Annotated in this window: 46 protein-coding genes (1 of these 46 running past the window's edge); 14 read left to right on the top strand and 32 right to left on the bottom strand. The window is 60.1% G+C overall.

Annotation, left to right across the window (positions count from 1 at the left end; genetic code table 11):
• Nucleotides 1-1,289, bottom strand: partial view of a cell cycle histidine kinase CckA gene (gene cckA, locus QD409_RS17885; protein ID WP_092854000.1) — the 5' end (the start) only. It extends 1,330 nt beyond the left edge of the window; only the first 1,289 of its 2,619 coding nucleotides appear in the window; it begins with the start codon at nt 1,287-1,289; the stop codon falls past the left edge of the window.
• 290 nt (nt 1,290-1,579) lie between these two features.
• Between cckA and QD409_RS17880 the strand changes: the two genes are divergently transcribed.
• Nucleotides 1,580-2,506, top strand: a complete 927-nt coding sequence (locus QD409_RS17880) for a flagellar biosynthetic protein FliO (RefSeq protein ID WP_092854001.1) — start codon at nt 1,580-1,582, stop codon at nt 2,504-2,506.
• A gap of 108 nt (nt 2,507-2,614) precedes the next feature.
• On the opposite strand, the gene dksA is transcribed toward QD409_RS17880, so the two are convergent.
• Complete coding sequence (dksA, locus tag QD409_RS17875) at nt 2,615-3,034, bottom strand: RNA polymerase-binding protein DksA (RefSeq protein ID WP_004109001.1); 420 nt, start codon at nt 3,032-3,034, stop codon at nt 2,615-2,617.
• A gap of 280 nt (nt 3,035-3,314) precedes the next feature.
• Between dksA and QD409_RS17870 the strand changes: the two genes are divergently transcribed.
• The 4 genes from QD409_RS17870 to QD409_RS17855 all read left to right on the top strand — a co-directional run bounded on the left by QD409_RS17870 (nt 3,315) and on the right by QD409_RS17855 (nt 7,136).
• Complete coding sequence (locus QD409_RS17870; RefSeq protein ID WP_092854002.1) at nt 3,315-3,806, top strand: SixA phosphatase family protein; 492 nt, start codon at nt 3,315-3,317, stop codon at nt 3,804-3,806.
• Between the two features lie 110 nt (nt 3,807-3,916).
• Nucleotides 3,917-5,392, top strand: coding sequence for a YcjX family protein (locus tag QD409_RS17865; RefSeq protein ID WP_092854003.1), 1,476 nt, complete (start codon nt 3,917-3,919; stop codon nt 5,390-5,392).
• Nucleotides 5,389-6,480, top strand: a complete 1,092-nt coding sequence (locus QD409_RS17860) for a YcjF family protein (protein WP_092854004.1) — start codon at nt 5,389-5,391, stop codon at nt 6,478-6,480. The genes QD409_RS17865 and QD409_RS17860 overlap by 4 nt, the downstream gene beginning before the upstream one ends.
• Before the next feature lie 104 nt (nt 6,481-6,584).
• Nucleotides 6,585-7,136, top strand: a complete 552-nt coding sequence (locus QD409_RS17855; protein ID WP_092854005.1) for a hypothetical protein — start codon at nt 6,585-6,587, stop codon at nt 7,134-7,136.
• A 61-nt stretch (nt 7,137-7,197) separates the two neighbouring features.
• Here QD409_RS17855 and folK read toward each other — a convergent pair whose 3' ends face one another.
• The 3 genes from folK to folP all read right to left on the bottom strand — a co-directional run bounded on the left by folK (nt 7,198) and on the right by folP (nt 9,011).
• Nucleotides 7,198-7,716 (bottom strand): 2-amino-4-hydroxy-6-hydroxymethyldihydropteridine diphosphokinase, encoded by a 519-nt coding sequence (folK, locus tag QD409_RS17850; RefSeq protein ID WP_092854866.1) that lies wholly within the window; start codon nt 7,714-7,716, stop codon nt 7,198-7,200.
• Nucleotides 7,709-8,080 carry a dihydroneopterin aldolase gene (gene folB / locus QD409_RS17845; protein WP_004109018.1) on the bottom strand — a complete coding sequence of 124 codons (372 nt, stop codon included), beginning with the start codon at nt 8,078-8,080 and terminating at the stop codon, nt 7,709-7,711. The genes folK and folB overlap by 8 nt, the downstream gene beginning before the upstream one ends.
• Nucleotides 8,081-8,141: 61 nt before the next feature.
• Nucleotides 8,142-9,011: a dihydropteroate synthase gene (gene folP / locus QD409_RS17840; RefSeq protein ID WP_092854865.1), complete on the bottom strand. Its 870-nt coding sequence runs from the start codon at nt 9,009-9,011 to the stop codon at nt 8,142-8,144.
• A gap of 92 nt (nt 9,012-9,103) precedes the next feature.
• Here folP and QD409_RS17835 point away from each other — a divergent pair, with 92 nt between their 5' ends.
• A complete protein-coding gene (locus tag QD409_RS17835) occupies nt 9,104-9,727 on the top strand; it encodes a DUF922 domain-containing Zn-dependent protease (protein WP_425348569.1) in 624 nt (207 codons plus the stop codon).
• Nucleotides 9,728-10,162: 435 nt separating this feature from the next.
• On the opposite strand, the gene QD409_RS17830 is transcribed toward QD409_RS17835, so the two are convergent.
• Together QD409_RS17830 and QD409_RS17825 are read right to left on the bottom strand one after the other, a co-directional pair.
• A complete protein-coding gene (locus QD409_RS17830) occupies nt 10,163-10,483 on the bottom strand; it encodes a 2Fe-2S iron-sulfur cluster-binding protein (RefSeq protein WP_092854874.1) in 321 nt (106 codons plus the stop codon).
• Between the two features lie 145 nt (nt 10,484-10,628).
• Nucleotides 10,629-10,991, bottom strand: coding sequence for an Hpt domain-containing protein (locus QD409_RS17825; RefSeq protein ID WP_092854861.1), 363 nt, complete (start codon nt 10,989-10,991; stop codon nt 10,629-10,631).
• A 492-nt stretch (nt 10,992-11,483) separates the two neighbouring features.
• Here QD409_RS17825 and QD409_RS17820 point away from each other — a divergent pair, with 492 nt between their 5' ends.
• Nucleotides 11,484-18,473, top strand: a complete 6,990-nt coding sequence (locus tag QD409_RS17820; RefSeq protein WP_092854860.1) for a hypothetical protein — start codon at nt 11,484-11,486, stop codon at nt 18,471-18,473.
• A 138-nt stretch (nt 18,474-18,611) separates the two neighbouring features.
• Here the strand turns inward: QD409_RS17820 and QD409_RS17815 are convergent, their stop codons facing one another.
• The 10 genes from QD409_RS17815 to QD409_RS17770 all read right to left on the bottom strand — a co-directional run bounded on the left by QD409_RS17815 (nt 18,612) and on the right by QD409_RS17770 (nt 30,764).
• Nucleotides 18,612-18,938: an RcnB family protein gene (locus tag QD409_RS17815; RefSeq protein WP_092854858.1), complete on the bottom strand. Its 327-nt coding sequence runs from the start codon at nt 18,936-18,938 to the stop codon at nt 18,612-18,614.
• Between the two features lie 143 nt (nt 18,939-19,081).
• The gene (locus QD409_RS17810; protein ID WP_092854856.1) at nt 19,082-20,692 is read right to left on the bottom strand and encodes a glycoside hydrolase family 43 protein; all 1,611 of its coding nucleotides are present in this window, start codon (nt 20,690-20,692) and stop codon (nt 19,082-19,084) included.
• An 82-nt stretch (nt 20,693-20,774) separates the two neighbouring features.
• A complete protein-coding gene (gene mgrA, locus QD409_RS17805) occupies nt 20,775-21,806 on the bottom strand; it encodes an L-glyceraldehyde 3-phosphate reductase (RefSeq protein ID WP_092854854.1) in 1,032 nt (343 codons plus the stop codon).
• 68 nt (nt 21,807-21,874) lie between these two features.
• Nucleotides 21,875-23,008, bottom strand: coding sequence for a Gfo/Idh/MocA family protein (locus tag QD409_RS17800; protein ID WP_092854852.1), 1,134 nt, complete (start codon nt 23,006-23,008; stop codon nt 21,875-21,877).
• Between the two features lie 11 nt (nt 23,009-23,019).
• Entirely contained in the window at nt 23,020-23,781 is a 762-nt protein-coding gene (locus QD409_RS17795) for a sugar phosphate isomerase/epimerase family protein (protein WP_430763256.1), read from the bottom strand.
• A gap of 77 nt (nt 23,782-23,858) precedes the next feature.
• The gene (locus tag QD409_RS17790; protein ID WP_430763255.1) at nt 23,859-26,321 is read right to left on the bottom strand and encodes a beta-mannosidase; all 2,463 of its coding nucleotides are present in this window, start codon (nt 26,319-26,321) and stop codon (nt 23,859-23,861) included.
• Nucleotides 26,322-26,378: 57 nt separating this feature from the next.
• Nucleotides 26,379-27,470, bottom strand: coding sequence for an ABC transporter ATP-binding protein (locus QD409_RS17785; RefSeq protein WP_092854846.1), 1,092 nt, complete (start codon nt 27,468-27,470; stop codon nt 26,379-26,381).
• Between the two features lie 3 nt (nt 27,471-27,473).
• A complete protein-coding gene (locus QD409_RS17780; RefSeq protein WP_430763272.1) occupies nt 27,474-28,403 on the bottom strand; it encodes a carbohydrate ABC transporter permease in 930 nt (309 codons plus the stop codon).
• 4 nt (nt 28,404-28,407) lie between these two features.
• Entirely contained in the window at nt 28,408-29,313 is a 906-nt protein-coding gene (locus QD409_RS17775; RefSeq protein WP_430763254.1) for a carbohydrate ABC transporter permease, read from the bottom strand.
• Between the two features lie 215 nt (nt 29,314-29,528).
• A complete protein-coding gene (locus QD409_RS17770; RefSeq protein ID WP_430763253.1) occupies nt 29,529-30,764 on the bottom strand; it encodes an ABC transporter substrate-binding protein in 1,236 nt (411 codons plus the stop codon).
• Between the two features lie 451 nt (nt 30,765-31,215).
• On the opposite strand from QD409_RS17770, the gene QD409_RS17765 reads away from it, so the two are divergent.
• Nucleotides 31,216-32,247: a LacI family transcriptional regulator gene (locus QD409_RS17765; protein ID WP_092854870.1), complete on the top strand. Its 1,032-nt coding sequence runs from the start codon at nt 31,216-31,218 to the stop codon at nt 32,245-32,247.
• Between the two features lie 62 nt (nt 32,248-32,309).
• Here the strand turns inward: QD409_RS17765 and gndA are convergent, their stop codons facing one another.
• The gene (gene gndA / locus QD409_RS17760) at nt 32,310-33,737 is read right to left on the bottom strand and encodes an NADP-dependent phosphogluconate dehydrogenase (protein ID WP_092854840.1); all 1,428 of its coding nucleotides are present in this window, start codon (nt 33,735-33,737) and stop codon (nt 32,310-32,312) included.
• A gap of 296 nt (nt 33,738-34,033) precedes the next feature.
• On the opposite strand from gndA, the gene QD409_RS17755 reads away from it, so the two are divergent.
• Nucleotides 34,034-34,432 (top strand): SRPBCC family protein, encoded by a 399-nt coding sequence (locus QD409_RS17755; RefSeq protein ID WP_430763252.1) that lies wholly within the window; start codon nt 34,034-34,036, stop codon nt 34,430-34,432.
• Between the two features lie 6 nt (nt 34,433-34,438).
• On the opposite strand, the gene QD409_RS17750 is transcribed toward QD409_RS17755, so the two are convergent.
• From QD409_RS17750 to QD409_RS17725, 6 genes are all read right to left on the bottom strand, one after another.
• Nucleotides 34,439-35,053: an ABC-type transport auxiliary lipoprotein family protein gene (locus QD409_RS17750; RefSeq protein ID WP_430763251.1), complete on the bottom strand. Its 615-nt coding sequence runs from the start codon at nt 35,051-35,053 to the stop codon at nt 34,439-34,441.
• Between the two features lie 38 nt (nt 35,054-35,091).
• A complete protein-coding gene (locus QD409_RS17745; protein WP_092854834.1) occupies nt 35,092-36,462 on the bottom strand; it encodes an MlaD family protein in 1,371 nt (456 codons plus the stop codon).
• A 9-nt stretch (nt 36,463-36,471) separates the two neighbouring features.
• A complete protein-coding gene (locus QD409_RS17740; RefSeq protein WP_092854832.1) occupies nt 36,472-37,335 on the bottom strand; it encodes an ABC transporter ATP-binding protein in 864 nt (287 codons plus the stop codon).
• Between the two features lie 12 nt (nt 37,336-37,347).
• Nucleotides 37,348-38,508, bottom strand: a complete 1,161-nt coding sequence (locus QD409_RS17735) for an ABC transporter permease (protein ID WP_092854830.1) — start codon at nt 38,506-38,508, stop codon at nt 37,348-37,350.
• A gap of 153 nt (nt 38,509-38,661) precedes the next feature.
• A complete protein-coding gene (locus QD409_RS17730; protein WP_430763250.1) occupies nt 38,662-39,879 on the bottom strand; it encodes an MFS transporter in 1,218 nt (405 codons plus the stop codon).
• 167 nt (nt 39,880-40,046) lie between these two features.
• On the bottom strand, nt 40,047-40,853 hold the full coding sequence (locus QD409_RS17725; protein ID WP_092854826.1) for a UDP-2,3-diacylglucosamine diphosphatase: 807 nt from the start codon (nt 40,851-40,853) through the stop codon (nt 40,047-40,049).
• Between the two features lie 336 nt (nt 40,854-41,189).
• Between QD409_RS17725 and QD409_RS17720 the strand changes: the two genes are divergently transcribed.
• A complete protein-coding gene (locus QD409_RS17720) occupies nt 41,190-43,505 on the top strand; it encodes an NADP-dependent malic enzyme (protein WP_430763249.1) in 2,316 nt (771 codons plus the stop codon).
• Between the two features lie 147 nt (nt 43,506-43,652).
• Nucleotides 43,653-44,402 (top strand): hypothetical protein, encoded by a 750-nt coding sequence (locus QD409_RS17715; protein ID WP_430763248.1) that lies wholly within the window; start codon nt 43,653-43,655, stop codon nt 44,400-44,402.
• Between the two features lie 143 nt (nt 44,403-44,545).
• Here QD409_RS17715 and QD409_RS17710 read toward each other — a convergent pair whose 3' ends face one another.
• The 3 genes from QD409_RS17710 to QD409_RS17700 all read right to left on the bottom strand — a co-directional run bounded on the left by QD409_RS17710 (nt 44,546) and on the right by QD409_RS17700 (nt 48,972).
• Nucleotides 44,546-46,273, bottom strand: a complete 1,728-nt coding sequence (locus tag QD409_RS17710; RefSeq protein ID WP_430763247.1) for an ankyrin repeat domain-containing protein — start codon at nt 46,271-46,273, stop codon at nt 44,546-44,548.
• Nucleotides 46,274-46,436: 163 nt separating this feature from the next.
• Nucleotides 46,437-47,264 (bottom strand): TolB family protein, encoded by an 828-nt coding sequence (locus tag QD409_RS17705; RefSeq protein WP_430763246.1) that lies wholly within the window; start codon nt 47,262-47,264, stop codon nt 46,437-46,439.
• A 28-nt stretch (nt 47,265-47,292) separates the two neighbouring features.
• The gene (locus QD409_RS17700; protein ID WP_430763245.1) at nt 47,293-48,972 is read right to left on the bottom strand and encodes an NAD+ synthase; all 1,680 of its coding nucleotides are present in this window, start codon (nt 48,970-48,972) and stop codon (nt 47,293-47,295) included.
• A 530-nt stretch (nt 48,973-49,502) separates the two neighbouring features.
• Between QD409_RS17700 and QD409_RS17695 the strand changes: the two genes are divergently transcribed.
• A complete protein-coding gene (locus tag QD409_RS17695) occupies nt 49,503-50,039 on the top strand; it encodes a DUF1003 domain-containing protein (protein ID WP_430763244.1) in 537 nt (178 codons plus the stop codon).
• Between the two features lie 133 nt (nt 50,040-50,172).
• On the opposite strand, the gene QD409_RS17690 is transcribed toward QD409_RS17695, so the two are convergent.
• The 5 genes from QD409_RS17690 to rpiA all read right to left on the bottom strand — a co-directional run bounded on the left by QD409_RS17690 (nt 50,173) and on the right by rpiA (nt 55,147).
• Entirely contained in the window at nt 50,173-50,571 is a 399-nt protein-coding gene (locus tag QD409_RS17690) for a GFA family protein (protein WP_430763243.1), read from the bottom strand.
• A 154-nt stretch (nt 50,572-50,725) separates the two neighbouring features.
• Nucleotides 50,726-52,099, bottom strand: a complete 1,374-nt coding sequence (locus QD409_RS17685; RefSeq protein WP_430763242.1) for a class II 3-deoxy-7-phosphoheptulonate synthase — start codon at nt 52,097-52,099, stop codon at nt 50,726-50,728.
• Nucleotides 52,100-52,253: 154 nt separating this feature from the next.
• Nucleotides 52,254-53,639, bottom strand: coding sequence for a glutathione-disulfide reductase (gene gor, locus QD409_RS17680; protein WP_430763241.1), 1,386 nt, complete (start codon nt 53,637-53,639; stop codon nt 52,254-52,256).
• A 184-nt stretch (nt 53,640-53,823) separates the two neighbouring features.
• On the bottom strand, nt 53,824-54,432 hold the full coding sequence (locus QD409_RS17675) for a DUF2059 domain-containing protein (RefSeq protein WP_430763240.1): 609 nt from the start codon (nt 54,430-54,432) through the stop codon (nt 53,824-53,826).
• A 13-nt stretch (nt 54,433-54,445) separates the two neighbouring features.
• The gene (rpiA, locus tag QD409_RS17670) at nt 54,446-55,147 is read right to left on the bottom strand and encodes a ribose-5-phosphate isomerase RpiA (protein WP_092854806.1); all 702 of its coding nucleotides are present in this window, start codon (nt 55,145-55,147) and stop codon (nt 54,446-54,448) included.
• 195 nt (nt 55,148-55,342) lie between these two features.
• On the opposite strand from rpiA, the gene QD409_RS17665 reads away from it, so the two are divergent.
• Both QD409_RS17665 and QD409_RS17660 read left to right on the top strand, forming a co-directional pair.
• Complete coding sequence (locus QD409_RS17665; protein WP_430763239.1) at nt 55,343-56,017, top strand: HAD family hydrolase; 675 nt, start codon at nt 55,343-55,345, stop codon at nt 56,015-56,017.
• 176 nt (nt 56,018-56,193) lie between these two features.
• A complete protein-coding gene (locus tag QD409_RS17660; protein WP_092854802.1) occupies nt 56,194-57,363 on the top strand; it encodes a TIGR02281 family clan AA aspartic protease in 1,170 nt (389 codons plus the stop codon).
• Nucleotides 57,364-57,671: the final 308 nt, after the last annotated feature.

The following is a 57,671-nucleotide window of genomic DNA, read 5'->3' as shown; positions in this document are numbered from 1 at the left end:
TTCGGATTGCGGGAGTCGATCGCTGGGATATCGCCTTGCCGGTCCTTGGCGGCGGCAAGCGCCTGGTGTAGCCGCGATCGGTCGCTCTCGTTGACGACGGTCTCCAGCGCTGCTCCACGCTCGATGTCGTCGCGTGACACCAGATCCGAGAACAGCTTCAGGAATGGCGCATTGGTGCGCAGGATGCGGCCGGTACCGTCAACGGAAGCGATCGCCATCGGCGTGTTGTTGAAGAAGCGACTGAAGCGCATTGCCGCGGCCGAAGCCGATTGTTCGGTGTCGCCGCCGTTTTGCCGCGTCAAGACGATAGTGCGGCTTTCGCCCGGGGCGCCGTCGCGCATCGATGTGACGCTGTGGACGATCTGCACGGGCAGGCTCTGGCCGTTGGAGCGGCGAAGATCAAGATCGAGCGTCACCGTCTTCTTGAAGCCAGGCTCGGCCTGAACCGACTGGATCAGCGCCAGCCCCTCGCCGGCGACGAGATCGCCGATTGTCATCGAACCGGGTACGAACTTCGTCAGATCGAAGCCCAGCCACTCCGCCAGCGTCGCATTGAGATAGAAGATCTCGCCCTTGCGGCCGGCGGAGAAGAAACCAGCCGGTGCGTGATCGAGATAGTCGATCGCGTTCTGCAATTCCTTGAAGAAGCGCTCCTGATCGTCGCGCTCGGAGGTGATATCCGTGATCTGCCAGATGTGCAGCGCCTTGTTGCCGCCCTGCTCCGGCTGCAGCACCCGCGCTTTCAATCGATACCAATGCGCCCCCTGCCCGATTCCATTGAAAGGACCGAGCGGTTTCAGCAGCCGGAATTCCTCCGATCCCTCCTTGCCGTCACGCAAACCATTGGCCAGACGATAGAGAGCCTCGTTTGATTCACGGTTACGGGAGAGCAGCGTCTCGAGCGACTGCACCTCGGTCGCCTTGCTGGCGCCGGTCAGCCGTCCATAGGCGGCGTTGGCATAGACGATGCGGCTTTTCTCGTCCGTTATCAGCGTCCCGTCCGGATGGCTGTTCAGGAACGAGCGCGCCAGGCTATCGGACTGGGGCTGCGGCATGACCTCGACGAAGCCGATGATCGAGGAGACCAGAAAGAAGATGCCGACCATGGCAAGAATGCCTAGGCCTCCGAGCACGGCTTCATTGTCGAGCTGGCTCTTGAAGACGACGAAGGCAGCTGCTGCTGCCACGAGAACAAGCGCAAGCAGGATGATGCGCAGCACTGTGCCGGAACGAACCCCGCGATCCACCAGCGGCACGCTATACTCGTCGGACGGACGCTGCTTCGTCATAAACCCCTCGTCTCCGCCATTCTCCTCGCGACATGTCATAGACGTTTCGGATCGCCAGAGTCGGACCTTTCGAATCTTCTTTACCAATTTGCATGACAGGCAAAAAGCTTTGCGGGGCCAGAAAGGCTTGAATTCACAAGCAAGAGAGCCACGGAGGCTGCAATCACATCTTGTATCGGGCTTGATCCTGTCCATATGATCGCCGCATAGAAAGTCCACGGTCAAGGCATCTGCCTTATTGTAGTTGCGCATAGGCCGCGACATCGGGGACAAATACGGAGTATCTCGACATGTGGGACGACATCGCCGGAGCCTATGGCAGCCGCTTTTTCCTTGCAGCCGGCGGGGTTGGCCTCGCCCTTCTCGTACTGATCGGCATTCTTTGGATTGTGCGCAATCGGGCACCTTCACCCTTTGTCCGCGGCGGCAAGAACCGCCAGCCGCGCCTGCAGGTGCTGGATGCCGCCGCCGTCGATGCGCGCCGCCGTCTCGTGCTCGTCCGGCGCGACGGCATCGAACACCTCATCATGATCGGCGGCCCGACCGATATTGTCATCGAATCCGGCATCTCGGATCCCACTCGGGCAGGAGCAGCGGCATCGCTCGAAGCTCCGGTCGCATTCGAAAGCCGGCTGCAGCCGCTGCAAAAGGTCGGCGAGCTCGATAGCCCGCCCGTCGCGCTTCCTGCGCAACGGCAGCAGTCGACAGAGGAAAAGATCGAAGCCTATCTGCGCGCCGAGTCGGCCGCTCCAACGCCGCCAAGGCCGGCGCCGCAGCCGGTTGAACGTGCCCCTCAGCCCGTCGCGCCGCCGCCACAGCGCGCATCGCAGCCGGCACCCGCCATCACCGAAGCCGAAGCCGCCGACATCTTGGACGCAGCCCGCCATGTCGTCCTGCCGCCGCAGCCTATACGACCGGCAGCCGTCGAGCCGACCATCACGCCGCTCGCCCCCGTTCCGGCTCCCGCTGATACCGGCAATGATTTCCAGCGCGTGCTCGAAGCGGAAATGTCGAAGAATTTGACTGCGGAACGGATTATTCCAAGCGTTCCGCCGCAGCGGCAGGTTCAACAGCAGCCGGTGACCGCACCCTCTCAAGTTCCAGGCCCAGCGCAACGCGTCGAACCCGAACTGGCCCCGATGACCGGAGCGGACAGCGCCCTTCAGAAAGAAGTGGCCCGCATCTTCGGTGAAATGAGCGTCAGCCGCGACAAATAGAGCGCGGCCCGAAATAGAGCGCGGCCCGAAACGCCTGCGAATCAAAAAAGGCACGGCGTTTGGAGCGCCGTGCCTTTTATTTTGTTCCGGTCAAGATCGACCGTTCCATTACTCGTCGCGATAGACCTTCTCGCGGCGCTCGTGGCGTTCCTGCGCTTCGATCGACAAGGTGGCGATCGGACGTGCGTCGAGACGCTTGAGGCCGATCGGCTCGCCGGTTTCTTCACAGTAGCCGTAAGTGCCGTCCTCGATACGCTGCAGTGCAGCGTCGATTTTCGAGATAAGTTTACGCTGGCGGTCGCGAGCCCGAAGTTCGATGGCCCGGTCTGTTTCTGAGGAAGCCCGATCGGCGAGATCGGGATGGTTTGCGCTTTCTTCTGCCAAATGGTCCAGGGTTTCGCGCGCTTCTCTAAGGATATCGTTTTTCCAGGCGATCAGCTTCGCTCGAAAATAAGCTCGCTGATTTAGGTTCATGAACTCCTCGTCTTCCGAGGGCACGTAATTGCTAAGATCGATCTTCTCACTCAACGCGATTCTCCTGAAGAACATCTCATATGGCGGGCTGTATATCCCAACCAATAGTGCCGGTTCAAGCCAAATAGAGGCTGTCAACTGATTTTTAAATTTGTCATAAATTTCGGCTAAGCGTCTAATTTTTCACCATATATTGGCAACGACCCAAATTTGGCGTGCCGGTAACCTTTGCGCGAGCCGGTGCTCCCGCTCGATTCGGGCGGCATCACCGCGGTTGACGGCATGGGCAGGGAGACGTTACGTCATTGACAAAATAGAGCTTCGGAATTTCATCATGACCAGCATCTCGCCGCCGCCATCACGTATCTATCTCCTGCGTCATGCAGAGGCTCAGCGGGCCGCACCCGGACAGAAGGATTTCGATCGTCCTCTGAGCAACAACGGTTACGCCGCAGCAGAAATCGTTGCCGACAAGGCCGCCGAAAAAGACTACAAGCCAGATCTGGTCATCTCATCGACGGCGCTGCGCTGCCGCCAGACGGCCGAGGCCATGCGCCGCGTCGTCAGCCCCTCCACCGAATTCCGCTTTGTCGATGCCGTCTATAATGGAACGCTGGACATCTACCTTTCGCTTATCGCGTCGCAAAAGGATCAGCAGTCCGTCATGCTCGTGGCGCATAATCCGACCATCGAGCAGACGCTGGAAGCTCTGATCGGTCACAAGGCCCTGGCAGCCGCCCTCCCGCACGGCTTTCCGACTGCCGGCCTCGCGGTCGTCGACGCGGCATCGACCGGCTGGTCGCTGACGGAATTTGTCACCAAATAGGGATAAGCGCCTGAAGCGAGCCAGCTCGGTCTTCGCTTTGCTCGCTCATCTTTTCCGCGCAAGATTCGCTTCCTATATTCACGGTCACGCTGTCACCCAGGGATCCCGCCTTGCCCCCAAGCCTGACCTCCTTTACCGACGACGCCCTCATCGCCTTCGACAATCTCGCAGATCGCGCAGCCGGGCTCGTCAACCCGACAATTCGGCTGGGGGTGACGGGGCTCTCCCGCTCCGGAAAGACCGTGTTCATCTCGTCGCTGTTGCACAATCTGCTGAATGGCGGACGCCTGCCCTTGTTCGAGCCGGTACAATCGGGCCGCGTTTCGGCGGCTCGCCTCGAGCCCCAGCCGGACGACGCCGTGCCGCGCTTTCAATATGAGGATCATATCCGCGCACTGGTCAAAGAGCGCATATGGCCGGATTCGACGCGTGCGATCTCCGAGCTGCGCATCACGCTAGACTATCAAAGCGCCAGCGGCTGGAACCGCTTGTTCTCCCCAGGCCGACTTTCCATCGATATCGTCGATTATCCGGGCGAATGGCTGCTCGATCTCCCCCTGCTCGGAAAGGATTTCCGAGCCTTCAGCAGCGACACCTTGGCGCTGGCCGAGACCGGCATTCGCGCCGAGCTGTCCCGCAACTGGCTGGCAAGAACCGAAAGTGCCGATATTACCGCGGCCGCCGACGAAATGAAGGCGCGCGATCTTGCCACCGCTTTTTCCGATTATCTCAAGGCCTGCAAATCCGACGAGCGCTCGCTCTCTACGCTGCCGCCCGGCCGCTTCCTGCTGCCCGGCGATCTCGATGGTTCTCCGGCGCTAACCTTCGCACCGCTTAAGCTTCCCGCCGAGGGCAGCGCCCCGAAGGGGTCGCTCTGGGCGATGATGGAGCGCCGCTACGAGGCCTATAAATCGGTCGTGGTCAAACCCTTCTTCCGCGAGCACTTTGCCCGCCTCGACCGCCAGATCGTGCTCATCGATGCGCTGCAGGCCATCAATCGCGGTCCGGAAGCCGTGCAGGATCTCGAACGCGCGCTGACGGACGTGCTCGCCTGCTTCCGTCCCGGCAACAACTCGTTCTTTTCCTCGCTGCTCGGCCGGCGCATCGACCGCGTCCTGGTCGCCGCCACCAAGGCCGATCACCTGCACCACGAGAGCCACGACCGGCTGGAGGCGCTGACGCGGCGCCTGGTCGAGCGCGCGGTCGAACGCATCGGCATGGCCGGCGCCGGCATCGAAGTCATGGCAATCGCTTCCGTGCGCGCCACGCGCGAAGCAACGGTCACGCGCGATGGGCAGATGCTTCCCGTCATCGTCGGTACGCCGATGGACAAGGAAACGATCGCAGGCGAAATCTTCGACGGCGACCGTAAAACGGCGGTATTCCCCGGCGATCTCCCTGAAAATCCGCGCTGGCTGTTCGAAGCCCTTGAATCGGATGGGGCCAAGGTCCACTTGCCGGACGTAAATGTCGTCCGCTTCCGGCCGCCGGAGCTGGATGAAACCGGTGGCGGAATCAAGCTATCAGTACCGCACATCCGGCTTGATCGTGCCATGCAGTTCCTGTTCGGAGACCGTCTCGCATGACGAAACCGACCGAAAACGATCCCAACAGCGGCGCCCGCCGCCCGGCAGCCTTTTCCGTGGGGCCGAGCGAAGCGAATACGAGTGCCAAGGCCGGCCCCGAAGTGCTGCGCCGCAAGCCGCAAAGCTTTGACACCGAGATCGTCCTGACCCCGGACGAAGAAGATCCCTTCATCAGCCCTGCCGTCGATCCGACGCTTGCGGGAAATGCTGTTGCGAAGCCCCGTCATCGCGGGTTGTCCTTCGGCAAGGTAGCGCTGAGCGCGCTCGGCGTACTGATATCGCTCGCCTTCGGGCTCTGGACGGACCAGCTTATCCGCAACCTGTTCAGCCGCGCCGACTGGCTCGGCTATACCGCCCTTGCCGCAGTCGCCATCGGTATCCTCGCCGTGCTCGCCATCGTGGTCAGGGAAACCGCCGGCATGATGCGGCTGGCTGCGGTACAATCGATCAAGGCGGAGGCGGAAGCCGCGATCGTCGAGACACGACCGGCGCGCGCCAAGGCGCTGGTGAAGCGTCTCTGCGCAATTCTGGAGACCAACCCGGAAACAGCCAGAGGACGCGCGACGCTGAAGGCCGCCGAAGACGACATCATCGACGCGCCGCAGCTGATCGAGCTCGCCGAACGTGAGCTGCTCGGGCCGCTCGACCGTCGCGCCCGGACGTTGATTCTCGGCGCTTCGAAACGCGTCTCGGTCGTGACGGCCGTCAGCCCGCGCGCCCTCGTCGATATTCTCTACGTTCTCTATGAGGCCGCCAAGCTGGTTCGCGCCATGGCGGAGCTCTATGGCGGCAGGCCCGGCACGCTCGGCATGGTCAGACTGATGCGCGACGTGCTAGCCCATCTGGCCGTTACCGGCTCGATTGCTGTCGGCGACAGCATCGTTCAGCAGCTAATCGGCCACGGTTTGGCGTCCAAACTTTCGGCGCGACTCGGCGAAGGCGTCGTCAACGGCATGATGACGGCAAGAATCGGCATCGCAGCGATGGATCTCTGCCGGCCGCTCTCCTTCAAGGCGCTCAAGCGGCCCGGTATTGCCGACTTCGCCGGCGATCTCACGCCGAATATGACCGGGCGCTCCGCAACCTAAACGCCCGTAAATCCGGCACTGCAGGGCCTCGGAAACCAAGCATTAACCATTCTAAGGCAAAAGTAACAACCAGTTTTACCGTTCCGCCTCGCTAGGGAATGTCCATGTTTTCGCGTCAATTTCTTCTTGTAAGCGGCTTTGCCGCCGCGACCCTCTCCACCGGTGCTTGGGTGCAATCAGCCGACGCGGCTCCCCGCGACAAGGCATTCTTCCAGTCCGTCTCCGGCTTATGGAACGGCCCCGGCGAAATCGTCGCCGGCAAGTACAAGGGCACGAAGTTCACCTGCAGCCTCACAGGCAAGCCGATCGATGGCAGCAGCACCGGTGTGAAGCTCGATGGCACCTGCCGCGTCGGCGTCTTCCAGCAGCCGATGTCGGCAGAAATCACACAGAGCGGCGGCTCCTATTCCGGAAAGTTCCTGGATGGCGCAGCCGGCAAGGGACTTGATGTGACGTCCGGCACGGTCAATGACGGCACCGTCGTTCTCGGCCTCAATCGCCAGAAGCTCAACGGCGCCATGATCGCCCGCGTTTCCGACAGCAAGTCGATGAACGTCACGATCTCGGTCAAGGTTGGCGAACAGATGGTGCCCGTCATCGGCGTTACCTTGAAGCGCGCCGACGTCGATCCGATAGCGGTCGGATCGATCCAGTAAATCCCGGCGTGGGCCCCAACGTTCAAAGGCCGGCACATATGCCGGCCTTTCTCATTTCAGGTCAGGCGGATCGCCACCAATCCTGGCTCGTATCCGCGATCTCGATCCCTTCGACATCGACGTCGTGCAACCAGTCCTTGACGCTGCGGCCCTTGACGATGAGGTCGCCGGCAAAATCGGCCAGGGGCATCAACACGAAACCACGCTCGGTCATCCGCGGATGCGGGATGGACAGCAGCGGTTCCACTTGCTCCAAATCACTATAGGTCAGGATATCGATATCGATCGTCCGCGGCCCCCAGCGTTCGATCCGGATCCGTTTCATCTGACGCTCTATGTCGAGACAGACATCGAGCAGAGCCTCGGGCGCCAGCGTCGTATCGACGGCCGCGCAGGAGTTGTAGAAGAAGGATTGATCCGTCTTGCCCCAGGGGGGCGTGCGGTAGAGCCGCGAAACCGAAACCACCTGGCAATCGTCACGCGCGTCGAGCGCGCGCAACGCAAGCGCCATGGCGCGCACGGGATTGTCCAGATTGCCGCCCAGACCGAGCGTCGCCCGCACTGCTATATTCTCAGGCAAAATGCTCAACGCTCACCTGTACGTAGTCGAGAACGCCCGGAACCGGGGCATTGGGCTTGCGCACTGTGATCTTTGCGCGCCGGATGCTCGGAAAACGCCGGCACAATTCCTTGGCGACATCAAGCGCCAGCGCCTCGATCAGATAACGACGGCGACCGGTGACGATCTCCTCGATGACGGTGAAGGCGATGCCGTAATTGACGGTATCATCGATCGAATCGCGCTCCAGCGCATCGCCGGCCTCCACATCGAGTTCGGCATCGACAAAGAAGCGCTGCCCGAGAAACTCTTCTTCATCATGCACGCCGTGGCGGGCAAAGAATGCACAATTCTGCAAAGTAATGGTGTATGTCACAACGCTCATGGCGTCCCTCCGTTTCGAACAGGCACGACGGCGTTCGAAAACCGCCCCCTATATTTCGGGATCATGCTTTAAGTCTCGCGCGCGTCCTGAGAATAGCATCCGCAACCGCCAGCGCGTCCCTGTTGATTGCGACATTATGCACACGGAATAGAGCTGCTCCCTGCAGGCGCAATATCGCGCTCGTGGCAGCCGTCCCGGCATCTCGGTCCGCGGCATCGCGTCCGGTAATCGTGCCGACAAATCGCTTGCGCGAGGTGCCGACCAAGAGAGGCAGATCGAACCGGAGCAACGCCTGGAACCGCGCCATCAACTCCAGATTCTCCTCCGCATTCTCCTTGGCAAAGCCGAAACCGGGATCGAGCACGATATTCTGCCTGTTGACGCCGGCTGCAGTCGCGATGTCGAGCGAGCGGTTGAGGAACAGCAGTTGATCGTCGATCACGTCAGGCAGCTTCTGCCGGTCGCGGCCCGTATGCATGATGCAAAGCCCGGCCCCCGTCTGCGCCGCCAAGGCAGCTATATCCGGCTCGCGTTGCAAACCGAAGACATCGTTGACGATATGCGCGCCGGCTCCGATCGCCATTCGTGCGGTATCGGCACGATAGGTATCGACCGATATCAGCGCGTCGGTCTTGCCGCGCAATGCCTCGATGACGGGCAGCACCCGCCCCTGCTCCTCACTGGCGCTGACGGTGTCGGCGCCAGGCTTCGTCGATTCGCCGCCGATATCGATAATGGCGGCGCCCTCTTCGACGCAGGCCAGCGCATGCTCAACCGCCGCATCGACTGCCTCGTAGCGCCCGCCGTCGGAAAAGGAATCCGGTGTCACATTGACGATGGCCATGATGGCGCTCTGCCGGCCGACATCGAGGCTGCGCCCATGCGCGACATGCCAAGTTTGGCTGCGAAGCTCAGTCACGAACCGTTCCATCCCATTGAAAATGAAAAAACCTTGCGCTTGATATTGCGCTCACAGTGGCTATGCCGCAAGGTTCGCGGAAGTTCAACATGGTAGCAACACGAATGCCGCTTGCATCCCATAAGTTCAGTATTTCGTGCGCTCTATTGCTTGCGTTTTGCATGCCCGACATGGCCAGGGCCGAGGTGGTTGCCCGCAAGACCATTTCCTATTTCGACATCAAGGGCAGCACCGCCGATGAACTCGATGCGTCGCTGAACGAGCGTGGACCGCTTGCGATGGGCTCCAGCAGCCATCACCCGGGCGCGACGAAGATTCGCTTCGGCGGCAACGCCACCTATAGCGAGTCAGGTGGCCGATGCTACATTTCCGGCGTTAAAGTAACGGTGACTACGGAAATCATCTTGCCCCGCTGGCGCGATCGCCGCAACGCAAGCAAGCAGATCTCCATGATCTGGGATACGCTGGCCGCCGATATCCGCCGCCATGAGAACCGGCACGTCGAGATCGCCCGTCAGCATGCCGAGCAGATGGAGCGACAGATCCTGGCTCTGCGGCCAGCCGCCGATTGCGACACGCTTCAGGAAAGAGCCAATGCCGTCACGGCGCGGGAGACCGAGCGTCACGACGCCGATCAAGCCCGATTCGACCGCATCGAAGCGATCAACTTCCAGAGCCGCATGCAGAGATTGCTGTACTATCGCACCCGGCCAAACAGCCAGCAGTAAATCGCAATGACTTCCATTTCGCCGATACGTGGGCAATTGTGTGAAAACGGCCACTATATCTGTGAATCGTCGGGTAATTTCGCTCTTTGAACTTTACGCGAATCTGAAATAGGTTTTCTCTATCTAACATAGAGAATGCACCGGATGATTCCAAAAGACCGGGCAACGTCTCGAAACGGAACGATTTTGAGTGCCTGCGCCGTCGGGCGTACTCGCTGTTCGGCGCAGTCGGGGTTTGTTTTCAAAGCATGCGCTAAGTGTTCTCCTGGCGCGTCCTGAAGCTGCAGGTGTTTCCTCCCTTGCCTGTGGTGATGCGCCCGCCTCGCCTCGCTCGCTGCACCAGCTGAGCGGGGCATCTTTTTGGTACGGACAAGAAACGTCACATCAGGCAGATCGGCAGGATAACACAAGCTATGGGCACGCGAGCCGAAAATCTTAGGCCTGATGCTCCGGCACGCGGACGACGAGCCCGTCAAAGGCGCTCTTCATTCTGATCTGACAGGAGAGGCGCGAGTTCGGGCGAACGTCGAAGGCGAAGTCCAGCATATCTTCTTCCATCGCCTCGGGGCTGCCGACCTTCTCGGTCCATTCTTCGTCGACATAGACATGACAAGTGGCACAGGCACACGCGCCGCCGCACTCGGCTTCGATGCCGGGGACAGAATTGCGCACGGCATTCTCCATCACGGTGGAGCCCACGTCGACGTCGAGGTCAAAGCGTGTGCCGTCGAAGGCGATGATGGTCAATTTGGTCATGTCAGCGAATTCCAAAATGCGTGAGTGAAGGACGATCTGGAATTTTACTTCCAACAATTCGCCAGGTCAGTCAACATTTGCGCCGCCGAAACGGTTTGATCCGTCTGGCGGCGCAGAAACTTTGGCGATTGCCGGATCTGCGGGTTCAGCGCGAGAGTTTGAGAATGAAGTTCTCTGCCTCGATCACGCATGTGGTGACCGCGGCCATCTGCGCAGCATCGCCCGTATTCTGTTCGAGCGCCGCCGCCGCATCGGCAACCCGGAAAGCGCCGATGGCGCTCGCCGCACCCGTCAGCTTATGGGATGCCGCCTGAATACGCTTGGCATCGCCGCTACCGATTTCCTGCAGGCAGGAACGAGCTTGCCGCGCAAACATCTGCAGCACCTCGACCTCCAGGGCCTTGTCGCCCATCGTCTGCTTTGCGAGATGAATAAGATCGATTGCCCGCCTCGCGGTCGGTCCGCGCGAGTTGTCCGGAGATTCAAATGCGATATTCAATGCTGCCATGTGCCAACGCTCCCGTCTATTATCTATGACTGTTTTAGCGACCCGCCCTATATTTGCGGCCGGGGAATGGCCATCGAGTTAAATTTTGGCACATTGAGGGCGCAAAACTCCAGACATGGTTAACGTGCGTTAAACATGCTCAGAATCTTGGGTTTTCATGGCGTTGCACAGACAAAGAGGGTTAACGGCACCTTAATGATCCACTATCTTTAAGGTGGAATTAATTGTCATGACTGGGGGAATGTGTCACTACGATACTAGTAAATTGGGTAGATGGCGCGTGCCTTTGCCCAAGAAGTGGATGATGGTAATGTTTTCATAACATCCGTTTGAAAAAGCAGTTATCCACTCTGAAATGTAATGGGAAATCCAAACCCGGTATCGACCGGAGGCGGAGGACCCCACGGGAGGCAGGGTTCGTCTTTTCCGGACGCGGCGGAATACGGGAAACGACACGGCAAGCCCGAGTGAGTTGTAACGAGGCGTAACCGCATGGCGAACAAAAAGTACATCGAGTCGGTCGAGGACAAGGCCTTTCAGGCATTGGACGAAGCATTGCAGATCGATTTCAGTGACGAGAACTTGGAGTCTCGAAGCGGTCCTACGCCTGATGTCCCGGAGCAAAAAGTGTCTGAGCCGCCCAAACAGCCGATGAAGCAGACCAAGGACGATGCAGCCCGCAATGCCGGCACCGCGCGCGGCGCAGCCTCCCCTGCCGCAGCGTCCCGCCCCGCCGAGGCCCCGCGAAGCCCGAACCTTGCTGCAGCCAACGACGGCAACCGTGCGAGCCCCGCCAGCATCCTGAAAGCGCTGGATGGCGGTTCCCAAAGCCACGCGGTTCGCAACGCCACGATTTTTTCGCTGTTCTGGATCATCGGCGGCGTCGGCCTCGCCTTCCTTCTTTATGGCGAGCAGATCCGCAACATCCATTCGATCGCCGATCTGGCCGCCCTTCCCGGCGTCATCGCCTGCATCGTCGGTGTCGTCGTTCCGGTACTCCTGTTCTATGCCTTCGGCATGATGATTTCGCGTGCGCATGATATGCGCAACGCCGCTCGCTCGATGGCAGAGGTGGCCCTGCGCCTCGTCGAGCCCGAAACCGTCGCTTCGGAACGCATCATGACGGTCGGCCAGGCCGTGCGTCGCGAAGTTTCGGCGATGAACGAAGGCATCGAGCGCACCATTGCACGCGCCACCGAGCTGGAAACCCTCGTCCATACCGAGGTCAATGCGCTGGAGCGCAGCTACGCCGACAACGAACTGCGCGTCCGCGGCCTTGTGCACGAACTGGGTGCCGAGCGCGACGCGATCGTCAACCACGCCGAACGCATCCGTTCCTCGATCTCGGGCGTCCATGACCAGATCAAGGAAGATCTGTCGCTCGCGACTGAAGAGATTGCAGTGCGCCTGTCCACGTCGGGCGAAGCCTTCGCCTCGATGATCGATACGCGCGCCGCGGCGTTGATGGAAAAGTCGGATTCCGCCGTCCAGGCGCTCGGAACCCTGCTCTCCGCCAAGACCGACAGCCTCCTGCAGAACCTGAATGCTTCGGGCCTCGCTCTCGGCCATGAATTCGACTCCCGCATGGATGCCCTGTCGTCGACGCTGAGCCAGCGCGGGAAGGAATTGCTCGGCCAGTTCGAGACCCGTGCTTCGACGCTCGATGCGAACACGGAAAAGCTGAACAACGCGCTCAACGACCGCGCCCGCCAGCTCAACGAAACGCTGGTTGCCCGCACCCGGGAAATCAGCGAGAGCCTCTCCGGCGGCGAACGGTCCATTACCGGCACGCTGGATAATGTGCTTGCCAAGCTCAATTCGTCGCTCGACGAAAAAGGCGCCAGCTTCCGCCAGAGCCTGCAATCGACGGCCGATGACGCCATCATGGACATCGACCTCCGTTCCGGCTTTTTCGAGGAACGCTTCCAGTCCACGATTGCGCAGCTTTCGACCACCTTCGACGAGCGCGTCTCGGAATTCACCTCCGCCTTCGACAAGCGCGCAGGCACGCTTGACAGCAAGCTCTCGGAAAGCCTTGCCCGGATCAATCAATCTCTGGGCAGCAACTCGGATGCTCTGGAAGGCATTCTGACCTCCAGCATCGAACGCCTCGGGTCCTCTCTCACGGACCAGTCCTTCGCGCTCGCAACCACTCTGGCAACCGGCCAGGAAGTGCTGGAAAGCGCGATCGGCTCCAGGGCCGATGAGATCACCTCCGCTCTCAACAACGCCACCAGCGGAATTTCGTCTGCCCTCACCTCGGGTACGGGCGAATTGCATTCCGCGCTATCGACGCATGCGAGCACCTTCACCAACGCCGTACAGGGCGTGACACGGGATGTCACCGCTGCCCTGCAGAGCGGCACGGAAGAGCTCACCACGGCCTTCACCGGCCGCGCAACCGAGATCAACAATACGCTCTCGTCGCGCACCAGCGAGATCACGCAGGCACTGGGCTCTGCCCATGAGCGCATCGACGCCGTCATGGCCTCGCGCAGCAACGCCCTGTTCGGCGCATTGGCCGACAATCAGTCGCGTTTCGAGCAGACGTTGGCCGAGCGTTCAGAAGGCATCGTCAGCGCTGTCAACGGCTCTCACCAGCATCTGACCGCCGCTCTGGATGAGCGTACCTCAATGCTGGCGATCTCGCTTGCCGAAAACCAGCTTCGCCTTGAAAACACCCTGGCAAGCCGCGCCGACGCCATCACGAGCGTCCTTGCCGATACGCATGGCAAGCTGGCCGATACGCTCGACGACAAGACAATGGCGCTCGCCATCGCTCTCTCCGAAAGCCAGGCTCGCCTGGAAGACACGGTCTCCGGACATGCCGACCAGGTCGCAGGCACCATGGATGAAAAGACCAGGGCCATGGCTCGCGCTCTTGCCGAGGGTCAGGCCCGTCTCGAAAGCACCGTATCCGGCCACGCCGAAAGCGTGAACAACGCGCTCGACGACAGGACGATGGCGCTTGCCATTGCCCTTTCCGAAAGCCAGGCTCGTCTGGAAGAAACCGTCTCCGGCCATGCCGAGCGCGTCGCCAACACGTTCGACAGCAAGACCGGCGCACTCGCCGCGGCCTTGACCAGCGGACAAAGCCGCCTGGAGGAAACGCTCTCCACCCGCGCCGAGGAGATTATCAAGGCATTTGCCGGCAATCATGCTGCCCTGGCGAATGCGCTGGACGACCGAACCATGGCGCTGGCCGTCGCTCTTTCCGAGAGCCAGGCCCGTCTGGAAAGCACCGTCTCCGGTCATGCCGACAGCGTTGCCAATACGCTGGACGACAAGACGATGGCGCTCGCCATCGCCCTCTCCGAAAGCCAGGCCCGCCTGGAAAATGCCATCTCCGGTCATGCGGAAGGCGTTGCCAACACGCTGGACGACAAGACGCGGGCACTCGCCTTTGCCCTCTCCGAAAGTCAGGCTCGTCTGGAAAACGCCGTTTCCGGTCATGCGGAAAGCGTCGCCAACACGCTTGATGACAAGACGATGGCGCTCGCCGTCGCCCTTTCCGAAAGCCAGGCTCGCCTGGAAGACACCGTTTCCGGTCACGCCGAGCGCGTCGCCGACACGCTCGATGGCAAGACAAGGGCACTTTCCGAGGTTCTGACGGGTGGCCAATCGCGTCTCGAAGCAACACTTGCCAATCGCGCAGAAGCCATCGCCAACGCATTTACCGACAACCATTCTGCACTGGCCGATGCCCTGGACGACAAGGCGATGGCGCTCGCCATTTCCCTCTCCAGCACTCAGTCGCGTCTTGAGGACACCCTTTCCAACCGCCTCGATGCGCTCTCCAGCACGGTGGCAGGCACCCACGACAAGATCGTCAACAGCCTCGACGATAGAACGATGGCGCTGTCAATCGCGCTCTCGGAGAACCAAGCAAAGCTCGAGGAAACCCTCGCTACCGGCGCCCAGGCCATCGCTCACACCGTGACGCACGGCCATGAGGCGCTGACCAATACGCTCGACGACAAGAGCATGGCTTTTGCGATTTCACTCGCAGAAAACCAGAGCCGCTTCGAAAGCGCCCTGGAATCTCGCGCCAACGCCCTGCTCGACAGCGTCTCCGGCGCAGAGTCCCGCGTGGCAGGTGCCTTCGGCGACAAGGCGGATGCCATTCGCGCCGCCTATACCGAAAATCAGGATCGCCTCGATCGCTCGCTTGCCGCCCATACAGAATCCCTGTCGGGCTTGCTCGGCAGCGGCGCCGATCGCGTGGAGAACGTTCTCGGCAGCACGACGCGTCAGCTCGAAAATGCGCTTGGTACCGGCCTGTCCGAAATGGATCGGAACCTTGCCTCGGCCTATGAGCGCATGCGTTCCACCCTGGAAGACCGCAGCAACGCCATCAGCCTGACGCTTCGCGATGCGCATGCTCAGATCGACAACACTCTGCTCGAGCAGACGACCGCCATCGGCACATCCATCGCGACCAGCGCCAGCATGCTGGAAATGTCGCTCGAAGACCGCGAGGCCTCGCTGCGCAAAACCATCGACGCCAGCGCGCGGACATTGGAAGATCGTCTGAACAGCGGAGCGGGCGACATCGCCGGCCGCATTCAGCAGGCCGCTGGCGATATCGCCCGCTCGGCCGAAAACTTCTCGTCCAACCTCAATCAGTCGATCGACGGCATGAACAGCCGCTTTGCCGAAACCGGTTCGCGCGTCGAGGCAAGTCTGTCCGCTCTCGAAAACCGCATCCATGAAGGTGTGGACGGTGTCGCCGCCCAGGTCGATGCGGCAGGAAATCGACTGTCCGATACCCTGGCAACCGGCTCCGCCAAGATCGACTCCAGCGGCAGTGAAGCTGCCGCTCGCATCGAAGAGCGTCTGTCGACAATGGATCGTGCCCTCAACCTCGGTCTCGATGCCGTCAACCGCACCATCGAGGGTAAAGCGGCCAATCTCGCCACCACGCTGCGCACGGCAGTCGCCGATGCCGCACAGGGAATGGACAGCGAAGCCACGCGCACGGCCGATCTGCTGGCTCGCACCGGCCAGCAGTTTGCCGAAAACCTCGGCAGCCATAGCGATACTTTCACACGCGCCATGACCGAGCGCTCCGACGATCTCGTCAATCGCGTCTCGGAAACGCAGAACCGACTGGCGAGCCAGGCTGCCGCCGTCGCTCAGACCTTCTCGGAGGCCGGCAACGCAATCGTCAACAAGGTTGCCGAAGCCGAAGGCCTCGTCAGCAATCAGGTCAACGCGATCTCGCAGACGCTCTCTTCTGCAGAGCAATCGCTGGAAGCCCGCGGCACTGCCATACGCAACACGCTTGCCGGAGGCAGCGAGCAGATCGCGTCCACCATGTCTCAGGTCGAGCGTGCGCTCGAGGAGCGCAGTACGGCCATCCGCACCTCGCTGGAAGATCGCGCCCGCGAAATCGACGCCACGCTTGCTGACGTCGACAAGGCACTGGAAGCGCGCGGTACTTCCATTCGCTCCTCGCTCGACGAGCGCACCCGCGAACTGAACTCCATGCTGGCAGGACGCTCGACCGAATTGTCGCGCCTGATCGACGAAAAGGCTCGCCCGATCGTCGACCGCTATGCGGCAACGGGTCAGGAAGCGGCCGCCCTCATCTCGGCAGCAGCTCAGGAAAGCACCGAGCGCCTGCGCGCAGAGAACGCCGCCCTGATCAACGCCATCGCATCGCGCACCGAACATGCTGTCAGCACCGTCAGCGCGCTGGAAAACAACCTGCTGGCAAGCGTCAACGGTATCATCGCTCGCCTGGCTGAAAACAACTCCGCGATCGCGGGCCTGCTGAACAATGCCGCTGCCGAATTCGCAAGCGTCGACGATCGCCTCAGCGCCACCTCGGTACGCTTCGCCGATTCCGCCACGAAGGCCGGCGAGATGGTTTCGGCCTCCAGCCGTCTTCTCGAAGGCAAGGTCGACAAGCTCTCCGAAATCACCGGTCAGACCCTGTCGCAGGTCGGCAGCATCGTCGGCCGCTTCGACGACCACTCCAAGGTGCTGACGCAGGCCTCCCAGCTCCTGGGTGCGGCTCAGTCGAACCTCGTATCGACGCTGGAAGAACGCGAAACCGCATTGCAGAACCTGGCTGTCGGCCTAGTTCAGCGCTCGGAAGAGATCGAGAACACCATGCGTGCCCTCGGCTCCATGGTGGAAACCGCCTTCGACCGCGCCGAACAGCGCTCCAACCAGGTCACCGGCAATCTGCGCCAGAGCGTGCAGTCCTCCTTCGCAGATATCGGCCGCGTTCTCTCCGATGCCGAAAAGCGCGCCGAGGATGCAGCGGAAAGCATGCGCGGCTCGCTGCAGAAGGCCGGCGAGGAAGCAAGCCAGGCGATGGAGAGCACCTTCGCCAATACCGAGCGTCGCTCCACCGATCTCACCAACCGCCTGCGCGGCGGCCTGACGGCTTCGCTGTCGGACGTCGAGCGGATGTTTGCCGAAGCCGGCAAGACTTCTGACGGCGCCGCCGAACAGCTGCGCGAAACACTGCGTGTCGCCGTGGATGACGCCATCGGCCGCTTCGCCGGTGCCACCGACGAGATCCGTCGCTCGGCCGGCGATATCCGCAAGGAACTCGATATGACGCGCAGCGAGCTGAAGCGCGGCGCATTCGACCTGCCGGAAGAGGCCAAGGAAAGCGCGGCAGCCATGCGTCGTGCCGTGGCAGAGCAGATCAAGGCCCTGCAGGACATCTCGCAGATCGTCGGCCGCTCGACGCAGCAGCTGGAAATCTCCGAGCCCGCAGCTCGCGCCTTGGCCGATGCACAGCCGGCACCGCGGCCGCAACCGGCAGCCCCTGCTCCGACGGCAGCTGCCGCTCCGGCTCCCAGGCCGCAGCAGCCCGCTCCACAGCCGCAGGCACCGCAACAGAGCGTTCAGCAGCCGGCGCCGCTGCCGCAGCAGCCTTCAATCGAATCCCTCGGTCTGCGCGGCTCCATCTCCGCCGAACGTCCCGTAGCTCAACCGCAGCGCCCGGCCGAAACGCCGGCTCCGGCCCGCCCTGAAACGGCGGCTGGCGGCGGCTGGATCAGTGACCTGCTGCGTGGCGCCTCGCGCGACGAAAACGCCGGCCTGCAGCCGGCCCGTCAGGCGGCACCAAAATCGCAGTCTGAGCAGGCGTCCGCCCCCGTGGCTCGCAACCCGCGTCACGTCGTCGAGTCGCTGAACTCCCTGTCGGTCGATATCGCCCGCGCTATCGATCACGACGCCTCGGTTGATCTGTGGCGCCGTTACCAGCGCGGCGAACGGGATGTCTTCACCCGCCGGCTTTACACGCTGAAGGGTCAACAGACCTTCGACGAGATCAAGCGCAAGTATGATCGCGAGCCGGAGTTCCGCACCGCGGTCGATCGCTACATCGCCGATTTCGAGAAGCTGCTTGCCGACGTTGCCCGTACCGATCGCGACCGCACCGTCACGCAATCCTATCTCACCTCGGACACCGGCAAGGTCTACACCATGCTGGCGCATGCGGCAGGCCGCCTGAACTGAGATTGAGAAAAGACGAAATGCTGAAATCCCCGGCAAGATGCCGGGGATTTTGATTCGAGGAGTTCTCATATCTGACGGCATGAAAAAGGGCGGTTCCGGGGACCGCCCTTGCTTCGTTTGGCGATAATTACGTCCGAACTAACGGGCGTCATGCACCTTAGAGATCAGGCCACTCGTAATGCCGACGAGCAGGAAATTGTTTTTGATGCGAACCCAGTGATAGCCGCGCGGAGGCGTGGACAGCTGGTAGGCGCGATAGTCGATCTCAGCCGCGCGATGCCGGTCCGAAGGCGACAAGCGGCGCCCCTTGACCCAGCCGCCCTTGCGGATGACGACTTTCTTCTTCACCACCTCTTTCTGGACGACGACCTGCTTGCCGGCCGGCGCCGGCTTCACTTGCGCTGTCGCAGCCAGCGGCGCCGCCAGAATGGACGCGGCAAGAAGGACGGTGAAGATTTTTCTCATTGGTTGTTTCCTCATTTCAGAATCTGCACGCGTTCTTGTCGTGACAGACATGAAACGAATCTCACAGTTGAATTACAATTCCGTAATGGACGCGATCCGCTGGTTCGGCCTTGTGCCTGCATCGCCGCAAGCCATTGGCAGCCTTACAATTCATCGTAATTGAACCAGTCGAAATCCGCTGCTTTTGCCCGGCCCGACGTGTCGAAGGCAAACATGCCCGTGAAGGCACCAGTGAAGGATCCATGCTCGCCACGGCCGCCCTCGTCCGAGATGACGCCGGCATCGAGCACCGGGCCGATCGCCTGCCATGCGCCCATGCCCTCCGCCTGCCAGAAGAACTGCAGATCGTTGTCGCGCACTTCCATGGCAAGTTGGATCCGCCCATCCGGCACTGCCACGCCGCCCTCGATCGGGAAGCTCAGGCGACCGTTCGGATAATCGCCAGCGCAGGTCATGATCGTGACGCAGCGGCCAAGCTTCTCATGCAAGGTCACCGCGATGGCATGCAGTTTGAAGCGATTGTAGTAATGCGTCAGGCCGGCAACCTGCTGATAGGTGTCGGGCTCGAACTCGACGACGGTTTCAGCACGGAAGCTGTGATGTTCCTGCCGGCGGGCGACAAGCGACTGTTCGAACCAGGAACCGATGCTTTCGCGGGCGAAAAGCCGCAAATGGCCGGGACGCTCCGTTACGCTGAAGATGCGCTCCGGCTGCGGCGTGCGCAGCCACTGGAAATCCATCGGCAGAGTGCGCTCGTCGAAATTATAACCGCTGCGGCGCGGCTTCTCGATGCGCTGGGCGCCATTCAGGCCAGCGACATTAACATCGGGAACACCGGTGCCGTTTTCGAGATAAAGCCAGCCATCCTCCTTCCACACGCATTTCTGCAGAGCGGTCTCGCGGCCGAGCGTGCAGCGGCGATGCGGCAGCAGGGGCCGGCCGCAGAGATGCGTATGATAGAACTGACCGTCATGCGTCTCGACATATTGGCCATGGCCGGCACGCTGCAACGGCGCTTCCGGATGATCTTTCGAGGTGATCAGATATTTGTTCGGATGCAGTTCGTAGGGGCCGGCAATGTCGCGGGAGCGCGCCATGGTCACGGCATGATCATAGCCGGTGCCGCCTTCCGCCGTGGTCAGATAGTACCAGCCGTTACGCTTGAAGAGATGCGGCCCTTCGACAAGTCCCAGCTCCGTGCCGGCAAAGATGTTCCTGATCGGCCCCTTCAGGGATTTCGTCGCCGGATCCCACTCTTGCAGCAGAATACCGTCAAAAGCCGGCGTCTTCGGCGAGCCGCCATAGCTCTCGGTGCGGTGGTTCCACTGCATGTTGACGAACCACTTGCGCCCGTCATCGTCATGGAACAGCGAGGGATCGAAACCGGAGGAGTTCACATAAGCCGGCTCGGACCATTCGCCTTCGATGGTCGGTGACGTCACGATGTAATTGTGGGCATCCTTGAAATTGCCGTCGTAACGCTTGACGTCGGTATAGACGAGCCAGAACAATCCGTCGGCATAGGAGAGGCAAGGCGCCCAGATACCGCAGCTATCAGGCTCGCCGCGCATGTCGAGCTGAGACGCACGCTCCAGCGGCCGCCTGACGAGCGTCCAGTTCACCAGGTCGCGCGAATGATGGATCTGCACACCCGGATACCATTCGAATGTGGAGGTGGCGATATAATAGTCCTCGCCGACACGGCAGATGGACGGGTCGGGATTGAAACCCGGCAGGATCGGATTGCGGATCATAAAACCTACTCCTCCAGAGACCACGATGAGCGCCAGCATAAGGTAAAACGCCCAGAAACCGGTTCCGGGCGTTTTATGATGATCAGTCCCGCTCGGCCGACTTGGCCCAAAGATTGATATCGGCCTCACGGGCGTAGACATCAATCTGCTTCAGCTCTTCGGCCGTAAACTCGAGATTGTCGAGCGCCTTGACGCAATCGACAATCTGCGACGAGCGGCTAGCGCCGATCAGAGCGGAAGTGATGCGGCCGCCGCGCAGAACCCAGGCGATCGCCATCTGGGCCAGCGTCTGGCCGCGCTTCTCGGCGATCTCGTTGAGCTTGCGGATATTGTCGATGATCGACGGGCGGATGAAGTCGCGCTTCAGGAAGTGGTTCTGGGCTGCACGGCTATCGTCCGGAATGCCGCCCAGATACTTCGTCGTCAGCATGCCCTGCGCCAGCGGCGAGAAGACGATGGAGCCGATGCCGAGATCTTCGAGCGTATCCACCAGACCATCATCCTCGACCCAGCGATTGAGCATGGAGTAGCTCGGCTGATGGATCAGGCATGGCGTGCCGAGTTCCCTAAGGATCGCTGCAGCCTCGCGCGTGCGCTGCGAGTTGTAGGAGGAAATGCCGACATAAAGCGCCCTGCCCGAACGGACGATATGATCAAGCGCGCCGCAGGTTTCTTCCAGCGGCGTATCCGGATCGAAGCGGTGCGAATAGAAGATATCGACATAGTCGAGGCCCATGCGCTTCAGGCTCTGGTCGCAGGAGGCGATCAGATACTTGCGGCTGCCCCACTCGCCATAGGGACCCGGCCACATGTCGTAGCCGGCCTTGGAGGAGATGATGAGCTCGTCGCGCAGACCGGCGAATTCGGTACGCATGATCTCGCCGAAAGCGGTCTCGGCGCTGCCGGGAGGCGGCCCGTAATTGTTGGCGAGATCGAAATGGGTAATACCGAGATCGAAGGCCGTGCGACACATGTCGACCTTGCGGTCATGCGGCGTGTCGCCACCGAAATTGTGCCAGAGCCCCAGCGAGACGGCCGGCAGCTTCAGACCGGAACGGCCGGTCCTGTTGTATTTCATTTTTGAATAGCGATCGGATGCCGGTTGCCAGGCCATGGTGGAATTCCTTCGAGATGAAAAAGCGCGCGGGTTGTTACCCGCGCGCAAACTAGCTTTTATTGCGCTTACTTCAAGAGCGCCTGCGCCTCTTCGACGCCGAGTGCGGCCGGCTGCGTGCAGGTCGTGGTCAGATCGATGAAACGACCTTCCTCGCCGGACTTCAGGATCGAAGTCATGACGTCGACGCCGTGCAGCGTGCGATCAAGCGAGCAACGCGCATCGCGCCCGTCGATCAGCGATGCCGCCATGTCGGCAAGGCCGGCCGTGCGATAGTTGGCGCGCAGGCCGCTCGGGCTTTCCTGGTTGGCGATGCCGAAAGGATGCGCCCAGTTTTCCAGCGGCTTGATGTCCTTGTCGCGACCGCTTGCCTCGACGGTGCCGCCGAAGAAGTTCGGGTCGGGCACGTAGAGCGAGCCCTCGGTGCCGTAAAGCTCCATGTTGGCATGGCGGTGCGACCAGACATCCCAGCTCGCCGTCAGCGTGATCCTTGCCCCACTGACGAATTCCAGCAGCGCCTGGATCGTCGTCGGCGTCTTCACGGGGATGATCTCGCCATTGCGCGGCTGGCTGGTGATGGTGCGGGTCGGCGACGCCATGGAGGTCATCGCACCGACGCGCTTCACCGGGCCGATCAAGTTGATCAGGTTGGCGACGTAATAGGGCCCGAGATCGAGGATCGGGCCGCCGCCGGGCAGGAAGAAGAAGTCCGGGTTCGGATGCCACATCTCCATGCCCGGGCTCATCACATGGCATGAGCCCGAGGTGATGCGGCCGATGCCGCCGTCGTCGATGAATTTGCGGGCGAGCTGATGGGCACCGCCGAGGAAGGTGTCCGGAGCGCAGCCGACAGCCAGCCCCTTTTCCTTGGCGATGCGGCGCAGTTCCTCGCCCTGCTCCAGGGTCAGCACGAGCGGCTTTTCGGAGTAGACGTGCTTACCCGCTTCGAGGATGCGCTTGGAAACCGGGAAATGCGCATCCGGAATGGTCAGGTTGACGATGACGTCGAGCTCGTCATTGGCGAGCAGCTCGTCGATGGTCTGGGCCTTGACCTTGTATTCCTCGGCGCGCGCGCGCGCCGCATCCATGTTGATATCCGCGCAGGCCAGCACCTTCAGGCCCTTGAAGAGCGGTGAGAGCGAGAAGTAAGTCGTTGAGATATTGCCGCATCCGATGATGCCGACGCCAAGTTCCTTAGCCATGTGGAAGTGCCTCAAAAGCTCTTGAAGGATGCGATGGAGCGCGTGATCAGGCGATCGACATCGCTCGGATTGTCATGTTCGACGACGAAGTGCTTGGCCTTGGTGCCGGCCAGCGCCTTGAGCAGCTTCGCCCACGGAACAGTGCCGTGACCGACATCGGCCCAGCCGTCCTCGTTCTTGTTCTCGCCAGCCGGCGCAATGTCCTTGACGTGAACAGCGGTGATGCGCGGACCGAGCTTTTCGATCCAGGCAAAGGGATCGCCGCCGCCGCGGATGACCCAGGCGATATCGGCTTCCCAGGAAATATCCGGTGCAGCTTCGAAGATCTGCTCGATCGGCAGCGAACCATCCGCCTGCTTGACGAATTCGAAGTCGTGGTTGTGCCAGCCGAATTCGAAGCCCGCATCCTTGTAGGGCTTACTCATTTCATGCAGGCGCTTGCCGAAAGCGCGCCAGCCGGCGGCGTCGGTCGGACGCTGGTCGGCAGCGATATGCGGCGCATAGATCGAATCCATGCCGAGGGTCTTGCCGATGGTCAGCGACTTCTGCACTTCGCCGTCGAGGAAATCCGGGCTGAAATGGCCGCTCGCCATTCTCAGGCCTTTCTTGTCGAGTTCGGCGCGCAGGTTCTTGAGGCCCGTCTCGTCGAGATCGGCATAAATGCCGCCGAAGCCCTCGACCTCGGCATAGCCGGCCTTGCCGAGCTTCACGAAGATCTCCGAATAGGGCTGAAAATTGCGGGCGCTATAAAGCTGAAATCCAAGTTTCGTCATCGATAGTCCTCCAATGGCCTCCCGGCCGTCTGTCTTGGGCCAGAAGCCCGAAAACGCCGCCGTGGCGGCGAAATACCTCAATCCACCGACTGGCTGGATTGCAAATCGTAGATACGGAATTCGGGCACGCCGCCTGCCAGCGGCTTGGCCGGCGTGAAAACGATGCGGCGGCGTTCGCCGGCGGCAAGATCGAAGGCATTGTCGGAATAACGCCCTTCCACCTCGGTCTCGATCATCACGAACAGCGCAAGTCCCTTTGCGGTGACGGTAAGTTCCACCGTCCCGTTCTCTTCCTTCTCCTCCCTCAGCACCGTCAGGCCCGAAGGCTGAAGCTCCAGGGCCTTGTAAGTGCCGTGGACGTAATGCCCCTCACCGCCCATGCCGTTCGATGCGGTGAAACGCCACGCCAGCAAACAATCGGCCGGCACCTGATCCGCATCGATCGACAATGCAGTCATTGCCGCGTCGGGGGTGCAGACGGCATGCGCCGTGGTCAGGAGCACACGCTCGCCATCAAGCTTCAGCAGCGATACGGAAATATCGGCCGTGACGTCGACATTGGTGTCGTTGACAATAGAGAAACGGATCGTCTTGTTGTCTTCGGACGGAATTGCGGCGACCGATACGGGCTGGAAGAAGCGCCGCACCAGATAATGCATCACCTTCCACCGGCCGCCGTAATCCAGGCTGGACCACGAGGCCACCGGCCAGGTGTCGTTGAGCTGCCAATAGATAGTGCCCATGCAGTGCGGCTTCAGCGAGCGCCAATATTCCACTGCCGTCTTGATGGCGAGGCCCTGCTGAACCTGGCTCAGATAGACGAAATTCGGGAAATCCTTCGGGAAACGGAAATAGCGGAACATCGTACCGGCGATGCGCTCGTTGCCGCCGGCATTCTTCTGGTGCAGTTCCATGACCGGAGAAGCGATGTTCATGTCCTTCGCCTCTGCATAGGTCTCGATGACTGGCAGCGAGGTATAGGACTGGAACCCGAATTCCGAGCAGAAGCGCGGGCGCACGGTGCGATAATTGTCGAAGGACTTGTTCTCGTGCCAGACCGACCAGTAATGCATGTCGCCGGAGCCGTCGGCATGCCAGGCATCGCCGAAGTTGAGATAGCCCGAAGCTGGGCTCGACGGCCACCAGATCGCATCCGGCAGCGCCTTCTTCATCGCCTTCTCGATCGTCCTGTTCAGGCGGTCGTAGGAGACGAGATAGCGGTCGCGATCCCTACGGGATTCCTCGAACCACGTGAGCGCGCCCACCAGCTCATTATCGCCGCACCAGAGCACGATCGACGGATGCGTGGCGAGCCGGCGAACCTGATAGTCCACTTCCGCCTCGACATTCTCCAGGAAGTCGCCCGTCGAAGGATAGAGATTGCAGGCGAACATGAAATCCTGCCACACCATCAGCCCCAGACGGTCGCAGGTATCATAGAACCAGTCATGCTCGTAGAAACCGCCGCCCCAGACGCGGATGACATTCATATTGGCATCGGCGGCTGATTGCAGCAGACCTTCGGTCAGCTCCGGCTTGGAACGAGAGAACAGCGCATCGGCCGGAATCCAGTTGGCGCCACGCGCAAAGATCTCACGACCATTGATCTTCAAAGCAAAACGGCTTCCTGCCTCGTCTTCGTCGGTGATCAGCTCGACCGTGCGCAGGCCGATTTGCCGCGTCACGGTTTCGAAATTGGTTTCGACGGACAGAGTATAGAGTGCCTGTTCGCCATTGCCGGCCGGCCACCAGAGCCTGGGTTTGTCGACATGGAAGAAATGGGTGATCGACGTTTCCCCGGCATTAACGCCGACATCGAGACGCACCCGCTCGTCGTCGAGCGAGAAATAGAGCTGCGCAACGCCCGTTCCCTTGGCAAACAGCGCTACCGTAACCTTGAGATCGACTGAGCCGTCATCATTGTGGAGCTGCTGGGTGACAACATTCTCGATGCGCGCGATCTCAAGCTTCTTCAGCGCAATCGTGCCGTAAAGGCCGAGCGGCGCGATCGCAATATTCCAGTCCCAGCCGAAATGGCATTGCGGCTTGCGCAGCATGTTGCCGTTCGGGATCGGCGAATTGCCGGTGCTGTAAGGAATGTAGAATGGCTGCTTCGCCTGAAGCTCTGCCCCCGTCGCAATGCTCGAATGCAGGACGATGCGAATGCCATTCTCACCTTCCTGCAGCGCCTTCGAGACATCAGGCCGATAGCGCTGGAAGCAGTTGTTAGCCTCCAGCACGAGCGCATCGTTGACGTAGACGCTGGCGACGGTGTCCAGATAATCGATGTCGAGATACCAGTCTCCGCCGGCATCATCGAGTGTGAAGCTGCGCGTCAGCCCCCAATCCTGCTTGGCAACCCACTGCACGGCCTCTTCGTTCCGCGCGAAAAAAGGATCGGGAATAAGCCCTTCCGCATAAAGTGCGGAGTGCACATCACCGGGCAGAGACATGGAAAGCGAATGATCGCTGTCGGGAGACGTCAGCCTCCACGCCCCGGCCAGATCGACGGTGAAGTTATCATTGATCGAAGATGACATCGGACCTCCCGGGGCCGCTGTAAGATGGAGGCGGCAAAACCGCCTCCGTGCATGGGATCACATTCTAACTTCTGTCTGCGCATCAAAGAGCGATGCGAGAGACATGTCGAAGCCGAGCTTCACAGCCGAACCGGGGCCAAACCTCCGGGCACCGTTAACGCGCACCGACATGGTATGGCCGGCATGCTTCAGCCAAAGCAGATTATCGGCGCCCATCGGCTCTTCGATATCGACGGTGGCATTGTGGATTTCGGCACCGGATGCTGCCTCTTCATTGACCTTGATATGCTCAGGCCGGACGCCCAGCACGACCTTGCGGCCGGCCTGCAGGGTCTCGCCTGCCTTGTAGCCATCGAGCGAGAACAGCACGTCGTTGGTCGCAAACACCACCTTGCCCTCGCGATTGACGAGTTCGCCGCGCAGGAAGTTCATCGACGGCGAGCCGATGAAGCCGGCCACGAAAAGATTGCGCGGCTCGTTGTAGATCGTTGTGGGGTCGTCGAGCTGCATGATGACGCCGTTCTTCATAATCGCGATGCGGTCGGCAAGCGTCAGCGCCTCGATCTGGTCATGGGTGACGTAGATCATCGTGTTCTTCAGCGACTGGTGCAGCCGCTTGATTTCCACACGCAGCTCCGAGCGCAGCTTGGCATCGAGGTTCGATAGCGGCTCGTCGAAGAGGAAGACATCGACATCGCGCACCAGCGCACGGCCGATCGCGACGCGCTGGCGCTGGCCGCCCGAAAGCTCAGCCGGCTTGCGCTTCAGGAGTGGCTCGATCTGCAGGATCTCAGCCGCACGCGCGATGCGCTTGTTGATCTCGTCCTGCGGCACCTTGGCGACACGCAGGCCGAAGGACAGGTTTTTCTCGACCGACATCTGCGGATAGAGCGCATAGGACTGGAACACCATGCCGATGCCGCGATCCTTGGGCTCTTCCCAGGTGACGTTCTTGCCCTTGATGAAGATCTGGCCCTCGCTGATGTCGAGCAGGCCCGCAATGCAGTTGAGCAAGGTCGACTTGCCACAGCCCGACGAGCCGAGCAACACGAGGAATTCACCATCCTCGATCTCAAGATTGAGGTTCTTCAGAACGCTGACCGCGCCGAAATCGAGCGACAGCTCCTTGATTGAAACGCTACTATTCATAAATCAACCCTTCACTGCGCCAGCGGCGATGCCACGGACGAAAAGCCGCCCGGAGACGAAATAAACGATCAGCGGAACAAGACCCGTAAGGATCGTCGCCGCCATGTTGACGTTATATTCCTTCACGCCCTGGACAGAATTGACGATATTGTTGAGCTGCACGGTCATCGGATAGTATTCCGGTCGGGTGAAGACGACGCCGAACAGGAAGTCGTTCCAGATACCCGTGATCTGCAGGATCATGGCGACGACGAAGATCGGCAGCGACATCGGCAGCATGATGCGCAGGAAAATCTGCCAGAAACCCGCGCCATCGATGCGCGCCGCCTTGAAAAGCTCCACGGGCAGCGATGCGAAATAATTGCGGAATAGAAGCGTCAGGATCGGCATGCCGAAGATGCTGTGCACCAGGATAAGTCCCGACAGCGTGCCGTAGATACCGATCTCACGCAGCACGATGACGATCGGATAGATCATCACCTGATAGGGAATGAACGCTCCGACGACAAGGATCGAGAAGAACAGATCGGCTCCCTTGAAGCGCCAATTGGCAAGCGCGTATCCGTTGACCGAGGCGATCGCGATCGAGAAGATCGTGGACGGCACGGTGATGCGCACCGAATTCCAGAAACCACGGGAAAGACCGTCGCAATTAAGACCGGTGCACGCTGTCGCCCAGGCTTTCACCCACGGTTCGAAGGTGATTTCGAGCGGCGGCGAGAAGATGTTGCCAAGCCGGATTTCCGGCATCCCCTTCAGCGACGTGACGATCATCACATAAAGCGGCAGCAGATAGTAGACGGCGGCAACGAAGAGCGTGCCGTAAAGCATGATGTTGCGGCCGGAGAGCACCGGACGAGGCTTGCGGCCATTCGGCCCCGAGAAGGTCTTGCCCGTCGACGTCGCGGCGCCATTCGCATTCTTGAGAGTTATTGAATCAGACACGCTTGCGCCCTCCGCCGAATTCCAGGTAGGCCCAGGGGATAATGATGATGGCGACGGTCACCAGCATCATGGTGGAGGCTGCGAAACCTTGTCCGAGGTTCTGCGCCTGGAACATGTAGTCGTAGACGTATTTCGCGGGGACCTCGGAAGAGATGCCGGGGCCGCCGCTCGTCTGTGCGACGACGAGGTCGTAAACCTTGACGATACCGCTGGCGATGATGACGAGGGTCGTGATGAAGACCGGACGCATCATCGGAATGACGATGAACAGATAGGTCCGCCACATCGGGATACCGTCCACGCGCGCGGCCTTCCAAATGTCTTCGTCGATGCCGCGCAGGCCCGCGAGCATCAGGCACATCACAAGGCCCGTCCCCTGCCAAAGGGCCGCGATCAGCACGCCGTAAATGACAATGCTCGGCGTATAGAGCGGATCGAAGGTGAAGCTCGTCCAGCCGAGCGAACGCACCACGGACTGGATGCCAAATTCGGGATTGAGCAGCCATTGCCAGACGAGGCCGGTAACGATGAAGGAAAGGGCGAATGGATAAAGGAAAATCGTGCGAAACGTATTTTCGAAGCGGATCTTCTGGTCCATCAATGCTGCCAGCACGAAGCCGATCAAAAGACTGAAAATCATCGAAAGAATGCCGTAAACCGCAAGGTTCTCGATGGATATTATCCAGCGCGGCGCCGCCCACAGGCGGTGATACTGATCCAATCCGACGAAGTTCAAACGCGGCAGCAGCTTTGAACTGGTGAAGGAATAAACCACCGTCCAGATTGAGCCGCCCAGAAAGATGACGACGGCCGTCAGGATCATTGGAATAGATGCAATCTTCGAGTTCAGATTGCGCAGATATTGATTTGGCCGGCCGGCTTTCGCTTGACCCGTCATTCTAGCTCCTTCTGCATCGCGAGTGCTTCAACGATCAGAAACCGGGTTTGCGACCGCGGCTCCCGCGCTTCATCCTCATCCACAGTGATGCTCACATAGATGCAGGTCCGCCGCCCATAAAGGGTGCTGTGGCGAACCGGATCACATAATGTGGCTCCGGCCGTGACACCGGCCACCAATAGGAGACCGGCGTCACGACAGTCAGAGGATTGAGATCAATCAGCCGCGGCGATGATATCGGCGAAGCGCTTCTGCGCCGCTTCCGGCGTCATCGAAGGATTGGCGAAGAACTCGGAGAACAGGTCTTCCTTCTGCTTCTGCGTATCGGCAGAGAGAAGTTGGTCCGTCCCCTGGATCACATTGCCCTTCTTCAGGATTTCGAGGCCCTTCTTCATGCAGTCGTTGGCCGATCCGAGATCGACATCGCCACGCACGGGCAACGAGCCCTTCTTCAGGTTGAAAGCGACCTGAACCTTGGGGTCGAGAAGCGTCTTGGCGAGCACGTCCTGAGCCTTGGACTTGGCATCATCCTTCAGCAACGGGAAGTAGAAGGCATCGCCGCCTGTCGAGATGATTTCGTTGACGCCGAGGCCCGGAAGGCAGGTATAGTCCGTGCCGGCCTTCTGGCCTGCAAGAGCAAACTCGCCCTGCGCCCAGTCGCCCATGATCTGCCCACCGGCCTTGCCAGTGATGACCAGGTTGGTGGCCTGGTTCCAATCCTGAACATTGGACCCCTTGGCCATCTTGCGGGCGTCATCGGCAGCCTTGAAGACCTTGGCGATTTCCGGCCCGGCCGCCACTTTCGCGTCCTTCTCGCTGAATACCTTCTGGAAAGTATCCTTGCCGGCGATGGCGACCATCAGCACGTCGAAGGCGCCGGTAGCCTGCCAGGGCTGACCGCCTATGGCGAGCGGAACGATGCCAGCCTTCTCCAGTGCGGGAGCGGCAGCGACAAACTCATCCCAGTTCTTCGGAACCGGAACGCCAGCCTTCTTGAAGGCGGCATTCGAGAGCCAGAGCCACTGCCAGGAATGGATATTAACCGGGGCGCAATAGATCTTGCCCTTGATGGTGCAGGAATCGAGCAGGCTCGATGGGCGGATGATGTCCTTCCAGTGTTCCTTCGTCGCCACATCGGTCAGGTCGCGCATGAGACCAGCCTGGACAAGCTCCTCCGCCTGGCGGCCATGATTGAACTGGGTGGCGCCCATCGGATCACCGCCGGTGATGCGGCTGATCATGATCGGACGCGCGGTACCGCCGGAGCCGGCAATCGCGCCATCGACCCAGTGGTTGCCGGTGGCGTCGAACGCCTTCGCCAGCTCGGCCACGGCAGCCGCTTCGCCGCCGGACGTCCACCAATGGGTTACCTCGAGATCGGTCGCATTGGCTGCTCCCAGGGGCAACACGACCGAAGCAGCCAGTGCGGCCGCCACCAAACGAATATTCATGAGTTTTCCTCCCTCACTGAAACGTTGCCGGAAAAGCCTAGTCGAATCGTTTTCGGCACGCAACAGCCTGTCCGTGATTTTTTTGAAGGCAATCGAATATACAACCTGTAAGCAAGATTTTACCTGTGCGCGACATTGTCCGTACCGGCAATACACGAGGGAGAGATATTGGTATAATTAGCTGATTTATCGCCATTTTTGGGAAAATAGCATGACAATCACTCCTCATTTCGCCAGCCAGTGCAAGATTCCTCGATGACGATTGGCGATACAACCAATGGGCATATCGACGGAAGATACCTCCAAAATAACACTCGACATTCGCACTGTATCGTTACAGTTTTGAGCACTGACGGACGAGCCACAGCATTGCATCTATGCTTGCGGCACGGGCATGAGCAATATAAGCGGATTGGCCGAGGCGGGCGGCCGGGAGGCGAGCTGGAACGATATGGACAATAAGAAAATTTCAGGAAACAGCCCGCAGAAGGCCCCGGAGCGACCGACGCTGAAGACGATCGCCTTCATGACAGGGCTCGGAATTACCACCGTGTCGCGCGCATTGAAGGATGCCCCCGACATCGGCGCGGAGACCAAGGAGCGAGTGCGCATGGTCGCCCGGCAATTGGGCTACCAGCCGAACCGCGCCGGCGTACGCCTGAGAACCGGCAAGACCAATGTCATAGCGCTGGTGCTGAGCATCGACGAGGAAATCATGGGCTTCACCAGCCAGATGGTTTTCGGTATTTCCGAGGTTCTGGCAGGCACGCAATACCACTTGGTCATCACGCCGCATTCGCACAGCAAGGACCCGCTGGTTCCCGTGCGCTACATCCTCGATACCGGCTCGGCCGATGGCGTCATCATATCGCGTACGGAGCCGGATGATCCACGTGTTCGGCTGATGCACGAACGCGGCCTGCCCTTCGCTACGCATGGGCGGACGGATATGGGCATCGTCCACCCCTTCCATGATTTCGACAACGAGGCTTTCGCCCATGAGGCCGTACGCGCGCTGGTCGCCAAGGGGCGGCGACGGCTGGCCCTGCTGCAACCCGTCAGCAAGCTGACCTATTACTCGCATATCCGTATCGGCTTCCAGATCGGTCTTCATGAATATGGCGCCGAAGAGATCCCGCTGAGGGTAACGACCGATGCGCCGCTCGCCGATATCAGAGACAGCGTCGAAGCGCTGATGCGCTCCTCGCATCCGCCCGATGGTATCGTCTGTTCGAGCGGCGCCGGCGCCATTGCCGTCAATGCCGGCATCGAAGCGGCCGGTTTCCGCCTCGGTCGCGATATCGATATGGTCGCCAAGCAATCGACCGACGTGCTGAACTGGATCCGTCCGGAGATCATCACAATCTATGAGGATGTCCGCCAGAGTGGCCGGGAGCTGGCCAAGTCCATCATCGCCCGCATTGACGGCATAGAGCCGGAACTGCTGCAAAGCATCAGTTCGCCCGTATGGCCAAAGAGCTGACGATAAAAAGCCCGCCGGATTTCTCCGGCGGGCTTTTCTCATAATCGCATTCGACCGGCTTCTCAGCCCTGAGCGCCGCTACCCCATGGGCCGTGGTGGATATCCTTGCCATCGACACGGTCGAAGCCGTGCGCGCCGAAGAAGTCGCGCTGAGCCTGGATCAGGTTGGCAGTGCCGCGCGCCTGGCGATAGGCATCGAAATAGGTCAGTGCCGAAGCAAGTGCCGGGACCGGCAGACCGGCAGCGGTCGCAGCCGAAACGATGCGGCGCAGCGACGGGATCGATTCCTTGACCATCTCGGCAAAGGCCGGCGTGACGATCAGGTTCGCCGCATCCGGGGTCTTGGTGAAGGCGCTGGTGATCTCGTCGAGGAACTGCGAACGGATGATGCAGCCGGCACGCCAGATCTTGGCGATGACGGGCATCGGCAGCGACCAGTTGAACTCCTTCGAAGCCTCCGCCATGACGGCAAAGCCCTGCGCATAGGCACCGATCTTGGCGGCAAACAGCGCAAGCTCGAGATCCTTCAGCAGGTCGGGACCGAAAGCGATCGGGAATTTGTAGTCCGGCGTACCGAAGATCTTCTCGGCTGCCTCGCGCTGGCTCTTGAGAGCCGACAGGCTACGCGCTGCAACGGCCGCTTCGATCGCGGTTGCCGGAATGCCCATGTTCTGGGCTTCGATGGCAGACCACTTGCCAGTACCCTTCTGGCCGGCCTTGTCGAGGATGACGTCCGGCATGGCATTGCCGGTTGCCGGGTCTTTGGCGGCGAGAACTTTTTCCGTGATTTCGATCAGGTAGGAGTTGAGACGGCCCTTGTTCCAGTTGCCGAAGATCGAGCTGATATCGGCAGCGCTTTTGCCAAGGCCATCGCGCAGAATGCCGTAGATTTCGGCAATCATCTGCATATCGGCATATTCGATGCCGTTGTGGATCGTCTTGACGAAATGGCCGGCACCGTCATTGCCGAGCCAGGCAACGCACGGATCGTCATTGTACTTGGCCGCAATCGACGTCAGCACCTTCTCAACGCGCTTGTAGGAGTCTTCCGTGCCGCCGACCATGATGGACGGGCCATGGCGCGCACCTTCCTCGCCACCGGACACGCCCATGCCGATGAAGGTCAGGCCAGTGTCCTTGAGACGGTCGAAACGGGCGATCGTGTCGCGGAAATTGGCATTGCCGGCGTCGATCATGATGTCGCCCTTGTCGAGATACGGCTGCAGCGCCGCCATCTGCTGGTCGACCGGCTCGCCAGCCTTGATCATGATGATGATCGGCCGCGGCGGACGGATCGCCTCGACGAACTCCTCGATCGTCTTGCAAGGAATGATCTTGTCCTTGAGAGCGCCAGCATTGGCGTAGAATTCATCCGTCACCTGTGGCGTACGGTTGAACACTGCGATCTTGTTGCCTTTTTCGGCGATGTTGAGCGCCAGATTCGATCCCATCACAGCAAGACCGATCAGCCCGATTTCTGCCTTTTCCACGACAATCCTCCAGTGAGTCGTTGACTGCATCCGTCCCCATCCCGAGGAACCGGAGGACGCAGCAACATCCGATGTGACGCAATGCCGCCGACACTCGGCGCGACCGGCGACAGCCCTGCGTTCGGGGTTGTTGTTGCACTCCGGGCGAAAAACGGCAAGCCTTCGCAAGCCGTGAATCGTCCCCTTTGCAGGACTGTGCAAGAATGTTGCGGGATTTGTAATTCATCCATTTGCAAACCCGCGCTTGCCCAGCCGATCGCAGCCCCGTGAAGGATCATATAGAGGAGGAAACCACCGTGTCGACCATGAGCGCGAAGATCGTGCATATCTCCATCGATCGCGATTGGAGAGAGGTCTACGGTTACGCCAGCCGTCCGCAAAACATGCCTTTCTGGGCCTCGGGCCTGGCATTTGGATTGACGCAGGATGGTGGTGACTGGATCGCCGAAGGCACCCTCGGTGCCGCCCGCGTGCGCTTTACGCCTCACAACGACTTCGGCGTCATAGATCACAGGGTGACCTTGGAATCAGGCCTGCAGGTTTACAATTCTCTGAGGATCGTGCCGAACGGCGATGGCTGCGAGGTCATGTTCACCCTGCTCCGGCTTCCAGGCATGACTGAAGAGCAATTCGCGGCCGATGCCGCGCATGTCCTGCGGGATCTGAAAACACTGAAAGAACTTATGGAGCGGTAGACGCCCTCAAAGCGAGCGCAGCGTCCAGTCTACAAGCTCGCCCGTCACGCCCGCAAACGCCGAATCGAGCGCCCGAACGAAATCGGGGTTACTGCCGCCGCTGATCGGCACGACCTTACGGAAGACGTTCTGCGCCTTCACCGTGCCAGAGCGGTCGTTCAGGATCTTTTCCGAGATTTCGACGATCGCCGTCTTCTGGCCGCGGGAGGCATTGATCTCGAAGGCGCGAATGTCAGTGACGATCTGATAGTCGATCGCCAGTCCCTGCCCCGGCACGCCGACGCCGCCGAGCTTGCCGGTGTTCTCGAAGGCTTCCGCCAGCTTGGACTGCACCATCTTGCTCAGCTTGTCGCTCCATTGCGATTTGCCGAGATATTGGATTTCCGAAGACGAAACACGAATGACGATCTGGTTGCTGTCCAGCGCCTGCAGCGCGGTCGGCGGCGGAATCAGGATCTGCTTGCCCTTGGCGGAAGGTCCATTTGCCTTCGCCGAAGCGGAAAGATCGTAGGTGTCGTTGTTGCTGGAGGTGCCACAGCCCCCGAGCAAGGCTGCGAGCAACGGCAACGCGATCACAGCTTTCCACACCTGATGACGCTCACTCGACACGCAACCGACCATATTTCGCTTATCCCCTGGAGACCAGATATCGCTGTTCATCAATGCCGCGCGCGGCCGTCATATGTCTTCACCGTATCGCCACCGAAGATCAGTCGCTGCGGGTTACGGTCGAAATTAGTGATAGTCGCATTCAGATTGTCAACCGTGCCGCGCATATCGTTGATAAGCGTCTGGGCATCGCGCAAGCCGCCGCCCGAGAACTTCTGCAGATTGTCGGCGATCGGCCCGATGCGGGAATTGAGGTTGTCAGCCATCTTCTTGAAGGATTCGAGCGTATCCTTGGCTTCGGCGAACAGCGATTGCGTGCTGTCGTTGCCGAGCAGGGAATCGACCTTGGTCAGTATCCCATCGACCTTGCCGGATGCCGCATTGAGCTTGGTGGAAATCTCCCGCGCATTGGCGATCGTCTGGTCGATGTCCTGCTGATGCGCGGCAACCGAATTGGCAACGTCCCGTATCGACGCAACCGCCGTGCGAGCCTGTTTCGTCACGTCAGCGATGTCATCGACCGATCCCTTGATCTTCGCGGGATCGATCTGTGCAACGATCTCATCGACGCGATCCAAGGTCTTTTGCGCCTTCTGGCCGAAGGTCGTGTAAGTGTCGGCCGTCTGCTTGAAGCTGGCAATGGTCGCCTTCAGGTCAGTCGTAGCATCGGCGACATTGGCCGTGATCCTGTCGGCATTGGCGACGACGTCGTTGATCTTCTGGGCATCGACGGCGCGCACCAGCTTCTCGATCGCATCCAGCGTCGAGTCGACGCGGGTCGAGACCGTCTTGAAAGTATCGGACAGCTGACCGACACTCGCCAGGAACTTGTCGATATTGTCGGAATTGTCGGCGAGCGCCTTGGAGAACTTCTGCGCATTGCGCACCGTATCGGTCAACGGCCCTCGCGAATCCGAGATGAAGCCCTGAATGTCGCCGATCGTATCATTGGCACGGTTCAGGATCTTGTCCGCCGTCGCCAGCAGGTTCGTCACGCTCGATTGATCTGCCAGCAGCACTGCGCGCTTTCCGGTATCGACCGAGCGTTTCAAAATATTCTCGTCACCGTTGCGTCCGCCGGAAAGCTCGATATAGGCGGCACCCGTCAAACCCTGGATCTCGAGGATGGCCTTGGTCGAGGTATAAACCGGCGCGTCAACACGCACCTGCGTGAAAGCCAGCGAATAGTTCGGATCGTCCGCGTCGATCGACAGGCTCTGCACCGAGCCGACCTGAATACCGTTGAAGCGGACCGGCGAGCCGACGCTCAAACCGTTTGCCGAACCGGGGATGCGCACGACCAGTTCGACCATCGGTCCGCCGCGGCCATATTCGGCCATCCAGTAGACGAAGCCGAAGGCGGCTGCGATGACAAGCAGCGTGAAGAACCCGACGATCGTATAATTGGCTTTGGTTTCCATAATCTCCAGTCACTTCTCGCGGCTGTGGGCGCTTGCGCTTTTGTCGTCGTTACGGCCCCTGATGTCATCCCGCGGCACGATCGAACGTGCGCGCTTGCCCTTGAAGTAGGATTGCACCCAGGGGTCATCGCAGGCGAGCATGTCCTCAACCGTTCCTTCCACCAATACCCGCTTATGTCCAAGAACGGCAATACGGTCGCAGACGGAAAAAAGGCTGTCGAGGTCGTGAGTCACCATATAAACGGTCAGGCCGAGCGTGTCGCGCAGCCGGGCGATCAACTCGTCGAACTCCGCTGCGCCGATAGGATCGAGCCCCGAGGTCGGCTCGTCGAGGAAAACAAGGTCGGGATCCAGCGCCAGGGCCCTGGCAAGCGCTGCGCGCTTGATCATGCCGCCGGAAAGCTCCGAGGGATATTTATCGGCGGCATCGGCCGCCAGACCCACCATGCGGATCTTCATCAGCGCCAATTCATCCATCATCTCTTGCGGCAGGTCCAAATACTCCCGCATCGGCACCTGGATGTTTTCCTTCACCGTCAGCGATGAAAACAACGCCCCCTGCTGGAAGAGAACGCCGAGCCGCATGTCGAGCTGGTTGCGCTCCGGCTCCGAGAGCGTGTCGTAGTCCTCGCCAAGGATCTCGATCTTGCCGGCGCGGCGCGGTAGCAGCCGCAGCACCGTACGCAACAGCACGGACTTGCCCGCACCGGAAGCGCCGACGAAGCCTAAGATTTCGCCGCGATAGATATTGAGATTCAATTTATCGAGGACGACCTTCGATCCGAAAGCCACGGTGACATCCCGCGCCGACAGCACGATGTCCCTGCCTTGCTCATCTTTTTCCAACGGGGTCTCCGAGTGAAGCGCGCTCATAGTTGCCATCCCTCAGAAATCGATCGCGGCGTAGAACATGGCAAACAGCCCGTCCATCAGGATAACGACGAAGATCGACTTCACCACCGACGAGGTCACATGTTGGCCCAGTGATTCCGCGCTGCCTCCAACCTTCAGCCCCTCGACCGCCGCGACGATGCCGATGACCAAGGCCATGAACGGCGCCTTGATCATCCCGGAAATGACCGTGGAAAGGCTGACCGCCTCATGCAGGCGCGAAATGAAGGTCGCGACAGTGATGCCGGAATAGGCCCAGGTGACCATCGCAGCGCCGAAGAGCGAGGCAAAGTTGGCAATGACCGTCAACAACGGCAGAGCAACGGTCAGCGCCACTAGCCGCGGAAAGATCAGCACCCCGATGGGGTTGAGGCCCATGACCTTCAGGGCGTCCACCTCCTCGCGCATTTTCATCGAGCCGATTTCGGCGGTGATCGCGCTGCCCGAACGGCCGGCGATCATGATCGCAGTCAGAAGCACGCCGATTTCGCGCAATTGCAGGATGCCGACGAGATCGACGACGAAGACTTCGGCGCCGAAATAGCGCAGCTGGAATGCCCCCTGCTGCGCGATGATCGCGCCGATCAGCGACGACATCAGCAGGATGATCGGAACGGCGCGCACCGCCATGTGATCGATCTGGTTGATGATCGAAGCCGGCGAAACGCCGCTGCCGCGCCCGAACTTGAGCTGAGCGCCACGCACGGCCGAACCCAGGATATACATGGCGGCAACCAGATTGCCCCAGATTTCATAGACGCTTTTCCCGACGGGTTCGAGAAAACGCTCCGGCAGGGATTTTTTCGGCTTCGGCTCCCCGGATTCAGCATGGGGATCCTCATCGAAAGCCGTCAGCAATTCATCAATGTGGGGATTGGAGCCTTCGATCGTGACGTGGGCCTTGTGTGCTTCCTGGCTTTCCTTCAGCCGGCGGATCAGCAATGCGCCGGCCGTATCGACATCCGAGAGACCGGAAAGATCGATGACGACCTCGCCGCCCGCGCTCCGTTTCGAGAGCTGCTCGATCTGCCGCAGCACGCCATGCACATTGGCGCTACGCCAATTGCCCTCGAGCCGATAGCGATGCCCACGGCCATCGCCCTCGTCATCGATCCTGGGTGCATCGGTTTTTTGTTCGGCTGCTTTCAAGCTCATGTGTCTTTCAGATCTGGCATCATCAACGCCGACTCGGGAGCCCCGTCCGACGCCGATCTTTCATACACCGACTGCATAGGAAATTGCCATGCCGCGCCGTGGCCAACATATGTCACAGCTTTTTGATATCCAAATGAATTTGTTGCATCTGCGTCATGAGACGCCGCGCGCGTCTCCACCGATCGCCGAGCCCTTGGATTGGAGGCCGCGCGCGAAGATCACCATGGCCAGACCGAGAGCCGCCAGCGCAGCCATGACATAATAGCTGTCGAGATCCAGCCAGGCATAAAGATAGCCGGACGCCAGCGTCATCAGGCCGAGGAACATGCCGTTATAGAAATAGTAGGCGCCCTGGGCCGCTGATTCCTGCGTTTCCTGAACCGAGGCGACGATACGGCGTTGGATGCCGGTATGCACGCAGGCAAAGGTGCAGGCATGCAGGGCTTGCAGCAGGAAATAACCCAGGAAGCCGAAATTGAAGGGAAACAGGGCCCAGCGCAGGACGCAGACGCTCGAACCGAAGAAGATCAGCGTCCACGCGCTGAAACGGCGGTTCAACATTTTCGACAGGAAGAAAACCATCACCTCGGCGGCGACGCCTATGCTCCAGAGAACTGCGATCTCGCTGCCTGAAAAGCCGAGCTTGCGCCAATAGATCGACGCGAACGTATAGAGCATTGCGTGGCTCGATTGCTGGACCGAGACACCGATCATGGTGATGAGCAGCTGCGGTGAGCGCAAACTCCCCGTTGGCGGCTGCAAATTGATCGGCTGGTTGCGCCGCCGCGTCGGTCCGATGCGCGGCGAGACAAGGCCCATGAGCATGGTCAGCACGAAACCCGCGACCATGACGGGAAGCACCATTGTGCCGCCCCACATTCCGATCATCTGTCCCCCGAGCAGCGTCGAGACGATGAAAGTGATCGACCCCCAGACCCGCATCGAGCCGTAGTCGAAGCCCCAGCGCCGCACACCTGACATGGCGATGGATTCGACCACCGGCAGATAGGGCGCATAGGTTGCACCCTGGATGCCATAGACGAGCAGCACCGGCCAGAATTCGCTGGTCCAGTAAAGCGCGATCGCCGTCAGCAGCGACAGGCCGCCCGACCAGAACAGCACATCGGCGCGCTCCTTCATGTGGTCGGCGAGCACTGCGATAACAGGCGTCACGAGAACGCGCACGACCATCGGCACGGCAATCACCAGGCCGATCTCATGATCACTGAAATTCAGCCCCGCCAGCCAGACGGGGAAGAACGGCAGGGCGATGCCGTTGACGAACAACGGCGCACAATAGGACAATGCGGTGCGCAAGCGGAAATACGGAGGCGCACCCTCACCCTGGAAAGATTTTATCGCGGGAATCATGATAGACCTGAAGGGAACCTATTTGTCCCTACCACTCTATCGTGAGCACGACTATGGCGAGAAATAGTCGAACTGAAACGTTCCCGGTAAAGTCCGGCACAACAGACGTTTCCCGGCAGTCAATAATTATGACAGGCCATTACTGAGCGCGTGAAGACGCATCGAAATCACGCGGCCTGAGCGCCCAGCGACTGCGGCAATTCTTCGGCCGGCGCGCCGGCAGGCTGCGTCTCGAGAATTGTTTGCCAGGTGATCAGTTCGAACGTGCCGTCCTCATGCTCGGCAATCGCCGTGCAGCTCTCCACCCAATCGCCGGTATTGATATAGCGGATGCCATCGAGATCCTCGATGACCGCATGATGGATGTGGCCGCAGATCACGCCGTCTGCATCGTTGCGTCTCGCTTCCTCGGCAACGACACGCTGGAATTCACCAATGAAATTCACCGCGTGCTTCACCTGCAGCTTCGCCCATGCCGAGAAGGACCAATAAGGCATGTTCAGGCGGCGGCGCACTGCCGAGAGGCCGACATTGATCAGGATCGCCATGTCATAAGCCCAATCGCCAAGGTAAGCGAGCAGGCGGGCATTGCGAACGACGACGTCGAATTCGTCGCCGTGCAGCACGAGATATTTCTTACCGTCGGCCGTTTCGTGCATGGCGCGTTGCGCCACCTCGATGCCGCCGAAGTGCATGCCCGGGAAATCGCGAAGGAATTCATCGTGATTGCCGGGGATATAGACGACGCGCGTGCCCTTGCGCGCCTTGCGCAGAAGCTTCTGCACGACGTCGTTACAGTCCTGCGGCCAATACCAGTTCCGCTTGAGGCGCCAACCGTCGACGATATCTCCGACCAGGTAGATGGTGTCGGCATCGTGATGACGGAGAAAATCGATCAGAAAATCCGCCTTGGCGGCCTTCGAACCGAGGTGCACGTCAGAAATGAACAGTGTTCGGAATCGCCGGGTGTCCATGTTTTCATTCACGAACTCAATGTCCGTGCCCTATCCTAGCCTTGACTATTCCAAAACCAGACTCGTGTTTCAGGAAGATGACAAATCCTGTGCGCGACGGCATATAGGGTCGATTCGACGACGTCTGACCGGGGTGGCAAGGTCCAGCCGATCGGCCGCAAAGCCGGGGCACAGGACAAGATATGGATGGCCCCGCCCGCACGTAGTGCCCAGCAGGCAGCGATCAGGACTTTGTCGCGGCAAAAGCAGCCGGCATGTCAATTGCATACTGTGAACGTTCAACGATTGATGTATTGAGGGACTCAAATGCAGGTGCAGGCAGGAATGGAGACGCGGATGGATACGCACGACGACACTTCGAAGGCAGCCAAGAACATGGCGAGCGGAAACCTCGACGAACAGGCGCTCTATTTCCATCGCTATCCCCGCCCCGGCAAACTCGAAATTCAGGCGACGAAGCCGCTCGGCAATCAGCGTGATCTGGCGCTTGCCTATTCCCCAGGTGTTGCCGCGCCCTGCCTTGCCATCCGCGACAACCCCGAGACGGCCGCGGACTATACGTCCCGCGCCAATCTCGTTGCCGTTATTTCCAACGGTTCGGCGGTTCTCGGTCTCGGCAATATCGGCCCGCTCGCCTCCAAGCCTGTGATGGAAGGCAAGGCCGTTCTCTTCAAGAAATTTGCCGGCATCGATGTGTTCGACATCGAAGTCGCGGCCCCCACCGTCGACGAGATGGTCAACACCATCTCCGCGTTGGAGCCGACCTTCGGCGGCATCAATCTCGAAGACATCAAGGCGCCGGAATGCTTCGACGTCGAGCGCCGCCTGCGCGAGAAGATGGAAATCCCTGTTTTCCACGACGACCAGCACGGCACCGCCATCATCGTCGCCGCCGCCATCCTCAACGGGCTGGAACTGGCCGGCAAGAAGATCGAGGACGTCAAGATCGTCGCCTCCGGCGCCGGCGCTGCAGCGCTCGCCTGCCTGAACCTGCTCGTCATCCTCGGCGCCAAGCGCGAGAACATCTGGGTCCACGATATCGAGGGCCTCGTCTACAAGGACCGCAACGTCCTGATGGACGAATGGAAGTCCGTCTATGCCCAGGACAGCGACAAGCGCGTGCTTGCCGAGTCCATTCCCGGCGCCGACGTCTTCCTCGGCCTCTCGGCGGCCGGCGTGTTGAAGCCGGAGCTGCTGGAGCAGATGGCGGAAAAGCCGCTGATCATGGCGCTCGCCAATCCGACGCCGGAAATCATGCCCGACCTCGCCCGCGCTGCACGTCCCGATGCGATGATCTGCACCGGCCGTTCGGATTTCCCGAACCAGGTGAACAACGTCCTCTGCTTCCCCTATATCTTCCGCGGCGCGCTCGATTGCGGCGCCAAGACGATCAACGAGGAAATGAAGATGGCCGCCGTGCGCGCCATCGCTTCGCTCGCCCGCGAAGAGCCTTCCGACGTTGCCGCCCGCGCCTACACGGGCGAAACCCCGGTCTTCGGCCCGAATTACCTCATCCCCTCGCCCTTCGATCCGCGCCTGATCCTGCGCATCGCACCGGCCGTGGCGAAGGCTGCCGCCGACAGCGGCGTGGCGCTGCGTCCGATCGCCGATTTCGACGCCTATATGGACGAGCTCAACCGCTTCGTCTTTCGCTCCGGCTTCATCATGAAGCCGATCTTTGCGGCTGCGAAGATTGCCGAGCGCAAGCGTGTCGTCTTCTCCGAAGGCGAGGACGAGCGCGTGTTGCGCGCCGCCCAGGTTCTGCTTGAGGAAGGCACAGCAACGCCGATCCTGATCGGCCGTCCTTCGGTCATCGAGACCCGTTTGAAGCGCTATGGCCTCAAGATTCGCCCCCATACCGATTTCGCCGTTATCAATCCGGAAGACGACCCGCGCTTCCGCGAATATGTCGAGCTCTATTTTTCGCTCGTCGGTCGTGCCGGCGTCATCCCGGAGGCGGCGCGTACGATCGTTCGTACCAACACGACTGTGATCGGCGCGCTTGCGCTGAAGCGCGGCGAGGCCGATGCGCTGATCTGCGGCCTCGAAGGCCGTTACGAGCGCCACTTGCGCATCGTCCGCCAGATCATCGGCAAGCGTCCGGATGTTCGAGATTTTTCGGCGCTCAGCCTGCTCATCTCGCAGCGTGGCGCGACGTTCTATACCGATACCTATGTGACGTTTAATCCGACCGCAGAGGAAATCGCGGAATCGACGATCCTGGCAGCAGAGGAAATCAAGCGTTTCGGCATCGAGCCGCGTGCCGCCCTGGTTTCCCATTCCAACTTCGGTTCACGGGAATCGGAAAGCGCCACGAAGATGCGCAGCGCCCTGGCGCTCGTTCGCGAGGCAGCACCGGAGCTGGAAGTCGACGGTGAGATGCATGGCGACAGCGCCATCTCCGAAAGCTTGCGCCGCCATGTCATGCCGGACAGCACGCTATCAGGCGAAGCGAACCTGCTCGTCTTCCCCAATCTCGATGCCGCCAACATCACGCTCGGCGTGGTCAAGACTATGACCGACGGATTGCATGTCGGGCCGATCCTGCTCGGCACGGCCCTTCCCGCCCATATTCTTTCGCCTTCGGTCACCTCGCGCGGCGTCGTCAACATGGCGGCTCTCGCCGTGGTCGAAGCATCGCAGCTCGCTTGAGCCAAGCCTTTTGCGGCCGCCAAATCAGAGCGGCCGCAAATCGCAATTCGCTAGAACCTTCTCGAAATCCATGCGTTTTGATGGATACGTTGTTAAGCTCCGAAGTGTAGCTTTCAGCAAAGTTCAACCGCTTTCGAGAACAGTATCGTGAACCGCGGCATACACCTGACTTCTATCGCCTTGCTGTCCCTAATGACGGCGACACCGAGCTTCGCCCAGGCGGATCTGTGCGACGAATTGCGCGGCCGCTATGCTAATACCAACGAGGTTGTCGGTGCGAGCGACGAAACGCGCCAGCTTTCGCGCGCCATCGTCCAGCAAAACGTGATGATCCGGCGTGTGATGAGCGACCTGCGCAACCAGGGCTGCGCCACTGACGATGGCTTTGGGTTCGGTGGGGACGACAATTCCGGCATTTGCGACGATATGAGAATGTCGTTGGAAAGCATGCAGCACGATCTTGCCCAACTCATGGACGAGCGCGAACAGAGCACCGGGCGGATCGATGCGGCCGATTTCGATCGCCGGCAACTGCTGGATGCCATGCAAAGAAACGGCTGTAGCCCACCGGCCTCAGCCGCGCCGGATATCGTCATCGACACGCGCACGAAACTCGACGCCTATGCGCCGCAGCAGCAATCCCTCGCACAGCCCGAAAGCTCGATCACGGTCATCGAGACGCCGAGGCTTCAGAAGGATTCCAGCCTGCAACAGAAGCCGGCGCCAGCGGTAAAAGCACCGGCGGTGACGAAGGCAGAGCCGCAACAGTTTCCGCCTGATCGTCCCTACGATCCCTCCGCCAACAAGGTCCGTCAGGTCGGGCCGCAATTTCTGGCGACCGACCACGGCATCGACCTGAAGCATCCGAAAGACGCCGGCCCGCAGCCGACGCAATAGAGCAATTCCTGCAGAATTATGCAGGCATTCTTTATCCGAAATTGCGCAGATACAACAGGATAGAGCAGGCGGCTCGTGGACTCTGTGAAGCTCTGCCCCCAGAGGCCAAGCGCGTTCCGCTTGACCTCTCAAACGCAGTATTCTTAGGCCATTCCAGGCTGACCTAGCAGCGAGATGATCGCTTCATCGCCGGTCTCCTGCGCGAGATCGCGATAGGATCTGCCCGATATCTCCCTGACAGAGCGCTCTGCACCGCACGCCAGCAGGACGCGCACAGCCTCCATCCGGCGATTGGCAATGGCAAAACCGAGTGGTGTCATCCAATCGCGATCGGAGGGCGGCCCGTACGGACGGAACTTTCCAAAACGCATATTTATCAGCTCGGGATATCGTTCGAGAAGACCGGCCAGCTGATCGATCAGCCCGAGAGCCGCGGCGGCAAAGATATCCGACGGGTAGGCTTTCAGGAACTCGACCATTTCCGACTTGCCATTATATTCGGCCCAGCCGATCGGGCTCGAATAGAAATGCGGATCGCGAATGCCGGTATCGGCCCCATGCTCGATCAGCAGCCGGGCCATATCGATATGGCCATGGAGTGCCGCCTCATGCAACGGCGTGCGACTGGTCATCGCACTGACGTCGAGACCCAGCGCCAGCATTCGGCGAACGGCCTCCAGATCATTTTCCCCGGCAGCGTCATGGAGCATGGCGGGGTGCCCGCGCTGCATAGCTGCAAATATGTCACCGGACGGTTTCATCCTCAGGAGATCGCCGAGCGAGAGGTCCTTGTCCATGACAGCAATATAGAATTCGTCTTCCGGCTTGAGACGCACGGCTGTAGCGCCGTTGCGCACCAAATATTCCGCCAATTCGCTATCGCCACCAAGACGCGCCCATTCGAAAGGCGTTCGTCCATGGACGACCTTCTGAACATCGGCACCATGCTCAACCAGCAGGTGCACGCGCGAGCCCATGCGGTGCTCAAGCGCCCAGGCGAGCTGATAGTCGAAGACGGTCTGCGAATTGGCAACCAGCCTGCCGTCTTCGCGCACCAGCCAGTTGTTCCTGTCTTCAGCCGAAAGGCCGTATTCCAGCAGCAGCTGCAAGCAAGCATCGTCTGGCTCGAACATCCGGTTATAGAGCGCCTGGCTGTCATTGGCTTCGGCACCGGCTTCGAGCAGCAAGCGCGCAAAGGCGTCGCACTCTGGATGCGGCGGCTGCCGTACCTTTCCCGCCTCGCCTTCACCGAACACGCCTGTCAATACAGTGAACCTGTATTGGCCGCCATCGAGAAAGAAGGCGTTCACGTCGGCTCCGAGCCTGACCAGCTCTCTGGCTGCCGGTAGGCTGGAGCGGCCGCGCAAGCGGGCATAGGCCGCATACATCAGCGGCGACCAGTCGAAAGGACCCGCCTTGCGATCGAGAAGCTGCGGTTGGCGGTCGAGCCAGCGGCTTATGCCGGCGGCGTCCCCAAGTGCTGCAGCGATATGAATGTTTTCCCTGGCAATTTCCGGATGCTCATCCAGCAGCGCCAGCGCCTCATCAAAGCGTGCCGGATCGGCTGGAATACCGGAAAAATAGGAGACCACAGCGAGAGAGAGGAATTGATTGGCCAGTTGGTCGCGAGGAATATGCTGGCGATCACCTGTCTCCAGATGCGCCTTGAGCTTCGTCCAGCTGGAGAAGCCGAATTCGCGGGCAAGGACAAACTGTATGTCCTGAAGCCCGACGCCAGCTAAATCGGTGAAATAGGGTGCGACACGGCTTTGCGCCGAAGCGTCGCCGGACTGAACAGCCTTGAGGAAAGCCTTGGCCTGTTTTTTCAGGGAATCGAGAGTGGCGTTGGCAGCCAAAGAGCGCGTGGTCAAAATAGACCTCCTTCCATTTACGTCCGGTATCCGCGCCCACAGACTGAAAAGAGGTGTGGCAGTCTCATATTCTATGCTTCAGGTGGGCCTTGCCCTTCCCGCGGATCGGATGCGCCCTGAGAACGAGTCACATCTATCGCGCGAGATACGGTGTGTCCAGAGGTCAGGCCGGCTCGTAGCGGACATAGGCGAATTCGTCTCCATCCGGTGACCAATTCGGCACGTTGATCGATCCCTGCCCGCCGAAGAGCTCGAACAGGGTTGTAAGGTTGCCGCCATCCATATCCATCAACCGCATCCGAACATTGAGATCGCGCGGATGGTCGAAGACATCGGGGTCATAAGAGATCAGCACGACTTTGTCGTTCTTCGGCGACGGATGGGCGAACCAGTTGCCATAATTGTCGTGAGTTACCTGCTGCAAGCCGGTGCCATCGGGATGAATGCGCCAGATCTGCATGAGGCCGGTACGGCTGGAATTGAAATAGATCCACTGCCCGTCAGCGGAGAAATCCGGCCCGTCATTGCGGCCTTCGCCATGCGTCAACCGCGTCTCCTCGCCACCATCGATCGAGATCGTATAGATATCGAAGACGTTGTCGCGAATGCCGCAATAGGAGAAACGCTGCCCATCAGGCGACCAGCCGTGCCAATAGGATGGCAAGTTGGTCGTCACCTGCCGTGGCGTGCCGCCTTCGGCCGACAGTACATAAATGCAGGATTTGCCGTGCTGTGTCTTGTCCGAAATCGCGACCAGCGACCCGTCGGGAGAAATCCCGTGGTCGTTGTTGCATGTGGTCGCAAAGCCCGTATCGACGCGAGCGATCTCACCGCTGCCATCCAATGGTAGCCGATAAAGCAATCCGTCGCTGTTCAAGAGCAGATAGCGGCCGTCAGGAGAATAGTTCGGCGCCTCGATCAGCTGGTCCGTTTGCCAGACCATCCGGTTCGCACCCGTGCGGATGTTATAGATCTCGACCGAGCTACGCATTCGTCCTCTTCCTGTCTCGGAAACGCGATCAGCGATCGCGGAACCGGTTGGTGATCGGATAACGGCGATCGCGGCCGAAATTCTTCTTGGTGATCTTCACGCCCGGCGCCGACTGGCGACGCTTGTACTCTGCGAGATAAAGCAGATGCTCGACGCGATGCACGGTCGCAACGTCATGACCGCGCGCCACGATCTCCTCGACCGACATTTCTTTCTCCACCAGGCATTCAAGGATATCGTCGAGCACCGGATAGGGCGGAAGCGAATCCTGGTCCGTCTGGTTCGGTCTGAGCTCGGCGGAAGGCGCCTTGTCGATGATGTTATAGGGAATTACCTCGCCCGATGGGCCGAGCGCGCCCGGTGGCACATGCAGGTTGCGCCAACGCGACAGCGCATAGACCTGCATCTTGTAGAGATCCTTGATTGGGTTGAAGCCGCCATTCATGTCGCCATAGAGCGTGGCATATCCAACCGACATTTCCGACTTATTGCCCGTCGTCACCACCATCGAGCCGAATTTATTGGAGATCGCCATGAGAATGGTGCCGCGGGCGCGGCTCTGCAGGTTTTCCTCGGTGATGCCGCTTTCAGTCCCTTCGAACAGATCGGACAAGGCAGAGGCGAAGCCGGTGACGGGGTCTTCGATCGGCACGATATCGTAGCGGCAGCCGAGCGCCTTGGCACAATCCGCCGCATCCTTCAAAGAATCCTGAGACGTATAGCGATAGGGCAGCATGACGGTGCGCACGCGCTCTTCCCCAAGCGCATCGACTGCGATTGCGGCGCAGATTGCCGAGTCGATACCGCCCGAAAGGCCGAGTACGACCGACTTGAAGCCGTTTTTGTTCACGTAGTCGCGGAAGCCCAACAGGCAGGCGCGATAGTCGGCCTCCTCGCCTTCCGGAATATGCGCCATCGGGCCTTCGGCGCAGTGCCAGCCGCCGTCATTCTTCTTCCAGGTAGTGACCGCCAGCGCGGTTTCAAACTGACTCATCTGGAAGGCCAGCGTCTTGTCGGCATTGAAGCCAAAGCTCGCACCATCGAAAACCAGTTCGTCCTGGCCGCCGACCTGGGCGGCGAAGATGAGCGGCAAGCCTGACTCGATCACCTGCCGCAACGCGACCTGGTGACGAACATCGACCTTGCCGCGGTAATAAGGCGAACCGTTCGGAACCAGCAGGATTTCCGCACCGGCCTCGGCCAGCGTTTCGCAGATACCGAGATCGTTCCAGATCTCCTCGCAAATCGGTATGCCGATGCGGACGCCTCGGAAATTGACCGGCCCTGCGATGGTGCCTTCGTCGAAAACCCGCTTCTCGTCGAACTCGCCGTAATTCGGCAAATCGACCTTGTCTCTGATGAAGATCACCTTGCCGCCGTCGAGCACGGCCACGGAATTGTAGCGGCCGGTATCATCCTGCCGCGGGACACCAACGATAACGCCGGGTCCACCATCGGCGGTATCGGCGGCCAGACTTTCGACAGCTTTCCAGCAGGCGCGCAGAAAGGCCGGCTTCAACACCAGATCCTCCGGCGGATAACCGGAAATGAACAGCTCCGTCAGCAACACGATCTGCGCGCCTTCGCGCGCCGCCTCGGCCCGCGCCTCGCGCGCCTTGGCGAGGTTGCCGGAGACGTCCCCGACCGTCGGATTGAGCTGCGCAACCGCGATGCGGATCGTGTGGGTGATTTGGCTTTGCTCTGTCATGCCATACATTTAACGACGGCATCTTGCTTCCGCAACCGCCTTCGTCTGCCTCCAGACATCAAAGATCGCGCTCCGTGCATAGTCCGTATTTTAACCCGGAAAATACCTAGCCCGCCTTCCAGTTCATTCGGAATTCATGACAGAAGCATGACAATTTCATAGATATCTCAGCATTTGGAGAAATCTCTGGTCGGTCTGGTCATCAATTCCGCCTTGGCGGGCAGCCGCGCTATTTTCCGGAAAATCGGCAGAGCAGGACGGCAATCGGCTGTTCTGTGCCTTACCCCCGACCCTGCCGCTCGCGCGCGATGAATTTTCGGCCGTGCCTGCTCTGCCTATTTTCTCCGTCCCGACCATGGTCTAAAACGCCGTGCGACCAGCATCCTGCTCGGTTGGGCAACGGCGAGCCACCGCACGGTGGCACACGCGGCGGCTCCATGCACAATCGGTTTTGAAACTCTTCCGTCGTTGCATTTCTGGCTATTGGTCGAATAGTTGCATTCAACGCCATCACGACCCCTGGAGCCCCCATGCATAGTCTTCCCAACTTCGTTCATCTGCATTTCGACAAAACCTCCGAGGAACTCGGCGATATAGAGAAGCGCGTTCTGAGAAAGGCGCATGAGCGCAAGATCATATCGACCGATATCAACGCGGCCCTCTCGGCGGAATCGTCGACCGGACAGCGCCTGGCGGACGGCATCGCCCGCGTCGGCGGCTCATGGTACTTCATTATCTGCTTCTTGCTGTTCCTGGTGTTCTGGTGTGTCGTCAACACCATCCTTCTCGCTACCGGCGCCTTCGATCCCTACCCCTTCATTTTTCTCAACCTCGTCCTTTCCATGCTTGCCGCCATCCAGGCGCCGATCATCATGATGTCGCAGAACCGGCAGGCCGAGCGAGATCGTTTCGAAGCCGCCAAAGACTATGAGGTCAATCTCAAGGCGGAGCTCGAAGTTCTGTCGCTGCACCAGAAGATCGACATGCAGGTGCTGACCGAGCTTGCATCGGTGCGGGAAGAAATCTCCAGGCTCAGCAGGCTGGTGGCGGAAAGGGGCAGCGTCTGAGGGCAACCGGAAAACCGCGCAGGCTGCTGCTAAAGCATGTCGCGCAAAAATGTGCAGCGGTTTTTCGACAACGACATGCGCAAGATCAAGGACCTAAAGCGCAACGAGCGAATCTTAGAGATCGCGATGTGCTTTAGGGTCGCCCCTGCGCGTATTGCGGCAAGCCGTCGGTAATCTTGTAATAGTCGCTCTTGTCGGCGCAAAAGATATGATAGGCGATCTCAAGACCGGTTGGCTGATCGAAAAGCCCGGCCATGATTGAGATCTCCTCGGCGCCATCAGCAGCCCAAAACAATGCTGAGCCGCAGGTCTTGCAGAAGCCGCGGCGGGCGAACGTGCTGGCCCGATACCAGGCGATCGCCTCCTCTCCCTCGATGATTAGGTTGCCGACCGGCACGTTGGTGGCCGCATAATAAAGCCCGGTCTGCTTGCGGCATTGCGAACAATGGCAGGCCACGACCTCGCGCAGCTTGCCGCGGGTCTTGAAACGTACGCCGCCGCAAAGGCAGGCGCCGGAATGTTCGTCGCTCATGATCGGTCCCCTTTTTCTGAAGGAACTTTTCCGAGAACGGCATCGCGGTCAATCTCAAAGAAATGAAGCCTCTTTCAGCCGGATTGATCCGTTCAGCACAAAAAAACGGGCCGGCTCTGCGCCGGCCCGTCGATATCCGCAAATCGATAATCACTCAGCCGTGTGCGCGCATGCGCTTCTCGTCACGGCCGCCCTTCATCCGCTCGGCGAGCAGGAAGGCAAGTTCAAGCGCCTGATCGGCGTTGAGACGCGGGTCGCAGTGCGTGTGGTAGCGATCCTGCAGGTCCTCGGCGCCGACGGCGCGGGCACCGCCCGTGCACTCGGTCACGTCCTTGCCGGTCATCTCGATGTGGATGCCGCCCGGATGCGTGCCTTCGGCGCGATGGATCTGGAAGAAGCTTTCGACTTCCGACAGGATGCGCTCGAACGGCCGCGTCTTGTAATTGTTGAGCGTAATCGTATTGCCGTGCATCGGATCGCAGGACCAGACGACCTTGCGTCCTTCGCGCTCGACGGCGCGGATGAGGCGCGGCAGGTTGTCGGCAACCTTGTCGTGACCGAAACGGCAGATCAGCGTCAGACGGCCGGCCTCGTTCTCGGGGTTGAGAATATCGATCAGGTTGATCAGATCGTCCGCCTGCAGCGAAGGACCGCACTTGAGGCCGATCGGGTTCTTGATGCCGCGGAAATATTCGATATGCGCGTGATCTGCCTGGCGCGTGCGGTCGCCGATCCAGAGCATATGGCCCGAGGTCGCGTACCAGTCGCCGGAGGTGGAGTCGACGCGGGTGAACGCCTCTTCGTAGCCGAGCAGCAACGCTTCATGGCTGGTGAAGAAATCGGTTTCGCGCAGGCTCGCATTGCTCTCTGCGGTGATGCCGATCGCTCTCATGAAATCCATGGTCTCGCCGATGCGATCGGCAAGCTTGCGATAGCGCTCGCCCTGCGGGCTGTCCTTGACGAAGCCGAGCATCCACTTCTGTACATTTTCGAGGTTGGCATAACCACCCATTGCAAAGGCACGCAGCAGATTGAGCGTCGCCGCAGACTGGCGATAAGCCATCAGCTGGCGCTCGGGATTGGGAATACGCCCTTCTTCGGTAAAATCGATGCCGTTGATGATGTCGCCGCGATAGCTCGGCAGCGACACGCCATTCTGCGTTTCGATGTTCGAGGAGCGCGGCTTGGCGAACTGGCCGGCGATACGACCGACCTTCACCACCGGCAGCTGCGCGCCAAAGGTCAGCACGACGGCCATCTGCAGGAAGGCGCGGAAGAAGTCGCGGATGTTGTCCGCGCCGTGTTCCGCGAAGCTTTCGGCGCAATCACCGCCCTGCAGCAGGAAACCGTTGCCTTCAGCGACGTTGGCAAGATGAGCCTTCAGACGGCGGGCTTCGCCAGCAAAAACCAGCGGCGGATAGCTTGCAAGCTGGGCTTCGGTCTCTGCAAGCGCTGCCTTGTCCGGAAAATCCGGCACCTGCTGGATCGGTTTTTGCCGCCAACTGCTGGGTGTCCAATTCTGTGCCATATCACTCACCTGCTTGCGCGCCCGGCCTTTGCCGGGCGTCCCGTCGTCGTAAAATAACGCGCGCTTATAAACCTTTGTCGCCCGCTTGCAAAGGCAGGCGAGCGACTGCTCGAATCTTTTGTGGCGCAGGCCGCAAGCGCGCCAATTCCACCTGTTACACGCGCTCGCCGTTGCGGATGCGGTAGCTCGGCGAATACATCGTCACCAGTTCTTCCGATGCCGTCGGATGAACGGCCATCGTACGATCGAAATCGTCCTTGGTGCAGCCCGCCTTGATGGGAATGCCGAGCAGCTGCGCCATCTCGCCAGCATCATGCCCGAGAATATGCGCGCCGATCACCTTGCGGTCGGCAGCATTGACGATCAGCTTCATGATCATCTTCTCGGCTCGGCCCGAAAGCGTCGCCTTCATCGGCCGGAACTGCGCACGATAGACTTCGAGCTCCGGATAACGCTTTGCGGCTTCTTCCTCGGTCAATCCGACCGTGCCGATTTCCGGCTGCGAGAAGACGGCCGTCGGAATGAGCTCGTGATCCGGCCGCGTCGGATTGTTCTTGTAGACGGTCTCGATGAAGCACATGGCCTCGTGGATTGCCACCGGCGTCAGCTGTACCCGATCGGTGACGTCGCCGAGAGCGTAGATGTTCGGCACGGAAGTCCGCGAATATTCGTCGACGACGATCGCACCCTGATCGTTGACCGCGACACCCGCAGCCTGCAGCCCCAGATTTTCGGTATTGGGCGTGCGGCCGAGCGCCAGCATCACGGTATCGACTGTCAGGGATTTGTCGTTCTTGGTCCGGACGCCGAGCCCGCTTCCCACCTTCTCCACACTCTGGATAATGTCATGGCAGAGAATGCGGATGCCCTTCTCTTCCATGGCCTCATGCAATCCCTTGCGTAGGTCCTGGTCGAAACGCGACAAGATCTCGGCGCCACGATAGATCAGCGTCGTCTCGACCCCGAGACCGTGGAAGATATTGGCGAACTCAACGGCAATATAACCGCCGCCGGCGATCAGGATCGACTTCGGCAGCTCCTCCAGATGGAAGGCTTCGTTCGAGGAGATGCAAAGCTCGTGTCCCGGCAGCGCCGCATGCAGGTTCGGCCTGCCGCCGGTCGCGACGACGATGGTCTCGGCCGTAACGGTCCGGCCGGTCTTCAGCAGTTTGACCGTATGGGCGTCGACCAGTTCGGCGCGTGTGTCGAAGATGTCTGCCTTGGCGTTGTCCAGCCCCTTGCGATAGAGGCCTTCCAGCCGGGCGATTTCCTTGTCCTTTGCCTCGATCAGCTTCTTCCAGTCGAAGCTGCTCTCGCCGACCGTCCAGCCGAAACCGGCCGCGTCCTCGAAATGCTCGCTGTATTGCGAGGCATAGACGAACAGCTTCTTCGGCACGCAGCCGCGAATGACGCAGGTGCCACCATAGCGATATTCCTCGGCAATGCCGACCTTCTTGCCGAGCGACGCGGCGACACGTGCACTGCGCACGCCGCCCGAGCCGCCGCCAATGACGAAAAGGTCGAAATCAAACGAAGGCATAGGCGGCTCCTGTGGACATGAAAACGCGCGCAAAGCGCTGATGGGGCTCGGCATTCATATAGGAAGTCTGGGCACAAAAAGAAAAGCCCGGAATGCGGTCCGGGCTTTGAATAGGCTGTCGCGGCCGATTATCCCGAAAACGTGAAACTCCGTCTCGTGAACGACCGCGCCAAAGAATTGCAGCTTACTGCTTCGGCACTTGCAGCTTCAATGCCGGCTGCTTTGCTGCCGGCTGTGCGGGCTGCTTCGCGGCGGGCTGGGCGGGGGCGGTTACTTCAGGCGAAACGACCGGCGCCTTCACGACCTTCTGCAGAGCGTCATTGCTCTGGTTGGCGAGGTCGCGCGAAATGCCCTGGCTCCAGATATCGGCTGCCTTGTAGAGCTCACGGGTTGCCAGCGGGCCATCCTTGAGGAGCTTCCTGCCGGCCGGCGAACCGTAGAAATCGGCGATTGCCTTGAGCTCTTCCGCAGAGAAGGCCTTGGCGTAGGTGACGGCGGCTTCGCGCTCGAGATCCGCACGACGCGGCGCGAGCGCCAGAGCGGTGGCGTCAACCGTGGAATTGATCGCATCGCCAAAGTTCGGGTTGGCCTGGATCATCGTGCTCTTCAGCTGCTCGGCCAGGTTCGGCAGAATGTTGTCGAACTGGTTGGTGATGCCGAGTGCGGTGATCGCGGCGCGCGCAGCCTTGATCTGGTCTTCGGAAACTTCCTGAGCGCTCACAGAGCCGAAGGCGATACCCGAAAGAAGGATGGTTGCAGCGGCAAAACGGCCAAGACCCGTTAGTTTGATCATGAGATGAGTGCTCCTATGTATTGTTCGCCCGCAACGCGCGCGCACCGGCAGGGCCGGCAATGATCGCTAATGTCGCCATATTGATGAAGAGCCCGTGTTCGACAACACCGGGAATCGAGTTGAGCTCAATCGACAGCGCCTCTGCATCAGGAATGCGGCCGAAAGATGCATCGATAATAAAATGCCCGCCGTCGGTGACAAAGGTCTTGTCACCCGAAAGGCGCAGGTTGAGCGCGCCAGACAAGCCGAGCCGCGACGCGGCCTTCTCGATAAGAATGCGGGTGGAAACGAGGCCGAACGGATTGACCTCGATCGGCAGCGGAAACGCGCCGAGGGTCTGGACCACCTTGCTTTCGTCGGCAATGACGATCATGCGAGCCGAGGAAGCCGCGACGATCTTTTCGCGCAGCAGCGCGCCGCCGCCGCCCTTGACCAGCGTCAAAGCCCCGTCAAACTCGTCGGCACCGTCGATGGTGAGGTCAAGTTCTGGAAGCTCGTCCAGCGACTTCAATGGAACGCCGAGCTCGTTGCAGAGCTTTGCCGTCCGTTCCGAGGTCGGAACGCCCTCGATCGACAGACCGGATGCAACCTTTTCAGCGAGCAGCCGAACGAATTCCTCCGCGGTACTGCCTGTGCCGATCCCAAGCCGCATGCCGCTCTCAACATAGGCCAGAGCCGCCCTTGCAGCCTCAATCTTCATCTGGCGGGCGTCCATGCGCCACCTGCTCCCATTGTTACGTTGGACTGCTGTTTACACGGCTCTCCGGCCAAACGAAAGCCAAAATAACGGCACAACATAGAAATCCCCGCGCCTCTTTGCCGAGGCTTTCCGGGCCTTCAGTTGCAATTGCCCTCGCGATCTTTTAACTCCGAAAGACGCTCGTTTTTCCTATTCAAAGGCCGATTCCTCGTGACATCCCCCCTCGTCGTATTCGATCTCGATGGCACGCTGCTGGACACGCACGCAGATCTCATCGTGAGCCTCAATCATACCATCGCCGCGCTCAAGCTTCCCCCCGTGAGCTATGACGACGTCACGCATCTCGTCGGCAGTGGCGCGCAAGTGATGATCGAGCGGGCCTGCAAGCTGCATGGCTATACGCTGGCATCGGAGGAGCTGCCTGCCCTGCTGCAGCGCTTCATTACCCATTATTCCGAGGCGATGCCGGGCGCCACGCAACCCTATCCGGGACTGGTGGCGGCGCTCACCATGCTGAGGAGCAACGGCTACAAGCTGGCCGTTTGCACCAACAAGATGGAATCGCTCGCTCGCACACTGCTCGAGCGGCTCGGCCTCACCCACTACTTCGAAGCCATCACCGGCGGCGATACCTTTGCCGTGCGTAAGCCGAATGCCGAGCACCTGATCGGCACCGTCGAGCGCGCCGGCGGTGACATCGCCCGCACCGTCATGATCGGCGACAGCGTCAACGACATCCTCGTCGCCCGCAATGCCGGCGTCCCTTCGATCGCCGTCCCCTTCGGTTATTCCGACGTCGGCATCGAAACCCTCGGCCCAAACCGCATCATCTATCACTACGACGAGCTCACCCCCGAACTCGTCGAGGGACTGCTCGCCGCCTGAGGCCGCTAAAATCCCCGTTGGTCCAAAGAGCAAGGTTGTAGTGGGCCTTGCGCGATTCACGCGCTTCCGTCACAACTTATCGACGCCTTGCTGGGTGCGCCGCGACCGCCGGAGTGAAAGCGCTCTTTGCGGGCTGTTGCGAAGCCAGGATGCAGCTCGATGGGGAGAGTGGCCGCTTGCTCATAGCAGATCCCGAAGACCGCAACGGCGGTAGATTGCCAAACCGCAGAGGCTGGTTTGCTCCCATAGTCCGGACATTCTTCATTTTCGCAGCATTATGCACCGGTATTTGGTTTTACCTCTACGGTGACCGCGTTATCGGCTATGTCGAAAAGGAAACCGGCGCCGCAACCGATCCGGCTCTGACGGAGGTCTATCAGCACTTCGACATGGCACCCTTGCCGAACATCGTTGCGGGCAGAGCGGCGATGGCAACCTATCTCAATATGCTGCACCGTGAGCATTGCGATTGGAACGCAGTCTACAAATTCGCAAATGAGCTGCAGACACAAGGTTATCGCCGCGAAGCAGCCAAGGTCTTCATCGCCTTCTCCAACAAGTGCAAACCTTCCAATGTTGCTCTGAGCGCTGCCGCCGAAATTCTTGACGATCTCAGCGATTATGACGGAGCGCTGAAGATCTCGAACGAGGTGATAGCAATGTCGCCGGGAATGCCGAACCTCTATTTTCAGCGCGCGCGAATTCGCGAAAATGCCAAGAAATATCGAGACGCCATCGACGATTACTATTCGGTCATCGGCCTGACCGACAATATCGCGATACTGAACAGCACGGTGTTCGAAGGAATCTCCACCAGCTATCGTGAGCTTGGCGCCTATTGCGAAGCGATCGGACCGCTTCAGCTTTGGGTCTCCACCAATCCCGACCGCAACGACACCGCGGTCGTTCGTGGAATCATCAAGCTCTATGAGACCATGGGAAAATGTGCCTCGACCTACGCCACCGGCAGCGATCGCTTTCCGACGCAGGGCAACAACGTGATCCTGGCCAAGGTCTCGGTCAACGGCACGGAGGGCACGTTCGTTGTGGACACCGGCGCGAGCTTCGTGGCGGTGAGCAAAACCTTTGCTGCACGCGCAAAATTGCAAGTCGACAGCAATAATGGGATCTCGCTGCAGACGGCCAATGGCGTTTCCCGGGCCACGCATACGAATACCACGACCGTGAAGGTTGGACGCGTGGAAGCTAGCGACATCACAGCCGTCGTGCTGGACAACGATGCGGCCCTCGGAAATGAGGTCGACGGCCTGCTCGGTCGCTCCTTCCTATCGCGTTTCGATGTAACATTTGGCAGCCGCGAATGGCGTATAGAAGCAAAAAAATAACGCGATTGAAGAGTCGTCTTTAAGCAGAGTTCCGGACGGTTCCGCGGAATAGAAAAGGGCGGCCAACGCAGCCTGTGTGAGAAGTCCGGCAAATCAATTAAGTTGGCCGCATTGGAAACGATGCGGCCATTTTCATGGGATACATTTCAGGGACTGATCGGGGTCAGACGTCGCTGTTGCCAGCCCGGATCGAGGATTACGTTGCGGCAGATGCTGCGGTGCGGGTGATCGATGCCTTTGTCGATGGGCTTGATGTTGCGCAGCTCGGATTCAGGCGAGCGGTTGAGGCCTCGACAGGTCGTCCCCCC

The organism is Rhizobium sp. BR 315 (assembly GCF_050577975.1).
In the GTDB taxonomy this organism is placed as follows: domain Bacteria; phylum Pseudomonadota; class Alphaproteobacteria; order Rhizobiales; family Rhizobiaceae; genus Rhizobium; species Rhizobium miluonense.
This window is presented reverse-complemented; position numbering and strand designations above follow the sequence as displayed.

Bases quoted from the DNA above. Each gene is read 5' to 3' on its own strand.
- QD409_RS17770 (WP_430763253.1), bottom strand. From the start codon at position 30,764: ATGAATATTCGTTTGGTGGCGGCCGCACTGGCTGCTTCGGTCGTGTTG.
- mgrA (WP_092854854.1), bottom strand. From the start codon at position 21,806: ATGGCCTGGCAACCGGCATCCGATCGCTATTCAAAAATGAAATACAAC.
- QD409_RS17835 (WP_425348569.1), top strand. From the start codon at position 9,104: ATGCCGCTTGCATCCCATAAGTTCAGTATTTCGTGCGCTCTATTGCTT.
- QD409_RS17810 (WP_092854856.1), bottom strand. From the start codon at position 20,692: ATGATCCGCAATCCGATCCTGCCGGGTTTCAATCCCGACCCGTCCATC.
- QD409_RS17705 (WP_430763246.1), bottom strand. From the start codon at position 47,264: ATGCGTAGCTCGGTCGAGATCTATAACATCCGCACGGGTGCGAACCGG.
- gor (WP_430763241.1), bottom strand. From the start codon at position 53,639: ATGCCTTCGTTTGATTTCGACCTTTTCGTCATTGGCGGCGGCTCGGGC.
- QD409_RS17750 (WP_430763251.1), bottom strand. From the start codon at position 35,053: ATGGTCGGTTGCGTGTCGAGTGAGCGTCATCAGGTGTGGAAAGCTGTG.
- QD409_RS17700 (WP_430763245.1), bottom strand. From the start codon at position 48,972: ATGACAGAGCAAAGCCAAATCACCCACACGATCCGCATCGCGGTTGCG.
- QD409_RS17775 (WP_430763254.1), bottom strand. From the start codon at position 29,313: ATGACGGGTCAAGCGAAAGCCGGCCGGCCAAATCAATATCTGCGCAAT.
- QD409_RS17855 (WP_092854005.1), top strand. From the start codon at position 6,585: ATGTTTTCGCGTCAATTTCTTCTTGTAAGCGGCTTTGCCGCCGCGACC.
- QD409_RS17825 (WP_092854861.1), bottom strand. From the start codon at position 10,991: ATGGCAGCATTGAATATCGCATTTGAATCTCCGGACAACTCGCGCGGA.
- QD409_RS17690 (WP_430763243.1), bottom strand. From the start codon at position 50,571: ATGAGCGACGAACATTCCGGCGCCTGCCTTTGCGGCGGCGTACGTTTC.
- QD409_RS17790 (WP_430763255.1), bottom strand. From the start codon at position 26,321: ATGTCATCTTCGATCAATGATAACTTCACCGTCGATCTGGCCGGGGCG.
- QD409_RS17765 (WP_092854870.1), top strand. From the start codon at position 31,216: ATGGACAATAAGAAAATTTCAGGAAACAGCCCGCAGAAGGCCCCGGAG.
- QD409_RS17860 (WP_092854004.1), top strand. From the start codon at position 5,389: ATGACGAAACCGACCGAAAACGATCCCAACAGCGGCGCCCGCCGCCCG.
- QD409_RS17730 (WP_430763250.1), bottom strand. From the start codon at position 39,879: ATGATTCCCGCGATAAAATCTTTCCAGGGTGAGGGTGCGCCTCCGTAT.
- QD409_RS17795 (WP_430763256.1), bottom strand. From the start codon at position 23,781: ATGACGAAACTTGGATTTCAGCTTTATAGCGCCCGCAATTTTCAGCCC.
- QD409_RS17815 (WP_092854858.1), bottom strand. From the start codon at position 18,938: ATGAGAAAAATCTTCACCGTCCTTCTTGCCGCGTCCATTCTGGCGGCG.
- QD409_RS17695 (WP_430763244.1), top strand. From the start codon at position 49,503: ATGCATAGTCTTCCCAACTTCGTTCATCTGCATTTCGACAAAACCTCC.
- QD409_RS17800 (WP_092854852.1), bottom strand. From the start codon at position 23,008: ATGGCTAAGGAACTTGGCGTCGGCATCATCGGATGCGGCAATATCTCA.
- folP (WP_092854865.1), bottom strand. From the start codon at position 9,011: ATGGAACGGTTCGTGACTGAGCTTCGCAGCCAAACTTGGCATGTCGCG.
- QD409_RS17830 (WP_092854874.1), bottom strand. From the start codon at position 10,483: ATGACCAAATTGACCATCATCGCCTTCGACGGCACACGCTTTGACCTC.
- QD409_RS17735 (WP_092854830.1), bottom strand. From the start codon at position 38,508: ATGAGCTTGAAAGCAGCCGAACAAAAAACCGATGCACCCAGGATCGAT.
- QD409_RS17685 (WP_430763242.1), bottom strand. From the start codon at position 52,099: ATGGCACAGAATTGGACACCCAGCAGTTGGCGGCAAAAACCGATCCAG.
- QD409_RS17880 (WP_092854001.1), top strand. From the start codon at position 1,580: ATGTGGGACGACATCGCCGGAGCCTATGGCAGCCGCTTTTTCCTTGCA.
- QD409_RS17740 (WP_092854832.1), bottom strand. From the start codon at position 37,335: ATGAGCGCGCTTCACTCGGAGACCCCGTTGGAAAAAGATGAGCAAGGC.
- folB (WP_004109018.1), bottom strand. From the start codon at position 8,080: ATGAGCGTTGTGACATACACCATTACTTTGCAGAATTGTGCATTCTTT.
- QD409_RS17870 (WP_092854002.1), top strand. From the start codon at position 3,315: ATGACCAGCATCTCGCCGCCGCCATCACGTATCTATCTCCTGCGTCAT.
- QD409_RS17675 (WP_430763240.1), bottom strand. From the start codon at position 54,432: ATGATCAAACTAACGGGTCTTGGCCGTTTTGCCGCTGCAACCATCCTT.
- QD409_RS17820 (WP_092854860.1), top strand. From the start codon at position 11,484: ATGGCGAACAAAAAGTACATCGAGTCGGTCGAGGACAAGGCCTTTCAG.
- QD409_RS17785 (WP_092854846.1), bottom strand. From the start codon at position 27,470: ATGAATAGTAGCGTTTCAATCAAGGAGCTGTCGCTCGATTTCGGCGCG.
- rpiA (WP_092854806.1), bottom strand. From the start codon at position 55,147: ATGGACGCCCGCCAGATGAAGATTGAGGCTGCAAGGGCGGCTCTGGCC.
- QD409_RS17720 (WP_430763249.1), top strand. From the start codon at position 41,190: ATGGATACGCACGACGACACTTCGAAGGCAGCCAAGAACATGGCGAGC.
- QD409_RS17745 (WP_092854834.1), bottom strand. From the start codon at position 36,462: ATGGAAACCAAAGCCAATTATACGATCGTCGGGTTCTTCACGCTGCTT.
- QD409_RS17725 (WP_092854826.1), bottom strand. From the start codon at position 40,853: ATGGACACCCGGCGATTCCGAACACTGTTCATTTCTGACGTGCACCTC.